The following is a 56932-nucleotide window of genomic DNA, read 5'->3' as shown; positions in this document are numbered from 1 at the left end:
GGAGTCGTCACGAACAGACGATGGCTCCGCCGGCGATGGCCAGGGACAGGCTGTGGATAGTTCGGACACCACTGGCGACGTCGAAGCAGGGGCCGAAGACACCACCTCTGTTGCAGACGAAGAACCCACAGATCCACTCGAAGAGTCGCTCTCACTGCTCGATGGCTCGAGCGAATCGGACGCAACCGATGGTGACAGCGACGAACTCGCTGAGGGATCCCCGTCCGATGACGAGACACCGACGGAAGACGACATCGAGACCGTCGAAGACCTCGGCAGTTCCGTCGAGGTCGACCCTGGCGTCGAAATCGATGAAGAGATCGAAGACGAGGACCTGCTCGGCGGCCTCAAAATCGATTCGACCGAAGATATCGAAGTCCCGGACCGACTCGTCGATCAGGTGATCGGACAGGACGAGGCTCGAGACATCATTATCAAGGCGGCCAAGCAGCGCCGTCACGTCATGATGATCGGTTCTCCCGGGACAGGGAAATCGATGCTCGCCAAGGCGATGAGTCAGTTGCTGCCGAAAGAGGACCTCCAGGACGTTCTCGTCTACCATAACCCGGACGACGGCAACGCACCGAAAGTGCGCACCGTTCCGGCTGGTAAGGGTGAACAGATCATCGACGCCCACAAGGAAGAAGCCAGGAAACGCAACCAGATGCGTTCGATCCTGATGTGGATCATCATCGCGATCATCGTCGTCTACGCGATCATCGCCAGGCAGATTCTGCTCGGGATTCTCGCTGCCGGTATCATCTGGCTGATCTTCCGGTACACCTCTCGTGGCATCGACGCGATGGTGCCGAACATGATCGTCAACAACGGCGAACAGCGCACGGCTCCGTTCGAGGACGCGACCGGTGCTCACGCCGGTGCGCTGCTCGGCGACGTCCGCCACGACCCGTTCCAGTCCGGTGGGATGGAGACGCCGAGCCACGACCGCGTCGAACCCGGTTCGATTCACAAATCGAATAAGGGCGTGTTGTTCGTCGACGAGATCAACACCCTCGACGTGCGAACCCAGCAGAAGCTGATGACCGCCATCCAGGAAGGCGAGTTCGCCATCACGGGTCAGTCCGAGCGCTCCTCGGGTGCGATGGTCCAGACCGAACCCGTCCCCTGTGATTTCATCATGATCGCTGCCGGGAACCTCGACGCGATGGAGAACATGCACCCCGCACTCCGCAGCCGTATCAAAGGCTACGGATACGAGGTCTACATGGACGACACCATCGAGGACACCCCCGAGATGCGCCGGAAGTACGCCCGGTTCATCGCCCAGGAAGTCGAGCGCGACGGCCGGCTTCCTCACTTTACCCGTGATGCCGTCGAGGAGGTCATCCTCGAGGCAAAACGCCGGGCTGGTCGCAAGGAGCACCTGACACTGCACTTCCGAAACCTCGGTGGGCTGGTTCGCGTTGCCGGCGACATCGCTCGAGCCGAGGACACCGACTTCACGACACGTGAACACGTCTTACAGGCGAAGGGGCGCTCGCGCTCTATCGAACAGCAACTGGCAGACGACTACATCGAACGCCGCAAAGACTACGAACTGCAGGTCAACGAGGGCGGCGTCGAGGGTCGTGTCAACGGGCTCGCCGTGATGGGCGAAGACTCCGGTATCATGCTGCCCGTGATGGCCGAAATCGCCCCCACACAGGGTGGCGGAAAAGTCATCGCCACGGGCCAGCTCAAGGAGATGGCCGAAGAATCCGTCCAGAACGTCTCGGCGATTATCAAGAAGTTCTCGGACGTCGACCTCTCCGAGAAGGACGTCCACATCCAGTTCGTCCAGGCCGGCCAACAGGGTGTCGACGGCGACTCGGCCTCCATTACGGTGGCGACGGCCGTCATCAGCGCCCTCGAGGACATCCCCGTCGACCAGTCGGTCGCGATGACCGGTTCGCTGTCGGTTCGCGGCGACGTGTTGCCGGTCGGTGGGGTCACCCACAAAATCGAGGCTGCTGCGAAAGCCGGCTGTACCAAGGTCATCATTCCCAAAACCAACGAGCAGGACGTGATGATCGAAGACGAGTACAAGGATATGATCGAGATCATCCCCTGTGACAACATCAGCGAAGTGCTGGACGTCGCCCTGATGGGCGAACCGCAGAAGGATTCGCTGGTTGACCGCCTCAAGGCGATCACCGGCTCCGCACTCGACAAATCCGGCCCTGGCGCGACCGGTACCGGTTCGAGTCCAAGTCCGCAGTAATTTTCCGCCGACGTTTCGGCTTCGACTTTTACTCGCCTCGGTAGTCACTGCTCTTTGGTGCGTACTCGAGGCAGTCACAACCCCGAACGTGCACTGTCTCGAGCCAAACCCTCTTTTGTCGACCCTTCGTACCTTCGAGCGATGACCCAGTGGGTGACGTTCGCCGGGATAACCGCCATCGTCCTCGTGGTGGTGTTGGTGTTAACCAGGCTGACCGCCGAGGGGCTGGGGCTCGGCACGGGTGAGAGCCCACCGACCGGCGACCAGCGACCGAACGCAGCAGAAACAGTGTGGACCGGCCGCCGAGAGTCGGAACTCGAGGAGAATTCGGCCACGTCGCCATGCGAGTCAAGCGACCGTGAGAGGCCGGAGGGTGAAACAGCCGGGCCGCCCGACGGTCGTTCGCCAGCAACGCAGACAAACGGGGAGGCCGATTCCAGCACAGCTCCAGGCTCGAGCGAGTTTCCGATCTCTGGATCTGACCCGGAAACATCACCGGGCTCTGCCTCCGAAACATCACCGGACTCTGACTCCGAAACACCACCGGTCGACCGGCAACCGCATCGCCCGTCGCCGGTCGAGGAGCTCTCGACGATGGCCTTACTGGCGAACGTTGCGCTCACCCAGGGATTGTTCGCGGGGGTGCTCATCGGGGCAATCGTCTACACAAACGTCCCACTCGAGACACTGGGCGTCGCGCTCGAAAGTGAGTATCTACTGACTGGCATCACGGTTGGCGTCCTTGCCGGGCTGATTCTCTACGTGGGGAACGAACTCGGGGCCACGATTGCGACCCACTTCGGTCTCGAACACGACGAAGGGCTTCGAGGGCTGCTGGCACCCGATAGTACCGCCGGCTGGGCCGTGTTGCTCGGCCTCGTCTTGCCAGTCGTCGCGCTGTTCGAGGAGCTCCTCTTTCGCGCCGCGCTAATCGGGGCACTGTCGGCGGGGTTCGATATCCCGCTGTGGATACTCGCCGTTGGCTCCTCGGCAGCGTTCGCTCTCGGTCACGGCGCACAGGGTCGAACCGGCATCGTCGTCACCGGTTTGCTAGGGCTGGTCCTCGCGTGGCTGTTCATCACAACGGGTAGCCTGCTGGTGGTCGTGGTGGCTCACTACCTGATCAACGCCCTCGAGTTCCTGGTGCACGAGTGGCTCGGCCTCGAGTGGACGGTGGGGATCGCCAACTGAACGCCGACGTCCCCCGCAGCGAATCACCGAAAGCTAAGCCAGACGAGCGTCTGTGCTCACGTATGCACTCACTCGAGTCGGTTCCGGAGTCGGTCCAGCGGTCGATTGTATTCGGTATCCTGCTTTACTTTACGCTGATCGTCTACGCCGAAATCGCGAACGAGCCCCTCGCCGGGTTCGCCGCAGATATCGTCTTCGCGTTCGTCGCAATCACCGTCGGGGTGTTGCTGTTTACGCGAGCGACCGACCGCCTCTCGCCGCTTAGCGCTGGTGGGCTGTGTCTTCTCGTCGGCGGCATCGCGCAGTTGATTGCCGTCTTCACGGGAGAGTTGCTGTTACACGCCGTAGCCTCGATGGCCGTCTTCGTCGGCATCGGACTCTACATCCTCGCGGTCTGGCTCGAAACCTGATGCCAGCTGGTCGTCACTGCACGCCGCGTTACAAGAATACAGAGAGTGCTCAGAGCCCCTCGAGCGAGCGAAGTTTTTGTTCGACACCTGGCGGTGCCGCACTCGGTCCGTTTCGAACCCGATGATCCGGGAGCACGATCGGAATCGGATTCTTATCGAGTGCCGTCCGGACGGTGATCAGGTCATCGTCGTCCTCGGGATTCAGGTCTGGCGTCATTCGAGCGATCGCTTCCACATCGACGCTTTCGCCGTAGGGTATCGTGCGAAGCGTCTCGAGAATGTCCCGCTGATCGGTCGGGACGGTGAGTGCGATCTGGACGTCATCGAAACCCACTTCGTTGACGCCATCCAGGTACTCGAATAGCTGGTCCAGCAGTGGATGCTCGTTCGCCTCGTCCCCTTCGACGGCGTTCTCGTCGGGTTGGTCGGGAAACGAAATAGACAGTACGCGATCGCCAGCGACACCGATCTGTACGTACCGCTCGAGATACGGCGAGTGACGTGCGTAGATACCCGCATCGGCGGACTCGTCCATAGTGGTCTGGACGAACGGGGCACTCTTGAAGATTTGGCTGTCGATCGGAAGATACCGAATCTCCTTTGAGCCTGACGTACGTACGGTCAACAATGAGAGTTGCACAGCTCGGGTCGGGGACGCCCGAAATCGCCGTCGTCGCCGGTATCCACGGTGACGAACCCTGTGGCGTCCGGGCCGTCGAACGACTGCTCGAGACCGACCCGTCCGTCAAACGGCCGGTCAAACTCGTAATCGCGAACGAGTTGGCTCTCGAGCGAGGGGTCCGTTACGTCGACGAAGACCTCAACCGCGCGTTTCCGGGCCACACCGAAGCGACGACTCACGAGGGGCAATTGGCAGCGAAACTGGCAGACGAACTCGAGCACTGTCTAACCTTTTCGATGCACTCGACGCAGAGTCACGCTGAGCCGTTCGCCATCGTCGAAGCCCTCGGCGAGCGTGCCAGAGATATCTGTCCCCAGTTACCGATCAGCGCCATCGTCGAAACAGGCCCGTATGCGGATGGCCGACTGTTTAGCGAGGTGGATACCATCGAGATCGAGTGCGGCCTCCAGGGGAGTGACGCAGCCGTCGAAAACGCACACCAACTCACTCGCGCGTTCCTGACCGCCGTCGACGTCTTGCCGGGTGATACCGTCCGTCGGGACGTTCCGGTGTTCGAACTGGTCGACCGCATCGATAAAACCGCAGCAGACACCTACGAGGTGTTCGTCGAGAACTTCCAGCGCGTGGAAGCTGGCAGCCCCTTCGCGGCCGCAGACGGCGAAAAACAGGTCGCCTCCGAGCCTTTTTATCCCGTCTTGATGTCGCCCTATGGCTATCGGAACGTCTTCGGCTACACCGCCCGGAAACTCGAGACGCTGTCGGGGTCGACTGCCGCCGATTGACGGGATCACAACCGAGTGAGAAGCAACATTCGTCGTCCATTCTCGAGCGTGTCACAGATACGAACAAGTTTCCCCGGTGATGAAGGGTTAATAGCCAGTCGAGCCGACTTCAGGGTATGCTTCCACTCGAGACACTCGCATTGCTCGCCGATGTCGTTCCGGCCGAACCGTTCCCCGAGGGCATCGCCCACTACGCCGTTGGCGGATTGCTCGTCGGGCTCGGCGTGACCGTCATCTATCTCGGCACGGGTATCGCCGCCGGAGCCAGTACCTTCCTCGAGTCGACGCTCTCCTACGGCTCGAAGCTGTCCCGGTTCGACCGGTATCGGGCCTCTCGAGACTGGCGGGTCGTCTTTACGGTCGGTATCGTCGCCGGTGCCGCTGGGTACCAACTCGCGACTGGCGACGGTATCTGGGTCACCGAAGTCGCCTGGTGGCGACTACTCCTCGGCGGGATTCTCGTCGGTATCGGGACCCGTCTCGGGAAAGGCTGTACCTCCGGACACGGCGTCTGTGGGGTCGGCTCGGTCTCGGGGACCTCCTTCATCGGCGTCATCTCGTTCCTGCTGGTCGCTATCGTCACCGCACACCTCGTCATGGCCGCGGGGGTGACCCCATGAGCACCGACGGCGTCAGGCAGGAACACGAACAGCACCCGCTGTTCTTGGCGCTGGTGTTCGTCGGTGGCCTGTTGTTCGGCGTCGGCCTCGCCGTGAGTAACATGGCCCAGCCAGAGGTCGTCCTCTCGTTTTTGCAGTTTGCCGACTTCGGTCTCCTGTTCGTGATGTTCGGTGCAGCCATCGTCACCGGGATCGTCTTTTTCGGCGCGCCTCGAGTCCTGGGGAGTGCGCCCCTTACCGGGAAGCCGTACGAACGACGGCTCAAGGAACTGGACCGGAACGTGGTTGTCGGCGGCGGCATCTTCGGCGTCGGCTGGGGCCTGTCGGGCATCTGTCCGGGTGCCGCCTACGCCAGTCTCGGCATCGGCAACTACGCCATCCTCTGGGGTATCGTCGGCATGTTCGTCGGCGCGTACGTCCAGGGTTACTGGCGCTCGACGCCCACCACCTCGAGCGTGGGCACGACGAAAGCCGACTGACGCCGGAAAACCGTTACCGGACCGTGAGATAACCGTCTCCACCGAATCGAGATTGGCAATGCCGGGCCAACGATTACACCGGCGGCCGTCGACGCTCGGGGCATGGCTCGTCTCTCGACGATCGTGATACTGATCGGTATCGCGCTCCTGTTCGTTCCCGTACCGCCGGTCGCATCGATTCCCCTGGGGATCGTCGTGGTCGTAATCGGCCTCGGCCTCAGGTTGGTTACCGGCGCCTGATCGGATCCTGCTGGTTAAAGGGGGTAACTCGAAGGGACGATCGAAGTGGGGAAGCATCGTCTGTACGAGCCGAGGGTATATGAGTCGGGAGATCGACATGGTACGGTATGGTCTCCTTGCAACCACCCTGTTCACGATCGAAACACGCCTCGAGAGGGGCTGCGAAAGGAGCCGAGATTGGCGGCAGTATCGGTGGCGTCGGCGGTCCCGTGCCGGGAGCAGTCGGTGCCGGCGTCGGTGCCGCGACTGGGTATCTCGCGGGAACTGCTCGAGACCGCGCTGAATCGGTTCTAAAGCCGTTCTGAGGATATCTACATATCGCTGCTCGAGTGAAGCGATCGTCACATAGCTTCAGGTCTAATAGCATGTGATATAGTCTCAATATTTAATTACTTTTATATTAGTAGTAAGTAGTCAGCCCGTTCTCGAGCCGTGTCACCCACCCACAGTCTCGGTGACATCGTTCAAAAACGCATAAATCCCTGCTCCGGTACCCTCTGGTATGGACACCTACGACTTGCTGACGCGGAACGTCGACGAGGTCGTCACCGACGAGGAGGTGCGCGAGCTAGCCAGCGACCCGGATGGCAAGCGCGTCTACGTCGGCTACGAGCCCTCGGGCGTGTTGCATCTCGGGCATCTCCTCACGGCGAACAAACTCATCGACCTCCAGAACGCGGGTATGGAGGTCGTCATCCTGCTCGCCGACGTTCACGCCTACCTGAACGGAAAGGGGACCTTCGAGGAAATTCGCGAGACGGCTGAACAGATGCGCGCTCAGTTTCTGGCCTACGGCCTCGAGGAATCCCAGACGGAGTTCGTCTACGGCTCGAGTTACCAACTCGAGGAGGACTACGTGCTCGACGTCCACGAACTCGAGTTGTCGACGACGCTCAACCGCGCACAGCGCGCGATGGCCGAACTCCAGGGCGATGAGACGGCAAAAGTGAGCCACGTGGTCTACCCGCTGATGCAGGCACTGGACATCGAATACCTCGACCTCGACCTCGCCGTGGGTGGGATGGACCAGCGAAAAGTCCACATGCTCATGCGCGAAGAGCTCCCGAAACTGGGCTACGACGCCCGACCGTGTCTGCACACCCCGATCGTGGCCGACCTCACGACGGGCGAGGGCAAGATGTCCTCGAGTACCGGCGTCACGATTTCGATGGAAGACTCGACGGCCGACCTCGAGGAGAAGGTCAACTCGGCGTTCTGTCCCCCGACTCGAGACCCTGAGGGTGACCTCGAGAACCCCGTCCTCGAACTGTTCGAGTACCACGTGTTCCCCCGCTTCGAGACCGTGCTGGTCGAGCGTCCGGACAAGTACGGCGGCGACCTCGAGTACGACGGCTACGAGGCGCTGGCGGCGGACCTCGAGTCCGGCGAGTTGCATCCCGCAGACGCGAAAGGGACGCTCGCGAGTTACCTCGACGAACTGATCGCGCCCGGCCGCGAGAAACTTCGAGAGATTCGCGACGATTGACATCCTCCGCACGACTGAAGTCGTGGGTTTCCTCGCGCTTGGGGTCGGGCGTTCCGACGCCAACGGAGGCAATTTCCCGACCTCGGTTGGTCGGTCTCGGTTTGTAGGTGGTGCGTCGAGTGGTGGGCGTGTGGTGACGCCAGTCCGTTTGGACTACCCTGCTGGCACCCTACAGGCCGTGCCATCAACCCGACTCGAACTCGCGTTCGAGCCTCACTTGGGTAGGGTTGCTTTTTGTTGGTGGAGACCCCAATCCAACTCCAATTTTCCCGAGCGAGTTATGCTAACATTCGACCCCAGTCAAGCTAATCGTTCCGATTTTACCGAGGACTCGTCGGATTCATCCCACGACTAAAGTCGTGGGCTTTCCCCTTGATTCTGTAATCCACTGCGACCGATACGTATTTTCCCTCCCGGCCGTATCCCTCGAGTATGCGGATTCGTGAGTGGCAGGACGTGCTCGAGGACGTTGTCGAACGCGACGTCGACCCGAAGGGCTGGCGCGCCGTCGCCGGCGACCGCTCGAGTGGGGTCGGCGAGGATATGTACCTCGCCCATCCAAGAGCCGGCGTCTTCGTCCTGAAAACGTACGCGAAAAATCCATACGACCTGCGCGGTGTCGGCGGTCGCGTCGCCCGCAAGGTCGACGACGAAATCGGGTCGTATCTCCCGGAAGAGAACACTCCCAGCCGGTTCGCCGTTCGGTCGCCGCCGGAAGACGAAGACCACGCCCAGTCCCTCGCCAAGCGCCTCGAGACGGTGGTCCAGACGCATGCGGACGCCCCGACGCGACCTGAGGACTTCTTCGACGACGTGATGGATGCCGTCGAGAGTCCGGCGTTCGGACCGATGGCCTACGACCAGTACGATCGACCCGACGAACTCGAGGGCCTCTCGGATACGTTCGAGGAGGCAGAGGAATTACTCGAGGCCGAACTCGAGGACCTCATCGACGCCGACGAAGTCGACCGGGGCTTCATGTAGTCGACCGGAGCTTCATGTGATCGTGCAGGTGTGAACGTATCAGGAACGATTTGTCGTACCGTCACAGCACCAACAACTATTATTCGTCACTCGAAATCCGGCTCTGTGTCTCGAGTGACCACGATTCGCCGTTTCGGCCTGTACGTCCTGTGGCGACTACTGTGGGCCGTCGTGGTTGTCTTTTCCATCGTTTCGGGGCTGTTCGCCCTGTTCGTCATTGCGCCGGACGATACGGACGCCCCAATGTTATGGGCGGCCGCGATGTCGGGTGATGAAGTCGAATTCGATGACCCACCACCGCTCTCCGAGCAATACGTCGAGTGGGTCGTTTCGGTGTTCTCCCTCGAGTGGGGCGAGTCGATGACCGCAGCTGCCTGGGTAAACGGCGGCGAAAACGGTGCCGCGAGCGCAGCCAACGCTTCCGCCGTCGCCGAAGCGATTCCGGTAACGCTGGCGTACGTGGTACCGTCGACCTTGTTCGCCTTCGGGCTCGCGGCTGGCCTCGGATACTACACGGCACAGACCGCGCGGTCGTTGGTCGAGCGGTTGAGTTCGGGAGCCACGTATCTCCTGTTCAGTCTGCCGAATTTCTTCCTCGCAGCGGTCATCTTTTACACGCTCCGCGATCTGAATCCGTCGTGGTTTCCGGAGTCGTACGCCACAGCGAGTGGTCTCCTCGAGCACACTCTCTGGCTCTCGTTACCCGCGTTCGTTCTGTCGACACACGTGCTGGCCGGCCACTATCGCTACAGCCGAAACGAAACGCGAGCTGTACTGAACGAACGGTACGTGACGCTGGTTCGCTCGAAGGGGGCCGGGCCGGTGCGGGTTGCCAGACACGTCTTTCGGGTCGCTGCCGTTCCCCTCGTCACGCTGTTCGTGACCGAGTTGCTGGCCGTTATTCTGGTGGCAATTTTCGTCCTCGAGGTGGTGTTTTCGGTACCTGGTATCGGCTTGCTCGCCTACGAGGCCGTGCTCGAGCGCGAACTCGAACTCGTCATGATCCTGACGGCGGTGTTTGCGACGGCAGCCGTCCTCGCAAACGTCGTCCAGGATCTTGCGACCGTCGTACTGGACCCGCGGGCAGACCGATAGCTCCGTTTCGTTCACTGCTCTCGCGGATCTGACAGCTGGCTCAACCGGTCGCCGACGAGCAGCATCGAAAGGACGAGGACAGTGAGTGCTACGGCGGGGACGACCGGATACCACCAGACGTCCCACCAGTTTGCGAACGAGTGACTGAGGCCGTCTGCAATCGTGTTCCCGAGCGAAACGATTCGTGGATCGGATTCCCCGAATCCAAGAAACGACAGAGCAGCCGCGTAGAGAATAAACGTCGGCACGAGCGCCGAGAGCGGGACGATGACGGCTCCGGCGATGTTCGGCAGGACGTGATACCGAAGATTGTAGTACGTCGTCGCCCCCGAGGCGGTGGCTGCACGAACGTACAGAGTCGTATTGATTCGGTGAACCTCGCTTCTGACGAGTCGCGCGAGCCCACCCCAGCTCAACAGTCCGAATATGATCGCCATCAAGACGAAATCCGCTGACAGGATGGCGACGACCAGTACGTAGACGAAAAACGCGGGGATCGCACTCTGGATATCGACGTAGCGCATCAAGACCCGGTCGACCCGGCCACCGAATGTGCCCGCAACGAGTCCAACCGTCGTCCCGATTCCGCCCGCGATGACCGCCGCCGAAACGCCGATTTGCAAACTCGTTCGCAGGCCGTACACCACGACGTGGACCAGATCCTTACCGCCGTTGTCCGTGCCGAGTGGATGCTCCCAGGTCCCCCGGCAGACGCCGTCCCTCGTCGATCCGACGCAGTTGACGGGGATGAAATCATCCACAGTCGCTCCAACCGGTGGCTGATAGCTCACGACCGGATCGACTTCCGGCCGCGGATACACGAGCGGACCGCCGAGCGCGACCAGTACCAACACGACCGTCCCCAGAGCCCCAAGCGCGGCGAGTCTGTCTCGAGCGAAGGTTCGAACGAATTCGACGGACCGACCCGGACGCTTGAGGACGGCCGAAACGACGACGAGTGCGATGGCCAGCAGCGCAAACAGGCTCACCCAGTCGAGGGTGCCGATTTCGCGTCCACCGATCAATACGGCATCCCCGCCCTCGGTTCGATACGCGTAGACGACCCCGGCGAACAAGGCTCCATAGGCCAGCAGGATGCCGAGCGGTCTCACGAACAGTCGCCACCGAACCTTCGAGTCGTCGAACGCATCCCCCTCGAGGTCGGTGAACTGTTCAGGGCCAGACGATTCCATTTCTCGTCTGCCTACCACTGAGTCGGAAATACTTCACTGTGTTGTCTTTTCCGGACGGAGTCAGTGGTTACGGAGAATCAATGAGATAGCCCCGCCGTCAGGGCGGAGTGGATGCCAATCCGTTCGTTGCTCGGGGCCGAACTCCAGAACCCATCGATGCTGACGATGTGGACCTTTGGGTTCTCGTCCCGCACCGCCATACAATCCGTGCAAACAGACAAAGCATATACTTGATGACTGCGTATTGCTAGTAACTTTCCCATGCGTTCGTCCAGACCCGCCGGTCATTGTGTCGGTCTCGTGGTCGCCATGGTGATTTGTTCATTGGCTGTCGCTGGGACAGGGACAGCCGTCGCTCTCGTGGACACGCCGGGCGATCAGACGGGCGAGTTGGACGAGGCGGGCTCGAGTGGCCTGCTCGAGGCCAGTGCCCTCGTGCTCAATAACGATCTCGGGGACACGGTAAACGACACGACGAACGATACCGAAGACACGGTAAACGACACGACGAACGATACCGAAGACACGGTAAATGAAACCACGGGGGAAATCGACGACACTAGCGAGACCCTCGAGGATACGACCGAATCACTGGAGGAAACGACTGAGACGATCGAGGATACAACGGTCGATACAACCGATACGGACACCCTCGAGACGCTTGCAGACACGGTGGATGATACCGACGAGACCCTCGAGAAAACCACGACCGAGACGGTAGCGGACGGCCTCGAGACAATTGACCACACGGTAGCGGCTAGTTTCGACACGATAGACGACACGATAGACGACACCGGTGAGGCCCTCGAGGAGACGACAACGGCGCTCTCGGACACGACGGACACCGTTCTCGATTCGACGGATGTGAACGCCACGGTTCAAACGGAGCTGCTCGATCAGGAGGCGAGCCACGCGACGAACGTCACCACTGGGGATGGAACAGAAACTGACGGCGACGAGGCTGTTGCAGACGAGAACACAGCAAGTGGGCCGCTCGGTGTCGCGACGGCAGAACCGTCACCGAGCACGCAAACCGCCGTCAACGGGATCCTTGCCGGATTGCTTGGGGCCGTCGCTGTCTCGAGCATGGGTGCTGGCGTTGCCGGGGCTGGAGCCGGAGCGGGAACGGCCGGGGGCACGGTCGCCAGCTGGACTGGCCGCTCGAGGGTTCGACGATTGTGGAGTCGTCTTCGGGATGCCAGCCCGATCTCACTGGCGGCGCTGCTCAGATACAGTCGCTACGACGACTCCGACCCACTCGAGAACGAGCGGCGGAAGGCGATATTCGAAGCGGTGACAGCCGAACCAGGTCTGTACCTCTCTGCGGTGAGCGACCACAGCGACGTCCCGCTCTCGACGGTTCGCCATCACGTTCGCATCCTCGAGGAGGAAACCCTCGTTACCTCGATCAAGGTCGATGGAAAACGCCGATATTTCCCGATCGACGCAGACGACGTCGAACTTCACGCCGCGTTCGCGGAACCAACTCGTCGACGGTTACTCGAGAAACTGGTGACGCTTGGACAGGCGCCCAACAGCCAGTTGGCGGACGCGCTCGATCGTGACCCGAGTACGATTTCACACCACCTGACGAAACTCGAGGAGGCAGGGCTTGTCATCCGCGAGCGAGACGGCCGATCGGTCGTCAACGAACTGTCGCCAGTGGCCACCACTCTGTTGCTCGATACAGAAGCAAGCCAGCACCGACCACAGCCGGTGCCAGCTGACGACTGATCCGGGTGGGCGGCGGATTCCGTCCGTTTCGGCGCCATCACACCGCTCTCTAACCCGGGCATATTGACACGCTCGCGCAGGGAAGGACGCCGGAGGCTGTTGATTTCGCCCCGAAAGGGTTATCCGCAACTCGGTCGTAGCGAGCGCCAATGAAGGTGTCTCGGCTACCCGGAGGTGGATCGCCGTGGAGCTAATTATTACGGAAAAAGACAACGCGGCGAGACGCATCGCCGATATTCTGAGCGGGGAATCTGCGACGGCGACGCGAGAGAACGGCGTCAACGTCTACGAGTGGGGCGGCAAACGCTGTGTCGGGCTCTCCGGCCACGTCGTCGGTGTCGACTTCCCGCCAGAATACTCCGACTGGCGAGACGTCGAACCCGTCGAACTCGTGGATGCGTCGATCGAGAAAACGCCGACGAAAGAGAACATCGTCGCAACGTTGCGTATTCTCTCCCGTCAGGCCGAACGGGTTATCATCGCGACTGACTACGATCGGGAGGGAGAGTTGATCGGGAAGGAGGCCTACGAAATCGTCCGCGACGTCAACGAGGACGTCCCTATCGACCGCGTTCGGTTCTCCTCGATCACGAAAAACGAGGTCCAGCGCGCGTTCGACGAACCCGACGAGATCGACTTCGACCTGGCTGCAGCAGGCGAAGCCCGGCAGATAATCGACCTCGTCTGGGGGGCGGCACTCACCCGGTTTCTCTCACTTTCGGCCGGCCAACTCGGTAACGACTTCATCTCCGTCGGCCGCGTCCAGAGCCCGACGCTGAAACTGATCGTCGACCGCGAGCGCGAGATTCAGGCGTTCGATCCCGACGACTACTGGGAACTGTTTGCTGACCTCACGAAGGACGACGAACCGTTCGAAGCCCAGTACTTCTATCTCGACGAAGACGACAACGAAGCCGAGCGCGTCTGGGACGAAGGCGCCGCCACCGAAGCCTACGAGACTCTCTCAGGTGCCAGCCAGGCCACGGTAACCGAGGTCAACGGCCGAACCCGGACCGACAGTCCACCGACGCCGTTCAACACGACGCAGTTCATCCGAGCGGCGGGGGCAATCGGCTTCTCGGCCAAACGTGCGATGTCCATCGCGGAGGACCTCTACACCGACGGTTTCATCACCTATCCGCGAACCGACAACACCGTCTACCCCGACGACCTCGAGCCCGAGGACCTGCTCGAATCGTTCGTCGAGCACCCCGAACTCGGCGAGTCGGCCCAGTCGTTGCTCGAGAGCGACGACGACCTCGTTCCGACGGAAGGTGACGAGGAGACGACCGACCACCCTCCAATCTATCCAACGGGCGAGATTCCGACACGGGGCAGCGACGTGAACGAAGACGAGTGGCGCGTGTACGAGCTCGTCGTTCGGCGCTACTACGCGACGGTGGCCGAACCGGCGATCTGGGAACACCTCAAGGTGGTCGCCGAAGCCGACGGCTGTTTGCTCAAAGCCAACGGCAAGCGCCTGGTCGACCCTGGCTACCACGAGGTCTACCCATACTTCTCGACGAGCGAGAACTACGTCCCCGCGGTCGACGAAGGCGAAGAACTCGCCGTCAGTGACGTCGAACTCGAGGCCAAACAGACCCAGCCACCCCGACGCTACGGCCAGTCACGGCTGATCGAGACCATGGAGGACCTGGGAATCGGGACGAAGTCGACGCGACACAATACGCTCGAGAAACTGTACGACCGTGGCTACATCGAGAGCGACCCACCTCGGCCGACCCAGCTGGCGATGGCAGTGGTCGACGCTGCCGAGCAGTACGCAGACCAGGTGGTAAGCGAGGAGATGACGGCTCAACTCGAGGCCGATATGGACGCCATTGCAACCGGGGAGGCGACGCTCGAGGACGTGACGGACGAGTCCAGAGAGATGCTGGAGGCGGTGTTCGAGCAGTTAGAAGCCTCGCGCGAGGAGGTCGGCGACCACCTCCGGAAATCGCTCAAAGCCGACAAGCAGCTGGGGCCGTGTCCGGAGTGTGGTGAATCCTTGCTGGTCCGTCGAAGCCGGTATGGCTCGTACTTCGTCGGCTGTGACGGTTATCCCGACTGTGAGTTTACGCTGCAGTTGCCCTCGACAGGCAAGCCGTTGATTCTCGAGGAAACCTGTGACGAACACGACTTACACGAAGTGAAGATGCTCGCAGGCCGACAGACGTTCGTTCACGGGTGTCCGCTCTGCCGGGCCGAAGAAGCCGGTGAAGGGCCGGTTCTCGGAGCCTGCCCGGAGTGTGGCGACGACGAGGGTGGTGAACTCGCGATCAAGACGCTCCAGAGCGGCTCGCGACTGGTCGGTTGTACGCGCTATCCCGACTGTGAGTACTCTCTGCCCCTCCCACGGCGCGGGGAAATCGAGGTCACCGATGAGGTGTGTGACGAACACCACCTTCCCGAACTGGTGATCCACAACGGCGACGAACCCTGGGAACTTGGCTGTCCGATCTGTAACTATCGCGAGTTCCAGGCTCGAGAGGCCGATAGCGGCTCCGACCTCGAGGCCATCGACGGTATCGGAGCCAAAACGGTCGAAAAACTCGCGGACGCAGGTATCGAGTCGATCGACGACCTGACTGACGCCGATCCGGAGACGGTCGCCGACTCCGTCGACGGCATCAGTGCGGATAGAATTCGAACCTGGCAGACGGCGACCTGAGTGGCTTCCCAACCCTGCACGGAGCGTGAAACCGATGGCTGTGTTCCGGTTTCACGCATGGGTCGACCGTTGGGAGGGTACTGAGTGGTACCTCGAGGCTGAACGTTTGCGCCAAGCCGATAGGATGACGCAGCCGTCGACGCCTGACGGAGTAAAGCGGGCCATCGAGGTCTCCAGCGGACGATTCGTTATCCTCACAGTGAGACACCGTCTCGAGTCCGTCGATGGCGGACACCTGCCGAATTGACAGCAAAGAATGTTATTCAGTTCACAGGTCAATCGTTGTAACTCACTGGTGCAGGGATAGAATTAACTTACCTGCGACGGATGCACAACCAATCAACGGAGTCAGTGACTGATACCCTGACTCCCGACGAACGCATCTATGGCAAACGATGACTCCCCGAACGACGTGCCCATCGGCGAACCGGGCGGCGGTATCGAAGTAACCGTCGGAATCACCCAGCTACAGGCGTTCCTCTCGGCCGATGATCCGGACGTTCGCGAGTACGCTGCCAGAACGCTCGCGGCCGAAGCGACCGACCGGCCGGCTGACGTCGCCGCTACCGTTCCCGCACTAACCGAGCGACTCGAGGACCAGCCAGCGATTCGGTCACACGCCGCCACTGCGTTGTCGGCAGTCGCCACGCACGATCCGTCAGCGGTGAAATCGGCGGTTCCCGCCCTGACCGCCCAACTCGACGACTCGCCGTCGGTCCGAGCCGATGCGATCACGGCCCTGGCGGCCGTCGCCGAGGCCGAACCGACCGCAGTCTCCCGGTCGGCACGAACGATTGCCGACTACGTCACCGACGAGGAACCGTTCGTCTGTGATCGAGCCACCGCGGTCCTGGCCGCCATCGCGAGTGCAGACCCCGAAGTGGTAACCCCAATCGCTACCACGGTTGCACTGGCAACGGATCACGACGACGATGACGTTCGCGCCAACGCGACCCAGATACTTCGTGACGTTGCCGAATCGAATCCGACCGCAGTCACTGACTGTGTCTCCTCGCTCGTCGCTCGCCTCGAGGACCAGCCTCGTGTCCGTACGGCTGCAATCGCGGCGGTTCGCTCGATTGGAACGGCACAGCCTGGCGCCCTCACTGATCACGTGGATACAATCGCGAATCGGCTCGAGGACGCACTCGAGCCCGTTCGCGAGGACGCGAGCATCGCCCTATCGGCGGTCGCTGCGTCCGAGCCAGCGACCGTTTGCCCGGTCGTCGAATCACTGCGTGACTCGCTCACTGATGCACCAGCGATTCGCCAACCTGCAGCGAACGCGCTCCGTGACGTGGCTGCCTTCGACGCCGAGGCGGTGCTCCCGGCTGTCGAAGCGCTCGTCGACCGACTCGAGGACCCGTTGCCGGCGATCAGAACTGACGCCGCTGCGACGCTTGCAACAATCGCGGCCGAGAATCCCTCGGCAGTCACCGCTGCAATGGAGCCACTGGCCGAGCGCCTCGAGGACGAAACCGCCGATTGCGATGCGTTCGTCGCGCGGGCTGCCGCGTCCGTCGCACGAGTACATCCCACAGCAGTCGAACCCATCGTCACTGACCTGGGAACGCTGCTCGAGGACGAAGACCCCAACAGACTCGAAGCGATTCGAGCGATCCGCTCGGTATCGAACGCGGATCCGGCCGTGATCAGAGCGGTCGTCGAACCGCTCGCCGGACGACTCGACGATGCCGACGATGCGGTCCGCCGAGCGGCAGCCGACGCGCTGGGTGCAGTGGCACTCGATGGACCGACGGACGGCCCCGACGTGCCAGCCCTTCTCGACGCCCTCGAGGACGGTGACGAGTGGATACAGGGCTATGCGGCCGGGGAACTGGCCGCGGTTGCCAAGAGGCGAACGGCGGCTCCACACCCAGCCGTTACGGCGTTGTGTAACCGACTCGCTGCCGACGATGTAACGGTTCGCCGAGCCGCCTCCCGCGACCTCGTCGACGTCGCGGCCGCCCAGCCAGAAGATATCAGGAAAGCGACGACGACGCTTGCTACCCGACTCGAGGACGAGGACGCGAGCGTTCGCAACAACGCGGCGCTCGCGCTCGCTCGTCTCGCGGAGACATTTCCGGACACGGTTCGGGGAGTGCTCACCAGCCTGTTTCGAGCGACCGACGATCCGGACCGCACCGTCAGGACGAACGTCATCGGTGTGCTCGAGATCCTCGGGGCCGATTACGAGGGACGCGCTCCGGCGTTCGAACTCGCTCTCCGTGAGACCGAACACCCGGACCCAGCCCGTCGTGGCGCTGCGTTCGAAGCGCTCGCCGTCGTCCTCCCCGAAACCACGGACGAACTCCGGCGGCTGATCGACGCGATCGCCGCTCGAAGTGTGAGGTCGTCACCGTCGGTCGCTGAGCGGATTGCGCTCGTTGGCACGGTCGAAACCCTTCTCACCACACCACTCGAGACCGAAACGACCGTCGTCGATGTCCTTCGAAACGTGTTCGAGGCGGCAGCCGACGACGCCGATCCAACCGAAGAAACGGCACTCGTCGTCTCACCGTCTCAGAAGCTGACCAAAGCGAACTCGCCGGACGGGATACCCACAGGAGCCGGACTCGCACAGACGATTGCAGACGCCATGTGTGTCTCACCTTCGCTGTCCCAGCCAGGACCGCTCTCGGAACTGATCGCCGAACGGCTCGGCGCTGCCGGTCCACTGGAGCGTCGTGCACAGTTGCGAGGACTCGTCACTGCCGGAGAACGACTCGAGGACGAGGACGCTCGTCCACTCTCAGCGCTGTTGCTCGACCACCTCGAGGAGGCAGACAGCGGAGAAGCGATGGACGAACTCGCGAGCGAAATCGCACGGTTCGCAGTCCTGGCGCCGGACGACGTGAACCGATCGTCCGACCGAATACGGACGCTCCTCGACCACGACCGCGAATCCGTTCGCGGATACGCGGTGCTGGCGCTTGGCGCCGTCGTCAGTTTCGGCGAGGCGGCACCGTCTGTGTTACGTGACGTCGTCGACGACGTCGATAACCGGTTGCTCGATGTCACCTCGATCGTGGTCGGTGGCGAAACACCCCAACACACTGACGCCCTCAACAAACAGCTCTCGGGCCTCGGACGCCGACTGGACGACGACCCGTGGGTTGGTGGTCTCGCTGCGCTCGGACTCGCCGAACTCGCCGAGGGTGCTGACCGGTTACGCCCGACTGCTGTGTCGAAACTGGCTGACGGGTTGGCTACGGGTTCGCCAGTGGTCCGGGCAACCGCGAGTGCAGCCCTCGCCAGTCGTGCCCAAGGAGAGACCACGGGATACGACCAGCTCGTTCCCGCCTTGCTCGACGGGCTCGAGGATCCGGACGACCTGGTACGTGAAAACATCCTTCGGACGCTCACAACATTGTCCCAGGCAGCCGATTTCGACGGGCTCGAAGGTCACACCGACCGACTCGAGGGGGCGCTCCTCGAGTTGCGTGGCGATCCGGTGGCTGCTGTCCGAGTGCAGGCGGCACGGACGCTCACGTCACTCGGTCGGTCCGAATTCGACCGAACCGCCGCGATCTCACGTCTCGAGCCACAGTGTGGCGATCCCGCACCGTCTGTATCCGAAGTCGCATCGAACGGCGTCGCGACGCTCGAAGCGGCCAACCAGCCCTCTCAGGAAGAGGCCACGGCGGTGCAAGATTGGCAAATGGAACGGGGAACCGCTGCCGGTGTTGGCGCACTCCCTACCGGAGAGCCGCTGATCGAGGGTGTCGACGCACAGTGGCGATTCGAACCCGACAGCGAGGTTTCGAGCACACCGGCTGTCGTCGGTGACACGGTCTACGTCGGCTGTACCAACGGGACTGTCGTCGCTATCGCGCTCGAGGATGGCGGAAACCGATGGCAGTATCGAACCGAGGGACCGATAACCACTGCACCAGCAGTCGTCGAGGGAGTCGTCTTCGTGGGGAGCGAGGACGGGGCACTGTACGCACTGGACGCCGAAACCGGCGAACGGACCTGGCGGTACGAGACTGGCGGACAGGTTCGGGGCGGTCCGGTCGTCGAGACCGACACGGTGTACCTGACGAGTGACGACGGCACGATTCACGCCGTCGACAGAACGACCGGAGCGCCCCGATTCCAGCGAGACGAGGCAGGCGTTCCGACGACGCCAGCCGTCTCCGATGGGACGCTTTTCGTCGGCACCACCGACGGTATCGTTCGAGCCCTTTCGACGGAGACCGGCGAAGACCGCTGGTCCCAGTCACTCGAGCGTCCCATCACGACACCGGTCGCTGTCGGAACAGGGGTCGTTCTCGTCGGTGATGGGACCGGCACAGTGACCGCACTCGAGTCGGATACGGGAGCCCACCGCTGGCGATTCCACACCGGCAGGGCGATCGAAACAGCCCCCGCCGTTGCACACGACACGGCGTTCGTTGCTAGTGGCGACCTGAGCGTATACGCAATCGATCTGCAGACGGGCGGTGAGCGGTTCCGGTTCGATACGGGTGGCTCCATGCCGACGGCACCGGCCGTGATCGGCGACGTCTGCTGTGTCGGTACTGACGGTGGCGTCGTCTACGCACTCGGTGTCGACGACGGCTCCGCACGCTGGCGGTACGATAGCGACGATGGTGGCGCGATACACGCCCTCACCGTCGCCGATGGATTGGTCTGTACCGTGGGACAGGCGGGTGTCACCGCACTCGGCGACGAACGTTCCTCGTGGGCAGACCGTATCGGTTTCTCCGGGCTGTTCACTCGCTTTGGCGGCCGGGAGTGAGTAACCGTTTTCGAGCGGAGCACAGGTTTCGGCCAATTACGACCGAAATTCGAGGTTTCGACCCGTCGGGATTGAAGTTCGAGGATTTGACGACGATACACCGAGGGCTGCGTTAACCCTGTGAGGCTGAGACCGCCTCTCGCGAGATTTTTTCAGACTCGGGTCCTCGAGACGCTGAAACTGCGCTAATCACTCGCGGAGGGTGAAAACACGTTTGTGGCGATGGCTCCGGAGCGTTTTTACTCACGTATCTCCCACAGCCAACCGTGTCAGCCATCGTCGCCTCACTGGCTGCCGGAATCGTGTTCGGCATCGCGCTCGCTGCTCCACCAGGCCCGATGAACGCCATCATCGCCGAAGAGAGCGTCTTACGGGGGTGGACCGCAGGGTTCAAAGCCGGTGTCGGTGCAATGCTCGCTGACGTGTTGTTTTTCCTGCTGGCGGCCGCAGGCGCTGTGGCTGTCGTCGTCCGCTATCCGACGGTCCAGTCGGGGCTGTACGTCGCGGGTGGCACACTGATGGTGTACTTCGCGATTGGGGCCTGGCAGGGCGCTCGTGAGGCTGCCTCGTTCACCAGCGATCTCGAGACCGACGCAACCGGGTTTCAGAAGGCGTTCGCGCTCTCGATTACGAACCCGTATCAGATCGGGTTCTGGCTCACCGTGGGCGTCGGCCTGATCAGGGAAGGGACGCTCGACGTATTCGCTCACGTCCCGGCCGCTGGCAACGCTCTCGCGGGAACCCTCATCGTCGAAACGGGCAGTCCAGCCCTCCTCCTCGGGTTTTTCGGCGGCATCGCCGTGTGGATCGTCGCGTACCCGGCAGTGCTCGCTCGAGTGGGGCAACGCGTCGACCGATTCGCGCCGATAATCGCTCTGTTGAGCGGCGTCGTACTCGCCGGTTTTGGGGCGCTGTTTCTGGCCCTGGGAATCACCGGTCTGCGATGACCTGGCTCAGTCTCGGTTTCGATAGCAACCCTGCCGCGTTCGCTCGAGTATACAGCTACTCACGACAGTGCCGAGAGGTGTCGGCAGGTCCATTGGATACCAAGTAACTGATTATCGTGGGAACACAAATAGGCTTCAATGAGCCGCAGTATCGGTGCTGTACAGTCGATACAGGAACTGATTCCGGAGTGGGCAGCACCCATTATCGCCCTACTCACCCAGTTGGGGGATATCTGGTTTCTCGTCTTACTCCTCGGTGGGCTCTACTGGTTCAACACGGCTGCACGACGGAACGTCGCACTGGTGATCGGTCTCGCATTTTCGGGAATGGGGCTCTATCGAGGGCTCAAAGAGATATTCGAATTCCCCCGTCCCGACCAACCCCTGCTCGAGGCGGAGCTATTACCCTGGATGATCCAGCCGCTGTACGAGGCGACAGCCACGGCCAGCGGCTACGGGTTTCCGAGCGGCCACGCGACGAACACCACCATCGTCTACTTTGGACTGGCGGGCGCACTGGCGATAGGATCGCGACGACTCCGATACGGCACGGCAGCGGCAATCGTCGCGACGGTCTGTTTCACCCGTGTTGCCCTCGGCGTCCACTATCTCGTCGACGTCGTCGTCGGCGTTGCACTCGGCCTCGCGTTCCTCTTTGGAGTGCGAACGTTCCTCGAGTCCACCGGCACCGATAGACCCACTGTCGGCTTTGGGTTGGCCGTCCTACTCAGTGGGTTTTATCTGGCGACGACCGGCGGCGACGTCGACTCGCTCGCGCTTGCGGGCGTCACACTCGGTGCATTTGCCGGCTGGCAAGGTGTTCGCCTCGGCGAAACCGTCGTGGAAGCGACCGTTCCCTCCGAAGCGCTTCGCCCGATAGCAATCCATCTGATAGTAGGTGCACTGGCACTCGCACCGCTTATCGCCGCCCTCGAGTACTTTCCGCTATTCTCAGCGTACACGGGAGCCGGTGCCATCGGGCTGGCGAGTGCCACGATTATCGTCCTGCCGGTGGCGAGACACTCGCGTCACGTCGCTCGAGTCATGACCGCCGTTACATTCTGGGTGAAAATGGGTGCTCGAGGCGTTCGCTACTGTCTTCGACCGTCGACCTGGCGACGGGCATACCGTCTCGGACGAGGATATGTCCGACAGCTACGTGCGTGGCTGCGCGCCCGTTGGCGCGAAGCGAGCTAACCGGACTGGGGCGCAACCATCGAAAACCGCCCGTGACCGAGGAGCACGGTCGCCCAATTGACCGCTACTCTCCCATGGCCGCAATCTCGTCTTCGAGCCACTCGCTGAACCACTTGACCCGTTTGAGTCGGCGGTGTGCGATCGACTCTGCCGTCTCGCTCTCGACGCGTGAAGCAGCATCCAGACCGCGCTCGAGGACGCGTTCGACCATCTCGTCGGTGTCCATGTGCGTGCGGGCTTCGTACCCCATCCGCAACAACATTAGCGCCGTCCCGTTGGCACCAATCTTATCGAGCAGGTCGGCCTCGATCACACACTGACTCTCGAGTGAGAGGTCGCTCAGCGGCCCCTGATAGGAGTGGTATTCGATGGCGCGGGTCACCTGGGAGATGAACGATTCAGGATAGTCCCCCTGTGTCTCGAGGTAGGTTCGAGCCACGCGTGCCCCGGCCTCGGCGTGCAGTTCCTGGTCGGCCTCGAGTTTGGCGACGTCGTGAAACAGCGCCGCAACGCGAGTGACGTCGACGTCTGCACCCTCTTTCTCGGCGATTTCGGTCGCCAACGACACGACGTTGAGGATGTGGTTGTGCCGATATTCGGCGGAGTGCCACGGGTACCAGCGCATCCGCCCGCCTTCGTCCTCTTTTTCCACGCTCGCCGCGAGATACTCGAAGACGAACGACTGCATCTTCTCGAACTCCTCGTCGGTAACCGTGGTCTCAGTTATCTCGACACCCACGATAAATCCCTCCGCAGTAAACGAACGATAGTCATTAGAGGAATATTGGGTTGATTCACTCTTTAGCCTTTGGTTCGGATCGATGTCACGAGAACTCGTTCCCAGACCCCCGCACCGACGGTATCCACGGGCCTGACGTCCGAAATCGATTTGCACGCAGCCCCCGTTCGCTCGAGCGTGACCGAACCACTCTATCTCGAGGAAACGAACCGCCGCTCGTTCGAGGCGACAGTTGAGCGAGTACTCGATGACGGTCGAGTCGTGCTCGACCGCACAGGATTCTATCCGGCCGGTGGCGGCCAACCCGCCGATCAGGGCACGATACAGCTCGATACAGATGTGGCTGCCGAGGGAGCCCTCGAGTGGTCCGTCGTCGACGTCCAAAAACGGGACACGATCTACCACGAACTCGAGGGAACGCCTCCACTCGACGAACTCGAACACGGGACAACGGTTGTGGGAACACTCGACTGGGACCGCAGATATGCACACATGCGCTATCACACTGCCCAGCACTTGCTTTCGGCACACCTGCTCGAAGCGTACGACGCGCCAACGACCGGCAACCAGTTGTACGCCGAACGCGCCCGCCTCGACTGTCGCTACGACCGCTTCGACGGTACGGACCTGGAAGCAATCGAAGCCGCCGTGAACGAACGTATCGACGAGGACCTGCCGGTTCGATGGTACGAGTTGGACCGAGCGGTTGCCGAGTCCCAACTCGACGTCGAGCGCACGCGACTCGATCTCCTCCCCGATAGCATCACCGAACTTCGGATCGTCGAAATCGGGGACGAAGACGCGCCCTACGACCGGGTCGCCTGTGCTGGTACCCACGCCGAATCGACTGGTGAACTTTCGGGGATCGAGATCACCGGACGAGAAACGGCTGGCAGTGGCGAAGAGCGAATTCGATTCCGTTTGCTCGAGGCGTAATCCGCAGTCGTGAGTCTCGAGGATTTCACATCGAAGCGATTTCTCGAAGTCCTGAGATCCTCGAGTGGGAGATGGTCCTCTCAGGTGTTCGACGGTTCCAGGAATCGGTATCAATTGCTCTCGGTCGAGGTGGACAAAGTGGTTCGTCAGGTCTGACCGGGTGAGCCAAACCGAGTGGTTCGGCCCAGACCTCGACGCATGACGATGGACTATCGGGATTGTCGTCGGCGTTCATCGGTACCGACGAAGAACCGAGACACAGTGTCGATAGCCGTCCTTCGTAACCGCCGGTTGGCTACGATACTCCCTATAGACAACTGGGTACAGGACGTCTACCCCGAACAGAGCAAGACGACCCTAACTGTTTTGGGTGAATTGTTGTATCTCTCCATACCGAAGTGGCGGGTATGCCGACGGCTCTCGATACGGATACACTTCTGGGCTTACTCGCCGATTGGAGACGACGTCACCTCCTGTATGCGCTGCAAGGCAAGCGATGTCTTACGGTGGAAACGCTTCTGAGTGACGTGTATGGCACTGATCGGATCGGAGACGCTCGATCTTCTGCCGACGGTGAGCAACGCCGACGCGAGCAACGCATCTCGTTGCTGCACAATCATCTTCCACGCCTCGCAGACGAGGGAATTATCGAGTACGACCCTCGGAATCAGGACATCGTTCGAGGCCCGCGTTTCGGTTCCGTCGAACCGCTTCTCGACACAATGCGGTCGTACGATACTGAAATCGGACCCCAGGTACAAGATTCAGAATCGGGCACACACTCGGCGTCTCCGATAGAGCGCCACGACCGCTGACCGCGGGAGCGTAACACAATAGACCGTATCAGTCCACGAAAAGAGGGCCATCTACTGTCTCGAGTTCGGTCTCTTCCCACGTGTGTTGGACCTTCCAACCCAGGTCCGCTCGCGCCTTTTGGGTGGTGAACGCCGATTGGTCACCCTCCAGTATGCACTCAGCCGGCAGTTCCCCGAAGACGCTCTCGATCACGTCCGCCGTCGGCCGGTCGAGATAGTTGTTTGGGGCCGCCGCGAGATACGCCTCGTGGCCTTCCGAGCGCTGCTCGAGGGCAGCCTGTACCATAGTGGCGACGTCGCGAACGTCGACGTACGACCAGAAATTCCCCGTTCTGTCGGCCGCCCTCGGGTCGAACGTCTCTCGAGCGTGGGCAGTCTTCTGGCTGCCCGGAAACGTGATCCAGCAGGGGCGAATCGACGTTACGGCAATCTCGTATTTTCTGGCTGCCATCGCACCCAGTTCCTCGCCCACGAGTTTCGAGGTCCCATAGGGGTCTTCGGGACGACGTGGCTGTCGTTCGTCGATCGGGAACGATGGCGGTAACCAGGGCTCCTCGGCAAACACCGAGCCGTACACGCAGTTGCTCGAGGCCCACACGACGTCGGCACCGACCTGTCCGGCTGCGTCGAATACGTGATACGTGCTCTCGACGTTCGTGGTGAACGTTTTCGTGCCAGGTGTGAGGCCCACCCGCGGAATCGCGGCGAAGTGGACGACTGCATCGGGTTCGTACGAGTGCATAAGCTCCCAGGCCTGCCCCTGATCGGTGAGGTCTGCCTCGAGGAAAGTCACCTGCTCCCGTGTGCGTGGTGGGCGTTCGAGGTCGACACCGACCACGTCGGTTCCATCCCGAGCCAGACGTTCGACCATCCAGCTGCCAGCCCTGCCAGTTGCACCCGTTACGAGAATAGTCATACCTGCGCATTCTCGAGGAAGCCCTAAACGGTACACGTTCCGGAGAAGGGTCAATGAGACGATTCGTTCGGAGTCACGGGGAGTACCGTCACCAACCAGCGGTTGCCGGTCGGCTGTACCTTTGTACCGGTAATTGCCGACGCCCGGAGAGTAATCACCGGTACGAGACGACAGTAAACCGTATCAGTGATCCGGTCTTCGGCGCTGTGTCTCGATTCTGCCCCGGGAACCGATGGATGCCGACGAAACGCTCTCACAGTTCCCAACGAATCCTATTAATCGTCAGCGGGGACGGCTGTTCGAAGTCCGACCGGTTCGGCATCGACCTCGAGTTCCTCGAGAGCGATCTGTGCGGCTCGTTTGCCGGAGACGAGCATGGCACCGAACGTCGGCCCCATTCGAGGGAGGCCGTAGGCCGTCGCCGTGGCCATGCCGGTCGCGATGAGGCCGTCGTGAACGACCCCGGTGTGTTCGACGATACTATCTTCGGACCGACCGACCCACATCGAATCGTGACCGGGCGAGTCGTGGCCGGGTGCGCCGTACGTATCGTCTTCGGTCTGGTCCATAACCTTCCCACGTTCCCGGGAATCAGTAATGCCCGGTGCCTCGAGCACGCCGCGTTCGTCGAGTTTGGTGACGGCCATGGCGTCGTGGCCCGTCGCGTCGATGACGAGATCAGCCTCGACAGCGATCGGGTCGACACACGTGATCTCACGTGGGAGGGCGTGGACGGGCGTCCAGTTCATCACGATCCCGGCGACGCGGTGGTCTTCGCGGATGACGATGTCGGTGAACTCGGTCATGTTCTGCATCTTGACACCACCATCACAAGCGGCTTTGATCAGCGCTGAACAGGCGTGTGGCCCGTTGGCGACGTGTAACCCCTCCGTATCCGTTGCCTGTTCGTAGTCGACCTCGAGGTCCTCGAGGATTTCCTGCGCCGGGGACCGCACCGTGACCTTGTTCATCAGGAATCCACCAAGCCAGAAACCGCCCCCGAGATAGTTGTTCTTCTCGACGATCATCGTCTTCACGCCGCGTTCGGCGAGTTCCTTCCCAGCGATCAGGCCGGACGGCCCGCCACCGATGATGATGACGTCCGAGTCGGCAAACTCCATGAATTCCTCGCTCCACGCCTCGCCGATCGCGCGGGTAACTTCCATCTCTCCGACGTCGCTGAACTGGTCAAATTCGACCATATTACTACGTGGTACGACCCAGTAGTAAAACCTGCCGATACATAGACGCCATATTCTGAACGAACGGCGAGCCACCTGTGAAACCGAGAGCGGCTCTCGTTCGTTCCCGAAGGCTGAAGCATTGGCCCGCCCAATTACGACCAGCGCATGAAACGTCGCTCGCTGCTCGCACTTGCTGCCGGTGGCTCACTTTCCCTCTCTGGGTGCCTGGAATACTTTACGGAAAACGGGGAAGACATTCTCGAGCCTGCCGACCTGGTCGTCGAGTGGTCCGATCTTGTCCGCGAGAATCCGGGCACTGAAGACGAACGCGTCTTCATCTGGGGCGTCCTTCGTAACGAAGGCGACCGGGAGCCGACGTACGTGGAGGTCCGGGGGACGTTTTACGACGAAGCAGGCGAAGAACTCGATTCAGTCATCGAAAACATCCAGGATCCCACCGCAGAAGGCGACTGGCCGTTCGAGATCGAATACCCCCGGTTTGGTGAGGCCGCTCGAGAAGTCGTTCGCTACGAACTCGAACCGGCAACGAGCGTATGAGAGACCGACTCGAAGTAGTGACCTCCCCGCCACAGGCTGAGTCGAGCCCAATACCAGAATAGCAATGACCGAACACGACGAGGGCGTCTCGACGCTGGCGAAGCAAGGGAGTATTACCTTTGCCGGCAATCTGATCAACGGCCTCCTCGGGTACATCATCGTCATGGTAATCACCCGGTTCGTCAGCCCCAGCGTGTACGGGCTCTGGGTGCTTGCGACCTCGGTGATCCTGTTCATGCAGGTGTTCGCGAACCTGGGCCTTCCGCTCGCTATCGACTACTTCGTTCCACAGTATCTCGACGACGACGAGCCGGGCAAAGCAAAGGGCGTAATCGTACAGGTGACGGCGACGGTTCTCGTCACCTCATCACTGGTTGCGCTTGCCGTCGCGTACACGGCGCCACAGATCAGTGCGTTCTTTCAGGAACCAGCACTCCAGGTAGCACTCGTATTGCTCAGCGTCACGATTCCGATGCTGGCACTGTACAGGGTCTTGCTCACCTCCTTTTACAGCATCAAAAAGCTCCAGTATCGAGTCATCATGCGAGATCTGGTCCGCCCGACGGTTCGGTTTACCGTGACGACCGGTCTCCTGTTGATTTGGTGGGGACTGCTGGCGCTCGTCGTTGGCTACGTCGTCGGACTTTTCATCGCGATCACCGTCGGGGCCATGGTCTTTACGTACAAGGCCTGGGAGGTTATGTCGGCCAAACTCGAGACGGTTGCACCGGGACCACTCGTCAGATACTCCGTCCCGCTTGCAATGACGAGCGTCGTCTTCGTGCTCATGGGCCACGTCGACTACTTCGTCCTCGGCTACTTCCTCGATTCGGACGACGTCGGCTTCTACCGAGTCGGGTACATGCTCGGCTCCGGACTGATGATCATCTTCAACTCGCTCGCTCCCGTATTCAAACCGCTCATCGCGGAAACGAGAGAGGATACGGACCTCGTCCAGGAACGATTTCGCGTCGCCGCCCGCTGGATCGCCGGCATCACCCTCCCCTTCGCCATCATCATTGCCGTTGGTGCACCCTCGTTTCTCGCCGTTCTGTACACGCCACAGTACACCGAGGCGAGTGCTGTCGTCGCCTTGCTTGCCGCTGCCTTCCTGTTCAACGTCACTTTCGGCGGGCCTGACGGGACCCTGTTACAGGGAATGGGGTACTCTCGAGTCGTCTTCGTCAACACACTGTTGCTCTTCGGGACGAACTTCGTGGTCTCGTTCGCACTGGTTCCACTGTACGGCATCAACGGCGCAGCGATTGGCTCGGCGGCCGCACTCTTTCTCGTCGGGACCCTCACCCTGCTCGAACTCTACTATCTCGATAGAATCCACCCGTTTACCCGTGACTTCGCGAAAGTCGTCGGCGCAGGGGTTCCGGCCGCCATCGCTGGCATCCCATTTTTGCTCTTTCTCGAGTCCGACCTGCTAACGGTCATTACACTCCCCATCGTCGTCCTCGTCACGTACATCGGGACGTTAATTCTGACCGACGCGTTCACGGAAAACGACGCCAAAATGGCTGCCGAACTCGGTCCCGGGGTGAAAAAGTGGTTGCCAGCCAGATATTTCGGGAAATGAAAACCGCCCCCATCAAGCCCCTTCCCAAACGTCGACCGGTGAGTGAAATCACGCAATACGGTTCGATTTCACTCACAACTGCCGGTTTTGGAAGGGACTAGAGACAGTCGTTCCACTCTCGATAGACTTTAGAGCCCGTTTCGAATCCGTGACTCTGCCGCTTCGAGTGCCCGCTCCCGATCGAACGCGTCGATAATCCCCTCGAGTTCCGCCTCAGACGCGTCCTGAAGCGCTCGGGCGTGGGCCGTCATGTTCGGGATCGCTCGAACGATGTTGTCGACGACCGGAACGTCTGCCACCTGTGGCGAGCGCGATAACGGGTTCAGATCGATCACGATTTCGGTTTTACCCATGGCCTCGAGCGCCTCAGCGCGGTCGCCGTCCTCGAGCGGAACCAACACCACGTCAGCGCTATAAATCCCCTCGGCGTCGACTTTCGAGCGTTCGTGATCGAGATTCGGGATTCGCGCATCGGCCTCGAGGCCTTTTACCGCAGTCGCCCCGTGTTCTCGCAGGTGTGACTCGATAGCGCCGATACGCTCTGGCGTCCGATTGAACAGGTTAATCTCGAGGTCGGCATCGACTTCGGCCGCGAGTTCGACCATCTCGCCGGGCACGAGTGCCGCCACGTTGCCGTTGATCGAGAGCACTGGCTGGTCCGCAGACAGCAGGTGTGCTGCTGCGGCTCGCTCAGCTTCGTCGGCGGTTTCAGTCGTCTCTTCGCCCAGTAAGTAATCGAACGCGCTGCCTCGACCCTCCGCGTGCATTCCCTGCAGATGCGTAATTCCCTTCTCGACGCCGCGCTCGATCCGATGGCGCGTGACCAGATCGGTGTATCGCGGATGATCGAGGGGAATCTCGTCTTCGTGTTCGACTGCTGCGGGGACGGTCTCGTGATCGCTCACGGTAAGAACGTGGAAACGGCCGATAAAAAACAGTCCGATTATCTCGAGATCACGATTCTCACTCGGTGAACGTAATCCAGCCGCCGGGGGCGTGGCGTTTGACCGCGACCATGGCCTCTCTGGCGTCCGTTCGGTGTTCGTAACTCTGTGTGCTCTCTGCGAGGACGTCACCGTACTTGTCGATCAATCGCCAGACCCAGCCGTCGTCGCTTCGGTGGAGTTCGAACGAGACGCTATCGATTTCGAGGATGCTGGCGTTTTCGATCAGTTCACGCACGTTATCGAGCGCCTCTCTTGCGGCCTCACTCGAGGTGTAGCCTTCCGTTCCCGTGGCAACCGTCCGCCCGTTTTCGTCGATGAGTCGCCAGTACCAGCGGTCGTCTTCGCCGGCGTACAGTTCGAAGGATGCGACGTCGAAATCGACGCGGCCGGCGATCGGGGCGAGCTGGCGGACGTCTTCGACCAGTGCCAACACATCTGCTTTCGAGGACTGCTCTTCGGTAGCACTCGCGAGGATCGACCGTTCATCGTCGATCAGTTGCCAGGTCCACCTGTCTCCGCGATCGATTCGAATCGCCGCGTCGTCGATGGTGAAAATCGGCGCATCACCGGCGTACCGTTTGAGGTTCTCGACCGTTGCCGTGACTGCCTGTCGTGACTGGTCGGACGTACTCGCATCGGCGATCACCCCTCGGTCTCGGTCGAGTAATTGCCAGCGCCAGTCGCCCTTTCCACTACCGTACAACTGGATCATGACGTCGCCAACCGTACAGATCTCGCCACCTGCTGCATCGTCCCGGAGGCTTTCGATGCTCGTTTCGATTTCGTCCCGCGTCGATGCGCTCGCCGCGTCGGTAGCAACCGTTTCACCCGTCGGCAGGACGAATCGCCAGTGCCAGTCCTGATCTACGTACGTCTGGAAGATAGCCGCTTCCATCGTTCGAATACTCGAGCCGAGATGCGAGAGCAGTCGCTCCATCGCGGATTTTGCGGCGGCCCGCGTCGGATGGGTGTTCGGATCTTCGGCAACCAGTTTGCCGGCTTCGTCGATCAGCCGCCAGCCCCACTCGTCGTTCTCGTCGACGAAGATTTCGAACGCCGCCGTATCGATCTCGAGCAGTTCCGCTTCAGGGGCCTGCTCTTTGAGCGTCATCATCGCTTCCGCAGCGTCCCCCCGAGAGGTGTGCTCTTCGCCTGAATCGGCGAGGACCGTGCCGTCTTCGTCGATCAATCGCCAGCGCCACTCACCGGAGTCCGCTTCGTAGACCTGGAACGCAGAGGATTCGAACTCGATCAGGTCGGCTTCACTCGCCTGCTCTCGAACGCGTTCGATTGCGTCCTCGGCAGCCTCCTCGTCGAAGTGTGGGTCCGTGCTGGCGGCGATGACCTCCCGGTCTTCCGTGACCAGTCGCCAGTGCCAGTCGTCGGTGATGGCGTCTTCGTCAGCTGAACTGTCGTCCTCTTCGACGGTCACCGGTTTGAGTTCGCCACCATCCGTGGCCGCTTCGCGCGGTGTCGGATACACCTCGTACTCGGCCTCGTCGATTTCGACAACCGTGGCCTGTTCGACGTGTGCAGCAAACTGTTCGGTTTCTTGCTCTGCACTGGCGTGGGCATCGGAGGCTTCCGGTGCCCGTGCGACGACGTGTTCGTTCCCATCGACCAGCCGCCAGTGCCATCCCGAGTCGGACTGGTACAGTTCGTACGTCGGTTCGCTCGCAACGGTGATCGACGCCGACTCGAGTTGGGCGAGCAACGATTCGGCGGCTTCTTCGGCATCTCGCTTGTGATCGTACGCTTCGGCGCTGGTTGCCAACTCCTCGTCATCGGTGTCGACGAATCGCCAGTCCCACCCATCGTCGGCTTCTCGCAACTCCACGCCGAACATCTCGATGTCGAGCAGGCGCGCCCGGTCGAACCGCTGGGCAAACGTCTGGGCGGCTTCCTCGGCCGCCTCCATGGTCCCGTAGCCGCGCTCGCTCGAGGCAAGCGCCCGCCGGTCGGCATCGAGCAACTGCCAGTGCCACTGATCGCGCTCTTCGTGGTACGTAAACGCCGCTCCATCGATTTCGATGACGTCAGCGGTCGGCCCACGGTCTTTCAGGAAACTCACGGACCCCTCGGCATCGTCTCGCTCCGTGAACTCACTCGCACAGGTCCCGACGACGCTGCCATCGTCTCGAGCGAGCGTCCACTGCCAGGTGCCGTTGCGATCCTGGTGGAGACGGAACGCCGAGGTCGTCAACTCCATCAGTCCGGCTGACCCGATCTGTGTTTTGACCTCCTCAATACTGGCTTCGGTTTCCGGGCGTGTCACTGTCGTACTCTCGCTTTCGGCCAGGGCCTCGAGGTGCAGAATGTGCCATTTCCAGTCACCCTCGCCGTCGCGAAAGACGGCGAACTGGGCAGCCTCGAGGGAATCACCGGTAAGGATTTCGGGATCCTCAGTCGCGCCTTCCTCCTCGACGAACATCCCTTTGCGCCCGGTTACGACCGGAACGAGCGCCGTGACACCGGCGATGATGGCGACACCGGTTGCGTAAATCGCGATGACTTCGACGCTGTAGTCGGCACCGTATCCACGCCAGTCACTGGGGTAGACGACGCCGAAGGAGCCAACACCGACGAGTGCGATCAGGAGACCGACGCCACTCGCCCAGATGGCTCGTTTTCGGACGGGTAACATCAGGACGATACCGAACAGACAGAGTGAAAGTCCGGCCGCTGCTGAGACACCTGACACGCGAATCAACAGGAACGAGCCGGTATCTCCCGCGTAACCGATGATAAACGTAAAAACCCCCGCTGCCCCGATCAGATACCCCACGATGAAAACCCAGTAGCCGTATACGTCTTTTTTCGAATCCGGTTCGCCGACGTAGTGTTCGTACAATCGAAACAGGTTCTGGTGAAAGTCACTGAGTGTGGACATTCGGGAACTCGAGTGCATCACTGAATCCCACCATAATAAACTTCTGGCTACACTCGGTGTAATTGACACGAGTTTCGACTGAATTGTATCCGTAATTGGCGGATGTAAAGTGCCGATCTTCACCTCAATTTAGGCGACACAACAGATACAGTCCCGGAATGACCGATTTGAGGGCGCAATCTCACCCCGCTCGAGTTTCCAGCAACCGAACACTTACTTGAGCATGGCTCCGGCCGGGTGCGTGGCACAGATCGACGGCTCGTAGCCAGCATCCGATAACCCGGTCCCGAGCGCGAACACTGTGTTCCCGAGCATCGCCATCGACGCCTGTCCATCGACCGACGCAACGTCCTGGATCGCGTGCTGCACATCTTCGGTCAGCAACTCGGCTTCGCGAGCGAATCGACGGGACGCGTACATAAACGACAACAGCGTTGGTTCCTTGACGACCAGTGACAGGGCTTCCTTTCCGGCCGCACTCAACTGAGCCGTGTCACCCGTGATGATTTCTGCCGTCGACAGCTGTCCGAACGAGACGTACTCCACGCGCGCTCGAGCGGGAATCCCATCCAGCAGGTTGTGCCCGGGTGCGCCGGGCTCGAGCCGGATCGGAATTCCGCCACTGGCCTGTGCGACCACGTCACCCAACCCAGTCCCTGCCTGCACGTCCGCCCCGTGGGCAATCGTCACCAGTTCGTTGTAGGATAGTTTCCGATCGTACACCAGGTTCGTCGCCAGCGCCGTCCCCAGAGCCGCTGCGCCCGAGACGCCGAACCCCGCCCCGATCGGGACGGAAGTTTCGGCCTCGACGCGAGCGGGAGCCTCGAGCGTCTCGAGAACGGTTGCGACGGGTTCGATTGCGGCCGGTTCGCCGTCGAGAACGATCTGTGGCTCGTCGGCTGGCGTGACCGTTACTTCGACGCCATCGGTCAGCGTCAGTCCTGCCCCCCGCGACCCTGCTTTCGTCGGATCGTCGTCCGGGTGGGCACTGAAAAAGCCCGTGATGTGACCCGGTACGAACGCCGTCGCCTCCTCGCGCATACGGCCGTGCTTTCGCCGCGGCGGTTATAACGTTGAAGATTTCGACAGCACGTCGGACGCTCACTCGAGTGACTGGACGGCGCTGATACACGCTCACTCGAGATTCTTGTCCAGTTCTTCGGTCGACTCGGTCGAGTCTCGTTCGTCTTCGAACCCCTTTTCGTCTCCGTTCAGCCCCTCGAAGCGTCGCGCATCAGCGGGCGACTCCGTCTCGAGTAATCGGTCGAGTTTTCGCTCGAATTCCGCATCGCTGAGTTCGCCGCGAGCGTACCGCTCGCGCAGTGCCTCGAGTGGGTCTTCATCTTCTTCAGGAGCTTCCTGTTCCTGACGTCGCTCGTAGAGTTTGACGAGTCCCATCACCGCCGGTAGAACGCCTGCAAAGCCGATCGGAAACACGATCCAGAACCACGAGACACCGAGGGCAAGCAAGCCAAACGCGACCGCGAGAATCGCCCCTATCGTCACGCCGGCGGCGATCTGCTCGAGCGGTGTCTCTCCTTCGTCACTCATCGCCGACCACCGGCAACGCGCTCCGTTCCAGCACCATACCCGTTCGTACGGAAGTGTCCGCCTTCAAACCGTTCCCTGGCGTCGCTCGCCCAGTTCGAGACGCCGCTCGAGTGTTCAGACATCACCGTACGGAGACAGACGCTGCCGGTCCGGCGAAACTCGCAACACTCGTCTCGCTGCCTCTCAACGTCTTCGTCAAGGATTCAGTGGTTCGTCAAGCCTGCGTATGTAAGCCGAACCGATGGGTTCGGTTTACACGGCAACGCTTGACGGAGTACTCAAACGTTGACGATCTCGCGGAAACGCACTCGCGCTACGCGCTCGTGGTTTCCACGCGCTCCCAGAGACTTCGCCTCACGGGCTCAGCCGCTGCCGATTCGGCAAGACTCGCAAACTCGTCTCGCTGCCTCTCAACGTCTTCGTCAAGGACTCAGACGTTGACGATCTCGTGGGAACAATACAGCCTCTCGAATGTTCTCCAACTCGAGCATCGTCATGACGAGTCGCTCCCCACCGAGTCCGAAACCGGCGTGTGGTGGCATACCGTATTTGAACATCTTCGTGTAGTACTCGAACTGGTCCGGGTCGAGTCCTTGCTGTTCGAATCCGGCCACGAGTTCGTCGTAGCGGTGTTCACGCTGGCCGCCCGACACCAGCTCCATCTCGGGGTGCATCAGGTCGAAGCCCGTCGACAGCTGCTCGTCGTCCTCGTGGTCCATGATGTAGAACGGTTTGATCTCGCTCGGCCAGTCGGTGATGAAGTAGTGGCCGCCGACGTCCGCACCGAGGGCCTTCTCGCCTTCGGTCGGCAGGTCGTCACCCCAGACGAGCTGTTCGTCGAGTTCGCCCGTCGCGTTGATGCGTTCGATGGCTTCCTCGTAAGAGAGCCGTGGGAAGTCGCCATCCGGCAAGTCGAACTCCTCGGCGATGCCGAGCGTCTCGAGTTGGTCCGCACAGTTCTCGGCGACGGCTTCGTAAGCCGCTTTGACCACGCCCTCGACGACGTCCATCGCGTCGTGGTGGTCACAGAACGCGCCCTCGTAGTCGATCGAGGTCGCCTCGTTCAGGTGACGTGGCGTGTTGTGCTCTTCGGCACGGAAAATTGGGCCGATTTCGAAAACCTCCTCGAGGTTCGAGCCGGCCATGAGCTGTTTGAACAGCTGTGGACTCTGGTTCATGAACGCTTCCTCGCCGAAGTAGGTGATCGGGAACAGCTCCGTCCCGCCTTCGGTCCCGGTGGCGACGATTTTCGGCGTCGTAATCTCCGTACAGCCGACCTTTCGGAAGTGATCGCGCGTGGCGCGAAGGATTTCGGCGCGGATCTCGAAAATCGCCTGCACCTCGTCTTTGCGCAGATCGAGGGTCCGGTTGTCGAGTCGCGTCGAGAGCTCCGCGTCGACCTTTTCGGAGGGGTCGAGTGGCAGCTGTGGGTCCGCCGGCGCGACGACCTCGAGCTCCTCGGGCGTGATTTCGACACCCGTCGGTGCGCGTGGCTCCTCGTCGACCGCACCGGTGACGGTGATGACCGACTCGCGAGCGACGCCCAGTCCCGTGTCGACGAGTTCCTCGTCCATCTCGTCTTTCTCGAATTTGATCTGGATCTTGCCCGACGTGTCTCGGAGAATCAGGAAGGCGATACCGCCGAGGTCTCGCACCTCGTGGACCCAGCCAGCGACCGTCACGTGGTCGCCCGGCTCGGCGTCAGCCGTGTAGGTTCGGTTCTGCATACCTCCCGATTGAGTCAGCCCGAACTTAAGCACAATCTTTCTCGTTCGATCCTGCCGGAACGACTTTGTGCGAACGTGTCGCACTCCAGAGATATGAACCGAATCAACGAAGGCGACCTCGAGTGGCGTGAGAACGACCGCGAACGGAATCGATTTCGACGAAAACAGCTCTCGAACGCCACCGAAGCCGAGGACCTGGGCTGTAGCCTCTACGAACTTCCGCCAGGAGAACGGTCGTGGCCGTATCACTACCACGTCGGCAACGAGGAAGCGCTGTACGTTCTGTCGGGATCCGGAACGCTTCGGTGTGACGATGGCACTGTTTCCCTCGAGGCTGGCGACTTCGTCTCGTTTCCGACGAACGAAGGCGGCGGCCATCAGGTCGTGAACGAGAGCGACGAACCAGTACGATATCTCATGCTTTCGACGATGAACGAACCGGATATAACGGTGTACCCGGAGATGGAGAAAGTCGGTGTCTTCGCGGACACGCCACCCGGTGGAACGGGTGACCGATCGGTTCACGGCTACTACCGTATCGAAGACGATGTCGACTACTGGGAGGGAGACGCCGACAGCGACGGTACCGATAGCGGCTGAACCGTCAGCGATGGTACCGATGGCGGCTGAACCGTCAGCGACTGCGGCACACAGCGACCGCGACCAATAGCGACTGCGACAGCTGGTGGCGACGGTGCAACCTACTTTCGTTCCTGGAAGTCCTGAGACACTCGAGCGGTACCGTCTCCAGTCACTGACCTCGATAGTGTCGTGAATCGCTATGGCTATCGTTCGCGGATCGTCATCGGAATTTCGTGCTTCGGGCGCGCGGTGATCGTGGCCATCAAGTCGAGTTCGGTGCCGGGGACCAACTCGAGGTGGTAGCGCTGGTAAATCGTCGCCAGCAGCAATCGAGCCTCGAGCATCGCGAATCGATCACCAATACAGCGCCGTGGACCCGCCGCGAACGGAAAGTACGCTAGTTTCGGTAACTCGGCTTCCATCTCGTCGGTCCAGCGTCCCGGTCGGAACGCGAGCGGGTCGTCGTACCAGCGCGGGTCGCGATGAACGACCCACTGTTGCATCTGCACGGTCACACCGGGTGGGATCTCGTACCCGCCGATGAGATCCGGTTTGACGGGTTCGCGAACGATGGCCGGAACCGGCGGATACAGCCGCATCGATTCTTTGACCACCTGCTCGGTGTACTCCAGATCCTCGAGGTCGGCCATCGTCGGCGGGCTCCCGTCGAGAACGGTCTCGAGTTCCTCGACCAGTCGCGCCTCGACCGCCGAGTGCTTCGAGAGCAGGTACGCGCTAAAGGTCATGGCGAGCGCCGTCGTCTCGTGGCCGGCAAGCAACAGCGTCACGACCTCGTCGCGGATCTGTTCGTCCGAGAGGGTGGCTCCCCCCTCGTCGCTGACCTCGAGGAGTTTCGAAATGACGTCGCCATCGGTCGGGTTCGACCGCCGATCCTCGATCATGTCGTATATGAGTGCATCGAGTCGCTCCCGTGCGCGAGCGATTCGCCGACGGGACGGCGTCGGTATCCCCGGCGGCAGCACGTAGTGCGAGAGCGTCTCCGAGGCCAGCATGAAGTCGTCGAGGGCCGCCGCAACCGTGTCGACGTGGTCGTCGATACCGACGCCGAAGAGGGCTCGAGCCACGATTTTTAAGGTCAGCGTCGACATCTCCTCGTGGAACGGGCGGGTCTCGCCGTCGACCCACGTCTCGATCGTCTCGGTGGTAAAGTCCGTCATCATCGTCGCGTACTCCCGGATTCGTTCGGGATGGAACGCCGGTTGAATCAGATGCCGATTGCGTCGCCAGACCTCACCTTCGCTGTTCAAAATTCCGTTGCCAGTGATCGGCCGAAGCGTGTTCTGAAACAGATCACCTTTGACGTAGTGCTGGTTGTTCTGGACGAGAACCTGTTCGATGTACTCGGGGTGATTCAGCTGATAGACGTAGCCTCCAGGATCCTTCCAGGAGACGATGTCGCCGTATTCACGGGCGGTCTCGGTCATGAAGCCGTAGGGATCCCGAAGAAACGAGAGTTGGGTACCGACGAGCGGCAACCCGTCGGGCCCGGGTGGCCGTGACTCTGTCGAACGCGTCAGTCGCATACCCACTATGACAACCGGAACGCCGCTATCCCTGTTCCCGAGCATCCTCGGGATTCTTATGTGCAGATATCAAATAGCGTGCAACGCGACCAACCTGGCGCGAGGCGAGTACACGATGCGATATGCTACGGTCACGCTAACCTGGAAAACGGGCTCGATTCACCCCCTCGACGAACTGTTTGCCAGCATCGACGACGTTTCGATGGAATCGATCCGCTACCTCAGTCCAATTCGGGACGGCGAGTACATCGAACTGCTGACGTTCCGCGGCGACCCGGATCGAGTTCGAGACCGACTGGCAGACTCGAGCCACGCCCTCGAATACGGGGTCAGCGGTGACGAGGGCGGCCAACGCGGCGTCGCTTACGTGACGTGTCGCAACGTCGGACTGGTCGCCGACCTGTTGTCGATCCTTCAAGACCACGACATCGTGCTCGACTGGCCGATCCGCTACCGGGATGAGGTGGCCCACGGTGTCCGGGGGTTCGAGTTGACCGTCATCGGGACGGGCGACGCGATTCAACAGGCCGCCGCCATCCTCCCCGAAGAGATCACCCTCGAGGTCCAGCGAATCGGTGAGTACGACCTCACCCCGAGACCGCACGACGCCGGCCTCACCGAGCGACAACAGGAGGTGTTCGACGTTGCCACTCGCCTGGGCTACTACGAGATTCCCCGAGAGACCACGCAGGCGGAAGTGGCGGCGGCGCTCGATATCGCGACAGGCACCGTCGGCGAACATCTCAGACACATCGAGGCCAAATTCGCACGCGCCCACGCCCACAACGGGAGTAGCCGGTGATCGTCCTCGAGTTGCTTAGCCGGTTATCGTCGTCTCCGGGTAGTGACGAGGACGCCAGCCAGCGATCGTCTCGCTTTTGAGGAGGCGTACCGTGACACTGGTATGGACGACCTCGAGTACCTGGCCCGCGACATCCGCGAGGCGGCCTGCGTCGTCGCGCTGACAGGCTCCGGCATCTCTGCGCCCTCCGGTGTGCCCACATTTCGCGGAGCCGACGGCGTCTGGGACCGCTTCGACGAGGGGCAGTTCACCTACGGCCGATTCCAGCGCGACCCCGCCGGTTTCTGGCGTGATCGGCTCGAGTTACAGCGGGCACTGTTCGGCTCGAGTTACGCGCCGAACGTGGCCCACGAGGCGCTCGCGCGATTGGGGCGGGCAGGGCATCTCGAGGCGATCATCACCCAGAACACCGACGGGTTACACGAGCGAGCGGCCGATTCGCCAAGCGAGAACGGTGTGAATCAGAGCGTGGACGGCGACCGCAACAGAGAGTACAGCGAGGCACCTGGCCGGACCAAAAACACGGACCCTGCAGAAAGTGATGAAACGGAGCCAACGGGCCCGCAGAACGCCACCGGTGCGTCGATCCTCGAGTTGCATGGCAACGCCCACCGCGTCGTATGCGTCGGCTGTGGCTCCCGAACGCGGGCCGATCCGATCTTCGACCGCGTCGATGCGGAGGACGTGCCACCACGGTGTGACTGTGGCGGACTCTACAAGCCTGACGTCGTCCTGTTCGGTCAGCAGCTCTCGGAGCCACTACTCCAGCAAGCCAGAACCCTGGCCCGTGAGAGCGACGTCTTTCTCGCAATCGGTTCCTCGCTCGTCGTCGAGCCGGCCGCGTCGCTCCCTCGAGTGGCCGCCCGTAACGGGGCGACCGTCGCGATTGTAAATCTCGAGGCGACGCCGCTCGACCGCCACGCCTCGAGGGTGTACCGAGCGGACGTCACCGCGATACTCCCGCGGCTGGCCGATCTGGTCGAATCTGTGTAGGCGATTGTCGAAGCGGTGTCCGGAGGGGAATCGGAGAGGTTGGAAGGGGATCCCTTTGTCATTCGTCGACCGGGTCTCAGTACTCCCTTTTCCAGGCCTCAGTCATCTGTCTGCCGGATCTTCGTCAGTCAGGGAGAACGGACGACCGTGACCGTGGTCGGCGCGCGCTTGACCACAGTGTCGGCGACGCTTCCGAGAACTAACCGAGAGAGGCCGGTTCGGCCTCGACTCCCCATCACGACGTGGTCGACGTCGAACTCATCGCAGGCGTCGACGATCGCCCGAGACGGCGAGCCTAACATCAGTTCAGTTCGAACGGTGGCGCCCCTGTCAGCGGCGAATTCGCGACTCTCCTCGAGGAGTGCCGCGCGCTCCGCCCGACGCTCCTCGAGTACCTCGTCGTCTCTGGCCGCGTTTTCGGTCACCGAGAACACGTTGTACGGTTCGATCACGTGAAGGACGATCAGTTCGGCATCGGCGAACTCCTCGATGGCAACCGAGAGCGCCTCGCGGGAATGTTCCGAGCCGTCGACCGGCACGAGAATCGTGTTTGCCATAGACAACATCCAGCATCAAACGACATATAATGAGACCTCCGTTCGGCCGTGTAAGCCGTGCTTACGCGTCGTTAGCCGCTTTGACGGTTTCTCGAACCGCATCGACACCGGCGTCGTGTGCGAGGTTGCCGACCACGATCACGTCTGCGTGCTCGGCCATCGTGTACGCCGACTCGTAGTCGTGGATGCCGCCACCGTAGAACAGCGTGGAGTCCTCGAGCGCTCCGCTGGCTGCTTCGACGATTTCGGGGTCGCCATACGTGCCCGAGTATTCGACGTAGACGATTTCCTGTCCGAACATCTTCTCGGCGATGGTCGCATACGAGGCGACGTCGTCAGCACCGAGGTCGCAGTCGGCTTCGGTCAGCGTCGCCACGTCAGCCTCCGGGTTCATCACGATGTAGGCTTCCATGTACGTTCGGTCCCACTCGAGGCTGCCTTCCAGACGGACCCACTCTTTGTGTGCGCCCGTTATCCAGAACGGGGAGCCGGCGTTGAACACCGTCGGGATGAGATAGCCCTCGAGTGCCGCGTTGTCGACGACCACGCTGGGATTCGATGGCTCCTGATACAGGGGAACGTCGTGTTCGGCACAGGCCTCGATAACGGCCGTCATGTTTTCTTCGGTCATCCCCATCGTTCCACCCACTTCGATGGCATCGGTTCCCGTCGCACAGAGGTCTCCGTAGGTAACTCCCTCCGGGAGCTCCTTGTCAGGGTCGAGTTTGAGAATGTGATTCCAGTCGTCCCAGGGCGCGGTCATACCGTCCCGTTTCTCGGTACGTGGCAAAAGCCCTGCGAAACGCGCGCTGTGTCGATATGTGGGGGAGTACCGCTCTCTTTGCGGAACCAAAACGGCTACCTCGAGCGCCCGCATGAGCCCAGGTATAGCTGTGACCGACGACGGACCGATCTCATCGAACGCACACCAGGGGGAGCCCCTGGCACGCAACGACGACTCTCCGGGCGATACACAGCCCGTCGGTGACGAGACGCTCACTATCGACGACGAACTCATTGCCCGCGCCCGAATTCACGCGCGACAGGTCGAAATCGATGTCGAGTGGGAACGTCTCGAGTGGGCCGTCTCGAGTCGCGCGAAACGTCGTGCTGGCGCCTGTCGGTGGAATCGAGAGCGCGAAGTCGCCACAATCGTCCTCTCCCGCCGGGCGTATCGGGTCTACGACTGGGAGACATTTGCCGAAGTCGTCCGCCACGAACTGGTCCACGCCTGGGAGTTCCAGCACTTTGGCGAGTCGGGACACGGCGAACGGTTTCGTCGGATGGCGAGTAGTCTCGAGGCACCCAGGCACTGTCCGTCGTTTACCGAGCCACGGTATCGACTTCGCTGTCAAAACCAGGGGTGTGAGTGGGAAGCCAGCAGACACCGTGCGTCGAAACCCGTCACGACGCCCGAGTGCTATCGGTGTGGCTCCTGTGGCGCAGATTACGAAGTCGAACACACCGACAGCGGGCGGACCTGGTCGTGCTCGAGCGGGTACGGCGGGGTGAAAGCCGCACTCGGTGACCGGTGGTGACTCGATACGTCGGTGCTTCGGGGAGTGACTCACTCGAGCCACGGACGAACCCTGAACCATTATATCGATGCCGCGGCCCCTGCACGTATGGATGTCGTCAAGCGTGTACACATCGTGCCACTCGGCAACGAGTTCGACCGAATTCTCGAGCCGATTCGTGATACGCGGGCCGATCTCGTCTATCTGCTCGAACACGATGGTTTCGAAGACCAAGGCGTGCCAGCCTATCACGACGACCTCGTTCACGCACTCGAGGAAATTGCGACGGTCGAACGTCGTGCGTGTAACCTGAAAGATATCTATGGCGTCCTCGGCGTCATCACGACGCTCGCTGATGAACACGCCGACGACAACGTGTACGTCAACGTCTCGGGTGGTGGAACCATTGCGGCTATCGGCGCGACGATGGCCTGTATGGACGTCTCGACCGACGCGTCGGCATACTACGTCGAACCCGACGAATACAACCACGATATGGTCGGTGAGCCACTTTCGACCGGAGCCTCGGCGGTCTACAGCCTCCCGACCTATCCCATCGACTCTCCGACGCCCGATCAGATCGCGATGATGGAGTTTCTGGCCGACCCCGATAGCTGGGACGGGTACCACGACGCACGAACCACACCACCGAAAAAGAAAGACTGTATCGAGTATGCCCGAGACGCCGGCCTAACCTTTATGGCTGACCGTGCTCCGCCCGAAGCCCATCCCGGCGGCGAGGATAAGGGCGCGTTCCGCGTCCTCGACAGTCGGATCCTCGACCCCCTCGAGCGAGACGGCTACGTCGAAATCGAATCAGTTGGCCGCCGTCGCGTGATTCATCTCACCGAACAGGGCGAAAATGCCTATCGAGCGTTTCGACACAAACTCGAGTACGCCGACGCATACCGAGACGATTGATCGCCCAATCGATCCGCTCTCGTTTTATTACTGGCTTTACTCCTCGCCGGTATCGATGGTGACAGCCACTTCGGCGTGAGTCTCTCGTTCGTCGGTGCGAATTATTAGCTGGTAGGTTCCGTCATGTTCAGCCGTGAAACTCTCCCTTAGAGGTCCGCCACTCGAGACGTGATTGTCGTACAGCGTTCCGTCGGCTGGGTTACGAAACGTGACGTACGTGAAGCCACTGATTTCGGCCTCCGTATCGACCGCAATCGTGATCGTGTCACCCGGTTCGGCGGTGAACGTAATTTCGGACTCCGAGCGAACGGTCTCCTCGATATCCGGTTCGGCCCGGTCCAGAGCATCGAGACAGCCGGCGCACGCGATCCCAGTTGCCAACCCACAACCGACGAGAAATCCTCTCCGTTGCATGTCCCCTCATCACAAGGCCTCGATATAAATGGTAGCTTTCCAATATATCTCGTCTTTTTACCGAGAGATCGAATCGGCAGATTTGCCTTCATTCGAAGCCCACAGCGGACTGACCGACGCTACTCGTGGACGAGCAGATACAGGTCGACGCCCAGTTTCGCCATCTGCAGATCCGCTTCCAACCGCTCGAGGTGCGCCCGCAGTTCGGGTTCATCGAGTCGGTCGAGTGGCTGCTCGAGCAAGCTGGCGACAGCAGGGTCCAGTCCCTCGAGCGCAGACCCCGGACGGTACGGTGCACACGAGCGGTCGGACTCGAGCGCCGCGAGCAGTTCACGGACCGTGATCACCGTCCGGCGAAGCTGTCTGATCGTCTCTGAGGACGCCGGTGGCTGGAGAGTGTCGACGAGTACCGACTCGACGGCTGCGACGGCCGACTGGTCGACGTCGAACTGTTGACAGACGGCGTCTATGGGAACTGCCTGGTGGCGACCTCGAGCGGTGGCCAGTCGTAGCGCGGCCGCAGCCAGTACGTCGTCGGTGTACTCGTCGCCCAGTTGACGGGCCGCGTGTCGCGCTGCTGCTCGAGCGACGTCGGTGACGGCCGAGCAACCCAGTTGCTCGGCAGCGTCTTCGACACTCGAGACCGCACCAGGGGATGGAATCCTGTGATGTGACATGGTTATAGATTGGTTCGGGAGTATCTTATTGGTAAATACGAAAGTAACATAACCATCATAACTATCGTTACTAACGTAACTGAATGGGGGATTAGTCCGCTGTAGGACCCATCGACTATCGGAACCAGGGAAACGAGTTACACAACTCCCGTGGCGCCGCCTTGTGATAGCAAATGCAATGGTTTCCAATGGCGACGGTAGTGTCACGAACACCCGGCCGGAAGAAACCGTGGCGATGACTGACGAATTCGCCACGTTCAAGCCAGTCCCCTTCGAGAGTCGAAGCATGACGAGAGCAGTCTGGGTGAAAGCCGACGATGCCGTCGGTGACTGGGATGCCCGCCGCGCACGGATCACGACCGCCCTCGAGGCGGGAGCCGACTGGGTACTGGTCGACGAGGAGGACGTCGAGCGCGTCCGCGAACTCGGTGACATTTCGGTCGCCGCGTTCCGGACCGATGGCGACGTCACGCTCATCGACGATGCCGAAGACGAACCACCGACCGCACAGCCCGATGCCTACGTCATCGGCAAAGAAGGCGAAGGCGACGGAACGATCGATCTGCCGAACGACTTTTCCGGTTCGGCCGACCTCTCGACACTTCGTCGGAACACCGACCACGATAACGGTGCGTACGTTCGCATCCTCTCGAAAGACTACGAGGCCTTCGCGGAGGCAGCCGCCGAGGAAGCCGAATACACGCTCGTTATCGGCGAAGACTGGACGATTATCCCACTCGAGAATCTGATCGCCCGTATCGGTGCCGAAACCGACCTGGTCGCAGGTGTGACGAGTGCAGCAGAGGCCAAAACGGCGTTCGAGACCCTCGAGATCGGCGCCGACGCGGTATTACTCGACAGTGACGACCCCGACGAAATCCGGCGCACGGTCGAGGTTCGCGACGAAGCCGAACGCGAAACGCTCGATCTCGAGTGGGGAACGCTCGTCGAAATCGAAGCCATCGGCTCGGCCGACCGCGTCTGTGTCGATACGGGCAACCTGTTCGAACACGACGAGGGGATGCTCGTCGGCTCGATGTCTCGCGGCCTCGTGTTCGTCCACGCCGAAACCGCGGAGTCACCGTACGTCGCCTCCCGCCCCTTCCGGGTCAACGCCGGTGCCGTTCACGCCTACGTCCGGACACCCGATGGCGGGACCAAGTACCTCTCGGAACTCACGAGCGGGGACGAAGTGCAGGTCGTCGACACCGCCGGCCACACGCGCGAAGCCATCGTCGGTCGCGTCAAAATCGAAAAACGACCGATGTTTCGGGTCGCGCTCGAGACCGAAAGCGGCGACCGTATCGAAACCCTGCTCCAGAACGCCGAGACGATCAAGGTTGCCACCAGAGACGGACGCAAGGCCGTGACGAGCCTCTCACCAGGGGACGAACTGCTGCTTTATTACGAAGAGACGGCTCGTCACTTCGGCGAACCAGTCGAAGAGAGTATTATCGAAAAGTAAGCCGCGGGTTTCAACGAGCCCGAAACTGATTTTTTCACTCGAGAGGGACTCCTGGGGCCGTGTCACGGCAAATTCAGTAGATGTCAGTTCCTCTAGCCGGGAAGCTGTTACGGCGATGGCGTCTCGTCTTCGACCGGTTCGAGTCGCGTCGTACACCAGTGACAGAACTCGAGGTCCTCATCGAGTGGCCGACCACACTGGGGGCACGCCGGACCATCCTGGTCAGCACTCGGTCCGGACGCAGCGACGCCACGGAACAGCGTGTCAGTCGCGGCGAGCACAGCGAGAAACGAGAGCGCGATCTGGTCGATAGTGCTGGCTTCCTGGGTAAACAGCGCCACCAGTTCGCCGAGCGAGGAGACGGCAGTAATCTGTTCGGTGGTAAACGAGAGCGCCATCGCCGTGATGAACAGGCCAGAAAAGAAGAGCGCGCGAATCCACTCGCGGATCATCGCGTGGCCGACACCCGGCCAGAGCAACGAGAGTCCGGCAGCGATCAGAACGCGGACCATAGTCATACCTGTCCCATCGTTGGTGACCGTCGGTGTTAACGTTGCGGTTCCGCGTGACTATTCAGTTTTGGAAACACTTCACGTCACAGAAACGGCGAGCGGCTATCAAGCGTTGGAGATCTCTGGTGGCACGTCTCTGGCACCCAGTTTGTGCTGTCGGAGGTGATAGTGGTGGACGAGTGCCGAGATCCCGAACATAACGAGGACCATCGACGCGAGTACGAGGCCCGAAAGTCCGTCGAAGGGGTAGATCGGTCCCCAGGCGAGGACGACCAGGGCCGTACCAACGAGCGTCAAACCGAGATAGTACTGGCTCCACGGAATATCGTGTGCCGGGACGTACTCGAGGTACAGTTGCACCTCGTGTGCGGAATCCGTCAGTTCGACGGTGCCGCGAGACTGGTCATATTTGACGATGCCTGCGTCGTCCAGTTTTGGCAGGTGTGACTGTCGCAGCGCCGTATACACTCGTTTCCGTTGTTTCCAGGAGAGTGCCTCGACCGAGGTTCCGTACTCCCACGCTGAAATCGTATCCACGAGCGTTCGTAAATCGACACGATTCCCCTCGTGGCGTTTGAGATAGTAGAGCACCCAGCGCCGTCGCCGGTTGCTCAACATCGTAAACACCTCATCTCGAGAGAGACCCCCCTCGCCCTCCGACCCGGACGGCACTGTATTGGCTACTGTATTCATATGATCCGCGTATCCCCTGCCTGGAACGTCACGAATACCGCCATTAAGTAATCAGGGCGTAGGAACCGTAACGCGGTACCGAACCGGAAACAGGGTATCCATACCCGTTCGTGTATCGAGTACGCCAAAAGGCGCATAGCTAAAAATCGGGTTTGAGGGGCCGAGAGGCGCGATATCCCTCTTTTTCGTACACGAGAACAGAATCTGCAGCGAACCTCGAGAAGCCGCTCGGGCAACCCTCGAGAGTCGAGAAATGGCCGCCTTCGACCTGTCATTTTCGGACACATGCGTATCAGGCAACTGCTGACGATATTGCTCGGGGCGCATACACAAACCCCAAAACGATGTGGATGAGCGCAAGCGTGTTGGCGACCGAGGACTGCGTCGGTCGTCCGACAACGTGCCATCCACTCATGAACCGAAGACACTTCCTGCTCGGCTCTGGGAGCGCGGCCATCGGGGCGACAGCGCTCATCGGCACCGGTGCGTTCACCGGTGTCGTCTCGAAACGCTCAGCAAAGATCAGCGTCGCACACGACCGGGACGCCTATCTCGGCCTCAAACGGAGCGATGGACCGAATCGGAGCTTCGTCGATTACGACCGAAAAAACCACCTTCGAATCCGCATGGACCGAAAGAATCCAACGGAGGGTGGCGGTGTCGGCGTCAACTCAGATTCGACCTCCTGGTTCGATAACCTCTTTCACATCTGTAACCAGGGGAAAGAAGCCGCGAAAATCTTCATCCTGAAGTCCGGGCCCGAACCTGATCGCGTCACGTTCTATCATGGTGGCCACGACACTGGCTACGAGATTATCGGGGGACAGACCCTGGAGGTGAGCGAGTGTCTCGAGGTCGGACTGTTCACGCACACGAAGAGCATCAAAGCACCACAACGGTTGCTCGATCACGTCATCATCATCGCCGTGGCCAAGAGCGCGTTCGGGAAAGAGACCCGCCCGAAAAAGCTGCTCGAGTCGGTCGAGTTGACCGATAAAGATCCCGACGACTGGGTGTTGAACGGACCATGACCGAGGAAACCCCGCTCACTCGCCGACAGCTGCTCGCCACGCTCGGTGGCGTCGGCCTCGGACTCGGCGTCGTCGGGCTCGGGGCGATGGCCGGGTGGTCCGACAGCTCCGCGCCGACAGTGCAGACGGACGACGACGATATGTCGCTCTATGACATTCGCGGCGACGAAAGCGAATCGCCACCCCCGGGTGAAACCGAACCCAAACAGACCGCAATTGAAATCTCGATGCCGAAAGGTGACCTCGAGCGCTTCAACTCGAATTCTGTCTCGTTCCGCCACGACGGCTTTTTCGTCTGTAACCGGGGGAAAGAGGCCGCGACCGTCTGGATCGACGCCGACCCGCCGACGAACGACCGTGGCGAACCAGCCGTTCGGTTCTATACCGATGGCGACCTGGGTAATCCGATAGATAGCCCCAAACAGGCCACGACTCTCGAGCCCGATAGCTGCCTGACCGTCGGCATCATGACCAGAACGATGGGGATTTCGGGGGAGACCACATTGCTCGAGGAGGTGTACGTCCGAAGCGAACGCGAGAGCTAATAAGATTCACTGGCCTCTCCCTGGTGAGCCACTACTGGATCGGTACTCACCAATACTCAGTGACGACAGAAACCCGCACTCTCGTGCATCGAGGATTCCCTCGTCGTTCCGTTACCGAATCGGTCACCCGTGTGGATGGCGTGGTGGGCGGCATTGGGCTCCGGCCAGAGAAAACCGTGCGAAACTGTTTCCGCTCTCCTTTTCAAAACGATTCGGCTTCGAAGACAGTCACTACCTGTTGACAGTCACTCATTACTAAGGTCGGTAGCCGACCCGACCTCGAGTGTGACTCGCTCGACTGTGAAACCGATGGCTATCGTAGCGGACTCGAGTGTCTCGCTTCTCGAGTTACAGCGATTCGATGAGATGAGTGTCAGCTCCGTCCGTGCACACGCGAGTCAGTATGGGAGCGCCGCCAGCAAACCTGGCGAGTCAGTTACTACGCCCACTGGACACTCGTCACGTGGACCACCTGACAGCGGTCGAAACCGCCGACGTGACTCGAATGGAGAGTGTGAAACAGTGGACACGTGGTTGGGTCTCGAGAGGTGGCGCTGATGGACGGGCGCCGGCTGCTCACACTGTGCGGAACGGCACTTGCCGTGGTCATCGTCTCGTTGCTGGTGTTTGGCTCGATACTCGGGCAGCCGATCCTGTTGTCCTTCGTCGAGACGGGGAGTATGGAGCCGACAATCGACGAGGGAGATGGTTTCATCGCCATCCCGACGGCTGTCGCCGGTCCGGTCGAGTCGGGCGACGTCGTCGTTTACGACGCCCAGGAGATCGACGGCGGTGGACTGACGACCCATCGGGTTGTCAGTAGCTCATCTGGCGGCTACGTCACGAGAGGTGACGCGAACATGGTCACCGATCAGGACAGTGGCGAGCCACCAGTCACCGACGGACAGGTGGTCGCCAAAGCCTGGCAGGTCAACGGCCAGGTCGTCACCATCCCACACCTGGGAACGGCCGTTATGGGCGTCGAGTCCGGGGTCGAATCGCTACAGTTCCGGCTAGCATCGACTCTCGGTACCGGCGCACTCCTTGGCTCGTTCGGCACCTCGTACCTCCTCTTTGGCTTCGGAATCGCCGTCCTGGCCGTCTCGGCACTCCTCGACCGCTCAGGAGTGGCCACTCGCTCCCGAAGCCGCCGCCGATCACGCCAGGACGTCTTCAACGCCAAACGGGTCGTCCTCGCCATGGGACTCGTGCTCTGTCTGGTCACAGTGGGAACGATGATCGCCATGTCCGGCTCGACCGAGATCGGGTTCGTCAGTAGCGAGTACGACTCCGGCGCGTCACACGTGATCCCTGCCGGTGAAACGGACGACAGGACCTACGAAATTGCTCACAACGGACCCGTCCCCGTGGTCACCGTCGTCGAGCCCGCAAGCGACGGGATCGGCGTCGACGCTGAGCCGACTCGCCTCGAGCGAGGTGAGGGATTCAACGCAACAGTGAGCGTGACGGCCCCGCCCGAAACCGGCTACTACCTGCGCTCGTTCGCAGAGTACCGCTACTTCGCGGTGTTGCCGACGCCGGTCATCGTCGGCCTCCACGGCATCCATCCATGGCTCGCGGCGGCCGCCGTTACAACCGTCACTGTCGGAATTTTCGTCCTGCCGTTCGCGCTGCTGATCGGGACCGGCGCGATTCGAACCAGAGAGCGGCGACGCTCGAGTCCCACCGGCTTCCTGAGGTGACTCCAATGTACACGATAACTTCGAAACATCGATTCGGGGGGTATTGGCTATGAACAGCGACCGTGCAGGGATTAGAGCACGGGCCGCGCTCGATCAGTGGTTCGTCCTCGTCGTCGTCGTGTTACTCGCCCTGAGTGCCTTCGGCGGCTGGATGACCTACTCGGCCTACGCTGCCGAGCCCGAACCCGCCGACCAGCGAACCGTGGAGGTCTGGTCGACGACGGGTGGGTACCAGCACAGTGCTACCGTCCAGACACCGAATCCGGTGTTCGAGGTGGGTGAAGAACTGACGAACCAGCAACTGTACTACACGCGACTCATGCCCGAACTCGAGGGCGAATTCACCTACCGATACGATGGGGCTGACGGTGACGTCGACGTGCAGACGACCCTCGAGCAGGAAGTGCGATCCGTCGATAGCGACGGGAACGAGTACTGGTCAGTCACGGAGCCAGTCGCCCAGGAGCGCGTCGAGGGGCTCGAGCCCGGTGACGCACAGTCAGCCGATTTCACCGTCGACGTGCCCGGGGTCGCCAACGAGACGGACCGAATCGAATCCAGCCTGGGGAGTACACCGGGTGACATCGAGACGGTGCTCGTCGCTCGAGTCACCGTTTCGGGAACCATCGACGGCGAGTCGGTCGAGCACCGGGATCGATACGAACTGCTCGTCGAACCCGACGGCGACACCTACAGCGTCGACGGGCCGATGAACGAACGCTACGCCGAAGAGCGCACCGAAACCGTCGATGACGACGACGTGGCCGCAGGGTTCGAGCCAACCGATGCCGCCGGGGGTATCGTCGTCTTGCTCACTTCTCTCGTCGCACTCGGCGTCCTGACGACGAAAAAATACCGCGGCTCGCTCGCCCCATCCCAGGCCGAAGTCGAGGCCGTCCAGCGCGAGCACGAACGCGAACAGTTCGACGACTGGATCACCCGCGGCGTCCTCCCGGACGAGGTGTTCACGAAGCCGCGAGTGAGTGTGGACTCGCTCGAGGGGCTGGTCGACGTCGCCATCGACTGTGACAAACGCGTGATCGAAGAGCAGACCGAGGACGGTCCGTCGTACTGGATCGTCGACGATGGCGTGTTGTACGTGTACGAGCCCGTCGAGTCGGTGGTGGAGGAGGTTGAAGGGGCCGAGGATGACCGAGATAAATTCGACGACGCTGACGAAACAGCAGGGCTCGACTCTTCGGAGGCGGCCGTTCTCGGGAATGCAGAGGAAGAGTCGGTCTCACAGGAAGACGACTGATCGAATCCGATTTACCCTCTCAACCGTTACCTGGTTTTCGAGCCGTTGTATCGGTTCCTAGGGTTACGAGGCATCTCCCAGTTTCAGAGCTCAAAGACGCTGTCGAATTAGGTGAACGATTCCGAGCTGGCCACGAGTACATGTGCTCTTTCCATTGCCGAGGGTCGGGTTCGAGAGCGGAATGTCGACCTGGAGTGGCCCTTGCGGTCGACGACAGTTACACTCGAGTTCGGCGAGTTCGGGCGGCCCTCGACGTCGAACCTATCAAACCGTTCACTGTTCGTCGTCCCCCGTCTCTAACGCTTGAGGTGCAATACGTGATGCTCGAGAAATACGCGGCCGTTGAGGACAAATCTTGGAAAATAAAAACCGTTTCCCGGAGTGTGTTACCGCAGGTCGATCCCTGACCCTGGAACGCCTTTGTAACCAGACGTATCGAACCGCTTCCGTGGCCAGAACGAGCCTCGACGCCGGTCAAAAACCGGATTGGAATGGGACGATCCTTTCTCAATACGCAGTCGTGGGCACGTCGTCTTCGTCTTCAACACACACGCCAGTGTTACCGATGTTCTCCTGTTCAACGAGGTAGTTGATGAGATTCATCTCGAACTCCTCACATTCCTTGCCCGGATCGATACCGCTACTTCCCACTTCCGTTCCGTTCGTGGAGAGGATAATCGGGTTACACTGCTCCTCAGTCAGGAAGTAGTAGCCTGGAATCCACGGTTCGTCGCCGTCGCCTCTCGTGGCGTTAGCACACACGTTCAATGCGCCTTCGGCCTCGTGACCAACGCACTCCCACCGCGTGTTGACCGGGAAGTTGTTTTCGTTGTAGACGCGCCAGAGGTAGTATTCCTGCTCGTCCACCTCCATCGAGCACATTCCCGTGACGGACATCGAGTCGGGTTCGACACGGTCTCCAAGGTCGCCAAGGTTGTCCGCATCGGCGTTGATGACGATTTCGTCACCGATATCGGAGAGAAGCTGGTCGCCTTCCTCGAGTCCTTTCGTTAGGGTTCGAAGGCCGATACAAACACACTGCCCCACCCCAAGCGGGAAGGCGTTCTCGGCGCCGACGATCGAGTCTTCCTCGTTGCCGTCGATGTAGAAATCGACTCGAGGCATGCCATCGTAGTCGGAGTAATCGCCCTCCAGGTTATCATCATCGACCATCGGCCAGTCTTCATCATCAATCCAGATCCCGACTTTCTGCTTGCCCTGGTTGCAGATCTGGAAGACATCGTCGAAGTAGGTGAACGAATCCGAGTTTACCCCTTGACCTCCCGCGTCAGTAGCGTTCTCCGGAGACATGTCGATCTCGAGGTGGCCCGAGTCGTCGATATTCGTATAACTCGAGTTCGGACTATCCGGACACCCGTCCAAACCGAGATAGGCATCCGGATCCTTTGCCACTTCGATCTTTACGCGTCGCTGCGACTGAATTCTCGTAAACGCGCCGGAGCCCAGCAGGGCACCGCCACCGATGGCGGAGCCGCCGACCCCAACGAGGAATTTGCGTCGTTCCATGTGTATCACGTGTATTCGCGTCCGTTCCCCCACTGCCCGACAGACTGCCGTTCCGTGAGGCCCGAACGCGTCACTCGAGTGAACATCGGACCACCCCTTGTGTATACACTGCCAGCAGTCTCTACACCCAGTCCCTGCAGTGAGTCAGTCAGAACGTTCGTCGCGACCGGTACGGTTGTCCATCTGGTATGTGCCAGTTACCCAACTACTGTGAGCGGCTACCGTCGTGACACGGACTGCATATAAAAAACCCCGAAGGGTGTCTCCTCGAGCATGGTAGTACGTCACTCGAGTGCCTGGACGGCTCGCTCGAGCACAAACTGGGTGATGAGCCGATGAAACGACGTCGATTCCTCACCGCAATTGGGGCTGGAAGCGTCGGTACTGGTGCACTGGTCGGCACCGGAAGCTACGATACGATTCGATCACAGCGTCGGGTGAAACTCGAGGTGGATGGTGAAGAGATTGATCGACGAGAGATCAGCTTCGTTGCGTTCTGTATTGCAATCGAAGACCTCGAGGAGGGAGATACTCACGAAGATTTCACTATCACGCCAGACGAGTTCGAAAATGATGATCTCGTTGGTATCGAATGGGATTCTGGAGAGATTCCCGTCCAGACCGTTGTCCTGAAAACCGGACCTGAGTTCTTCAATTTCGACGTTTCAGGGAGCACTTCTGGAACAAACATCGTTGGTAACCGTGGAGATGGAGAGGAAGGTAACGACCAGAGCCCACAAACACCGTGTGGATTCGATGACGGGTTCTGTAGCGTCAAATTTAATTGGGACGGTGAATCGTTCGAGTGGGATCCTGGACAAGATGATTGCTTCGAAGACTAACCAAGATGGGTTGTGGACCACTATGGGCTATTGAAGGAACCACATCTCAAAACACACGCTGGTAAACCACCTCGAGTCAAGTGGTTCAAAACGCTTTGATTCTCCTACGCTCTTGAGGCAAGCAGCGCGCTCCCCATTTAGATTCTTGAGAATTGGAAATTACTATTTGCCCAAGGGTACGGACTCCCTGAAAATCGTCTTAGAGGCCCTGTCGAGACGACATGAACTCTATATAAAAACCCCACAATCACATCGCCTCACTCGAGCAGCGACACGACACTGCTCGTGAAACAATGGAACGACGAAAATTCTTGATCGGGGTCGGTGGCAGCAGTCTCGGTGCGAGTGCCATCATTGGCTCCGGCGCATTCACCAGAATCGAGTCGCAGCGACGCGTAAAGATCGAAGTAGCCGAGGACCCGGACGCTTATTTGGGGCTGGACGGCTGTCCAGATAGCGACAACTCGAGTTACACCGAAATCGACGACTCGGGACATCTCGCCGTCGAGATGTCGCCCGAGAACGAAAATTCGGATAACGACCTCGGTAGTGGGATCAACTCCGATTCCTTCACCTGGTTCGACAACGTCTTCCAGATCTGTAACCAGGGGAAGCAGGATGTCTGTGTCTGGATCGATGCCACGGTTCGCGAGGCGATCCAGAAGAAACAGGACGAAGACTACGAAGACGAAGACATCGTCGACTTCTACCTCGGTGGGAACCGCGAGCAGTCACTCGTCGGCGAAGAAAACGGCATTTTGCTCCCCGTCGGGGAGTGTATCTGTGTCGGTATTGCCACCGTCACGAAGGGCCTCGACGCAGGCGACCAGTTACTCGAGGACGACGAGATCGTCATCAACGCCGATGCGGATGCCGAATGTGATTCCGAAATCGTCGATAATGGACGAACGGCGATTAGCTTCGCCGCGTTCTGTTCAAGCACTCCCCCCACTCCAACGGCAGATAATATCACCATCTCCAACATCGTCTTCAAGACCAACGACGAACTCGAGCCGGTAGGGTTCAGTTGGGATTCTGGCGACGTCCCGATCGATAGAATCGTGCTCAAGGGTGGGCAGGAGTGGTACGTGTACAACTTCGACCCAGCTCAAACATCCGGGTTCGTCGAAATGGAAGGAGAAGACGCAGATGCATATGAACAGCCTGATGACCAAGATCAGTTAGATGACCTGGAAATTTCTGAAAGTACACCCTGTGGAGATGGGTTCTCTGGTGTCAAGTTCGAATGGTTTGCTGACACCGGGTTCACCCCAGAAAACGACTGAAAAGGCGCTTCAGCTAATTATTATACGCCTTTTGTAGCCACTACGAAGACACTACCTTCACGAAACCTGGCTGAGTAGCTGGTCACCACACGCTTCACACTCGAGTGACTCCCTCGTCCGGGTCGAACAGCACGATTCGACCGTCTTGCTCGTGCCAGTCAACTGCCCCTGGCACGACGGACACTCCTCGAGGAAGACACGCAGTGCCGTGATCAACGCACCCTGCTCGTCGGAACTCAGTTCGGTCCATTCGGGACAGCGTTCCTCGAGGACGGGAACGACGGTGAGGTCGGCCAAAAACGCGGCCTCCGAGGGCCACAATCCGATTCGTTCGCCTTCGTACGTCGCAGCGTACCCACCCATCGAGTCCTCGAGGGCCAGGTCCGCAGGGTCCACTTCGAGCCGGGCGGCCAGGCGCTCGAGTCGGTCCTCGAGAGTGTCGACGCTCGAGCGCTCCTCTTGCCACCGATTTTGAAACGAGGGCTCGAGACAGAGGTCGTCTTCGTCGGGACACTCGACGGCAATCTCGCTCTCACGGAGAAACGTTTCCAGGTCGAACGCTTCATCGTGTTCGGATTGCGGTTCGTCGTGATGGGTCCCAAACAGTCGATGCACACGCTCGGGAAGATACCGTTTCGTCAACTCCGGTGTCCCAGGAACGAGATAGCCTCGAGCGCCGATCAACAGGACGGAAAGTGCCAGCACAAAAAGCCCGACGTACCAGGATGCGAGCAACCAGCCAGCGACAGCCAGTATCACCGCAAGTATCGTATTGATCACGGTACAGGGCAGACACCGATTCTCGCCGGTGTATTCGGGTTGTCGAAACGACTCGAGCGTATTTCGCACGGACGCGTCCATACCCACACCATCATCGACACGTGCCATTGGTATGGATTCGTTACTGTCTCGAGTGACTGACTGTCACGCCAGTAGCACACCTACGAAATTCAGTCACTCGAGACTCGCTACCAACCCAGCCAACGTCTCGAGGTCGTACTGTCCGGGCGCGGTCGCATTCGCCGGGTCGACGGGCGCGTAGCCGATTTTCGATCCGTAGATGGGCGCCACCGCTCGAGTGTGTCGCCCCACTTCGCCCATCGCCATCGTCGCCACCCGGTCTCCGTGTACAGTCAGTTGTTCGGTAGCCGACAGCACCGCAAGCGTGTCGGCTTTCGATTCGGCCGTAACGGCCAGTTTCGCGACGTCGGCGTACTTCCCGGCCTCAGTTAGCGTCCGCACCAGCTCGGGTCGCGAGGGTGTCCCCTCGAAGTCGTGACTCGAGGCGATCACCGCCACATCCGTTTCGTCGGCCACCGCGAGCACCCCGTCGGCATCCCCCTCGAGGATCGAGTGGAGTTCGACGTCGATCGCTTCCACGGCATCGATTCGGGCGGCTTCGGCGAGCGCCTCGAACCGTCCTGCATCCGGAGCCTCCCCACCCTCCCACTCGGCCCGGTTGGTCGCCAGAATCGGCAACTCGCCCGCGTAGTCCTCGAGCGCCGCCAGTGGATCTTCGGCCAGGTCCATCCGAAACTCGAGGCAGTCAGCGTGGGCTCGAGCCTGTGGCTCCTCGGT

53 protein-coding genes (2 of these 53 cut by a window edge) are annotated in these 56932 nt (G+C 60.8%); 32 read left to right on the top strand and 21 right to left on the bottom strand.

From position 1 onward, the window contains the following. The 3 genes from lonB to NLK60_RS01110 all read left to right on the top strand — a co-directional run. On the top strand, window positions 1-2221 hold the 3' portion of the coding sequence (gene lonB, locus NLK60_RS01120; RefSeq protein WP_254809067.1) for an ATP-dependent protease LonB. 77 nt of this gene lie to the left of the window's left edge; only the last 2221 of its 2298 coding nucleotides appear in the window; the start codon falls outside the window, past its left edge; its stop codon occupies window positions 2219-2221. 141 nt (window positions 2222-2362) lie between these two features. Next, window positions 2363-3412, top strand: a complete 1050-nt coding sequence (locus NLK60_RS01115) for a CPBP family intramembrane glutamic endopeptidase (protein ID WP_254809066.1) — start codon at window positions 2363-2365, stop codon at window positions 3410-3412. Between the two features lie 62 nt (window positions 3413-3474). Further along, window positions 3475-3822 carry a hypothetical protein gene (locus NLK60_RS01110; protein WP_254809065.1) on the top strand — a complete coding sequence of 116 codons (348 nt, stop codon included), beginning with the start codon at window positions 3475-3477 and terminating at the stop codon, window positions 3820-3822. 49 nt (window positions 3823-3871) lie between these two features. Here NLK60_RS01110 and NLK60_RS01105 read toward each other — a convergent pair whose 3' ends face one another. Beyond that, entirely contained in the window at window positions 3872-4357 is a 486-nt protein-coding gene (locus tag NLK60_RS01105) for an MGMT family protein (RefSeq protein WP_254809064.1), read from the bottom strand. 92 nt (window positions 4358-4449) lie between these two features. Between NLK60_RS01105 and NLK60_RS01100 the strand changes: the two genes are divergently transcribed. The 8 genes from NLK60_RS01100 to NLK60_RS01065 all read left to right on the top strand — a co-directional run bounded on the left by NLK60_RS01100 (window position 4450) and on the right by NLK60_RS01065 (window position 10151). After that, a complete protein-coding gene (locus NLK60_RS01100) occupies window positions 4450-5247 on the top strand; it encodes a M14 family metallopeptidase (protein ID WP_254809063.1) in 798 nt (265 codons plus the stop codon). A gap of 116 nt (window positions 5248-5363) precedes the next feature. Continuing rightward, a complete protein-coding gene (locus NLK60_RS01095; protein WP_254809062.1) occupies window positions 5364-5867 on the top strand; it encodes a YeeE/YedE family protein in 504 nt (167 codons plus the stop codon). Next, on the top strand, window positions 5864-6346 hold the full coding sequence (locus tag NLK60_RS01090) for a DUF6691 family protein (protein WP_254809061.1): 483 nt from the start codon (window positions 5864-5866) through the stop codon (window positions 6344-6346). The genes NLK60_RS01095 and NLK60_RS01090 overlap by 4 nt, the downstream gene beginning before the upstream one ends. Window positions 6347-6448: 102 nt before the next feature. Beyond that, window positions 6449-6586, top strand: a complete 138-nt coding sequence (locus tag NLK60_RS01085; protein WP_254809060.1) for a transporter — start codon at window positions 6449-6451, stop codon at window positions 6584-6586. 107 nt (window positions 6587-6693) lie between these two features. Further along, complete coding sequence (locus NLK60_RS01080; protein WP_254809059.1) at window positions 6694-6891, top strand: hypothetical protein; 198 nt, start codon at window positions 6694-6696, stop codon at window positions 6889-6891. 197 nt (window positions 6892-7088) lie between these two features. Then, window positions 7089-8072 (top strand): tyrosine--tRNA ligase, encoded by a 984-nt coding sequence (locus NLK60_RS01075; protein ID WP_254809058.1) that lies wholly within the window; start codon window positions 7089-7091, stop codon window positions 8070-8072. A 432-nt stretch (window positions 8073-8504) separates the two neighbouring features. Next, window positions 8505-9056 (top strand): hypothetical protein, encoded by a 552-nt coding sequence (locus NLK60_RS01070; protein ID WP_254809057.1) that lies wholly within the window; start codon window positions 8505-8507, stop codon window positions 9054-9056. A 105-nt stretch (window positions 9057-9161) separates the two neighbouring features. Next, window positions 9162-10151, top strand: a complete 990-nt coding sequence (locus tag NLK60_RS01065) for an ABC transporter permease (RefSeq protein WP_254809056.1) — start codon at window positions 9162-9164, stop codon at window positions 10149-10151. An 11-nt stretch (window positions 10152-10162) separates the two neighbouring features. Here the strand turns inward: NLK60_RS01065 and NLK60_RS01060 are convergent, their stop codons facing one another. Further along, entirely contained in the window at window positions 10163-11344 is a 1182-nt protein-coding gene (locus NLK60_RS01060) for an ABC transporter permease (protein ID WP_254809055.1), read from the bottom strand. 77 nt (window positions 11345-11421) lie between these two features. After that, window positions 11422-11544 carry a hypothetical protein gene (locus NLK60_RS19465; RefSeq protein WP_256530383.1) on the bottom strand — a complete coding sequence of 41 codons (123 nt, stop codon included), beginning with the start codon at window positions 11542-11544 and terminating at the stop codon, window positions 11422-11424. 109 nt (window positions 11545-11653) lie between these two features. On the opposite strand from NLK60_RS19465, the gene NLK60_RS01055 reads away from it, so the two are divergent. The 5 genes from NLK60_RS01055 to NLK60_RS01035 all read left to right on the top strand — a co-directional run bounded on the left by NLK60_RS01055 (window position 11654) and on the right by NLK60_RS01035 (window position 22637). Beyond that, a complete protein-coding gene (locus NLK60_RS01055) occupies window positions 11654-13078 on the top strand; it encodes a winged helix-turn-helix transcriptional regulator (RefSeq protein ID WP_254809054.1) in 1425 nt (474 codons plus the stop codon). A gap of 184 nt (window positions 13079-13262) precedes the next feature. After that, window positions 13263-15749 carry a DNA topoisomerase I gene (locus NLK60_RS01050; protein WP_254809053.1) on the top strand — a complete coding sequence of 829 codons (2487 nt, stop codon included), beginning with the start codon at window positions 13263-13265 and terminating at the stop codon, window positions 15747-15749. A 385-nt stretch (window positions 15750-16134) separates the two neighbouring features. After that, the gene (locus NLK60_RS01045) at window positions 16135-20493 is read left to right on the top strand and encodes a sister chromatid cohesion protein PDS5 (RefSeq protein WP_254809052.1); all 4359 of its coding nucleotides are present in this window, start codon (window positions 16135-16137) and stop codon (window positions 20491-20493) included. 266 nt (window positions 20494-20759) lie between these two features. Then, window positions 20760-21440, top strand: a complete 681-nt coding sequence (locus NLK60_RS01040) for a LysE family translocator (protein ID WP_254809051.1) — start codon at window positions 20760-20762, stop codon at window positions 21438-21440. A 138-nt stretch (window positions 21441-21578) separates the two neighbouring features. Continuing rightward, a complete protein-coding gene (locus NLK60_RS01035; protein ID WP_254809050.1) occupies window positions 21579-22637 on the top strand; it encodes a phosphatase PAP2 family protein in 1059 nt (352 codons plus the stop codon). Between the two features lie 64 nt (window positions 22638-22701). Here NLK60_RS01035 and NLK60_RS01030 read toward each other — a convergent pair whose 3' ends face one another. After that, window positions 22702-23376, bottom strand: a complete 675-nt coding sequence (locus NLK60_RS01030) for an HD domain-containing protein (RefSeq protein ID WP_254809049.1) — start codon at window positions 23374-23376, stop codon at window positions 22702-22704. 177 nt (window positions 23377-23553) lie between these two features. Between NLK60_RS01030 and NLK60_RS01025 the strand changes: the two genes are divergently transcribed. Both NLK60_RS01025 and NLK60_RS01020 read left to right on the top strand, forming a co-directional pair. Beyond that, window positions 23554-24312 carry an alanyl-tRNA editing protein gene (locus tag NLK60_RS01025; RefSeq protein WP_254809048.1) on the top strand — a complete coding sequence of 253 codons (759 nt, stop codon included), beginning with the start codon at window positions 23554-23556 and terminating at the stop codon, window positions 24310-24312. A gap of 407 nt (window positions 24313-24719) precedes the next feature. Beyond that, window positions 24720-25127, top strand: a complete 408-nt coding sequence (locus tag NLK60_RS01020) for a DUF7344 domain-containing protein (protein WP_254809047.1) — start codon at window positions 24720-24722, stop codon at window positions 25125-25127. A 28-nt stretch (window positions 25128-25155) separates the two neighbouring features. On the opposite strand, the gene NLK60_RS01015 is transcribed toward NLK60_RS01020, so the two are convergent. After that, window positions 25156-26043, bottom strand: a complete 888-nt coding sequence (locus tag NLK60_RS01015) for an NAD-dependent epimerase/dehydratase family protein (RefSeq protein WP_254809046.1) — start codon at window positions 26041-26043, stop codon at window positions 25156-25158. A 275-nt stretch (window positions 26044-26318) separates the two neighbouring features. Next, entirely contained in the window at window positions 26319-27245 is a 927-nt protein-coding gene (locus NLK60_RS01010; protein WP_254809045.1) for a sulfide-dependent adenosine diphosphate thiazole synthase, read from the bottom strand. A gap of 147 nt (window positions 27246-27392) precedes the next feature. Here NLK60_RS01010 and NLK60_RS01005 point away from each other — a divergent pair, with 147 nt between their 5' ends. Then, window positions 27393-27785 (top strand): FxLYD domain-containing protein, encoded by a 393-nt coding sequence (locus NLK60_RS01005; protein WP_254809044.1) that lies wholly within the window; start codon window positions 27393-27395, stop codon window positions 27783-27785. A 64-nt stretch (window positions 27786-27849) separates the two neighbouring features. After that, window positions 27850-29370 carry an oligosaccharide flippase family protein gene (locus tag NLK60_RS01000; RefSeq protein ID WP_254809043.1) on the top strand — a complete coding sequence of 507 codons (1521 nt, stop codon included), beginning with the start codon at window positions 27850-27852 and terminating at the stop codon, window positions 29368-29370. Between the two features lie 128 nt (window positions 29371-29498). On the opposite strand, the gene NLK60_RS00995 is transcribed toward NLK60_RS01000, so the two are convergent. The 5 genes from NLK60_RS00995 to aspS form a co-directional block, all read right to left on the bottom strand. Beyond that, window positions 29499-30275 carry a 4-phosphopantoate--beta-alanine ligase gene (locus NLK60_RS00995; RefSeq protein ID WP_254809042.1) on the bottom strand — a complete coding sequence of 259 codons (777 nt, stop codon included), beginning with the start codon at window positions 30273-30275 and terminating at the stop codon, window positions 29499-29501. Window positions 30276-30333: 58 nt separating this feature from the next. Further along, a complete protein-coding gene (locus NLK60_RS00990) occupies window positions 30334-33207 on the bottom strand; it encodes a DUF1508 domain-containing protein (RefSeq protein ID WP_254809041.1) in 2874 nt (957 codons plus the stop codon). Between the two features lie 213 nt (window positions 33208-33420). Beyond that, on the bottom strand, window positions 33421-34248 hold the full coding sequence (locus NLK60_RS00985) for a pantoate kinase (RefSeq protein ID WP_254809040.1): 828 nt from the start codon (window positions 34246-34248) through the stop codon (window positions 33421-33423). A gap of 93 nt (window positions 34249-34341) precedes the next feature. Beyond that, window positions 34342-34758, bottom strand: coding sequence for an SHOCT domain-containing protein (locus NLK60_RS00980; RefSeq protein ID WP_254809039.1), 417 nt, complete (start codon window positions 34756-34758; stop codon window positions 34342-34344). Window positions 34759-35180: 422 nt separating this feature from the next. After that, window positions 35181-36485, bottom strand: a complete 1305-nt coding sequence (gene aspS / locus NLK60_RS00975) for an aspartate--tRNA(Asn) ligase (protein ID WP_254809038.1) — start codon at window positions 36483-36485, stop codon at window positions 35181-35183. Window positions 36486-36578: 93 nt separating this feature from the next. Here aspS and NLK60_RS00970 point away from each other — a divergent pair, with 93 nt between their 5' ends. Continuing rightward, window positions 36579-37085, top strand: a complete 507-nt coding sequence (locus NLK60_RS00970) for a cupin domain-containing protein (RefSeq protein ID WP_254809037.1) — start codon at window positions 36579-36581, stop codon at window positions 37083-37085. 185 nt (window positions 37086-37270) lie between these two features. Here NLK60_RS00970 and NLK60_RS00965 read toward each other — a convergent pair whose 3' ends face one another. Then, entirely contained in the window at window positions 37271-38611 is a 1341-nt protein-coding gene (locus NLK60_RS00965) for a cytochrome P450 (RefSeq protein WP_254809036.1), read from the bottom strand. Window positions 38612-38726: 115 nt separating this feature from the next. Here NLK60_RS00965 and NLK60_RS00960 point away from each other — a divergent pair, with 115 nt between their 5' ends. Further along, window positions 38727-39413: a helix-turn-helix domain-containing protein gene (locus tag NLK60_RS00960; protein WP_254809035.1), complete on the top strand. Its 687-nt coding sequence runs from the start codon at window positions 38727-38729 to the stop codon at window positions 39411-39413. Window positions 39414-39515: 102 nt separating this feature from the next. Further along, window positions 39516-40406: an SIR2 family NAD-dependent protein deacylase gene (locus NLK60_RS00955; RefSeq protein WP_254810517.1), complete on the top strand. Its 891-nt coding sequence runs from the start codon at window positions 39516-39518 to the stop codon at window positions 40404-40406. Between the two features lie 128 nt (window positions 40407-40534). Here the strand turns inward: NLK60_RS00955 and NLK60_RS00950 are convergent, their stop codons facing one another. After that, window positions 40535-40963: a universal stress protein gene (locus tag NLK60_RS00950; RefSeq protein ID WP_254809034.1), complete on the bottom strand. Its 429-nt coding sequence runs from the start codon at window positions 40961-40963 to the stop codon at window positions 40535-40537. A 61-nt stretch (window positions 40964-41024) separates the two neighbouring features. Continuing rightward, on the bottom strand, window positions 41025-41726 hold the full coding sequence (locus tag NLK60_RS00945) for a phosphoglycerol geranylgeranyltransferase (protein ID WP_254809033.1): 702 nt from the start codon (window positions 41724-41726) through the stop codon (window positions 41025-41027). Between the two features lie 112 nt (window positions 41727-41838). Here NLK60_RS00945 and NLK60_RS00940 point away from each other — a divergent pair, with 112 nt between their 5' ends. After that, on the top strand, window positions 41839-42501 hold the full coding sequence (locus tag NLK60_RS00940; protein ID WP_254809032.1) for a SprT family zinc-dependent metalloprotease: 663 nt from the start codon (window positions 41839-41841) through the stop codon (window positions 42499-42501). Window positions 42502-42588: 87 nt separating this feature from the next. Next, a complete protein-coding gene (locus tag NLK60_RS00935; RefSeq protein WP_254809031.1) occupies window positions 42589-43401 on the top strand; it encodes an HFX_2341 family transcriptional regulator domain-containing protein in 813 nt (270 codons plus the stop codon). Window positions 43402-43437: 36 nt separating this feature from the next. Here NLK60_RS00935 and NLK60_RS00930 read toward each other — a convergent pair whose 3' ends face one another. Both NLK60_RS00930 and NLK60_RS00925 read right to left on the bottom strand, forming a co-directional pair. Next, window positions 43438-43815 carry a hypothetical protein gene (locus tag NLK60_RS00930; RefSeq protein WP_254809030.1) on the bottom strand — a complete coding sequence of 126 codons (378 nt, stop codon included), beginning with the start codon at window positions 43813-43815 and terminating at the stop codon, window positions 43438-43440. A 119-nt stretch (window positions 43816-43934) separates the two neighbouring features. Next, complete coding sequence (locus NLK60_RS00925; RefSeq protein WP_254809029.1) at window positions 43935-44492, bottom strand: hypothetical protein; 558 nt, start codon at window positions 44490-44492, stop codon at window positions 43935-43937. A 286-nt stretch (window positions 44493-44778) separates the two neighbouring features. On the opposite strand from NLK60_RS00925, the gene NLK60_RS00920 reads away from it, so the two are divergent. Beyond that, window positions 44779-45957: a 3-dehydroquinate synthase II gene (locus NLK60_RS00920; RefSeq protein WP_254810516.1), complete on the top strand. Its 1179-nt coding sequence runs from the start codon at window positions 44779-44781 to the stop codon at window positions 45955-45957. A gap of 107 nt (window positions 45958-46064) precedes the next feature. Here NLK60_RS00920 and NLK60_RS00915 read toward each other — a convergent pair whose 3' ends face one another. Both NLK60_RS00915 and NLK60_RS00910 read right to left on the bottom strand, forming a co-directional pair. Beyond that, on the bottom strand, window positions 46065-46475 hold the full coding sequence (locus NLK60_RS00915; RefSeq protein ID WP_254809028.1) for a zinc ribbon domain-containing protein: 411 nt from the start codon (window positions 46473-46475) through the stop codon (window positions 46065-46067). Window positions 46476-46574: 99 nt separating this feature from the next. Next, entirely contained in the window at window positions 46575-47162 is a 588-nt protein-coding gene (locus NLK60_RS00910; protein WP_254809027.1) for a DUF7344 domain-containing protein, read from the bottom strand. 350 nt (window positions 47163-47512) lie between these two features. On the opposite strand from NLK60_RS00910, the gene NLK60_RS00905 reads away from it, so the two are divergent. The 4 genes from NLK60_RS00905 to NLK60_RS00890 all read left to right on the top strand — a co-directional run bounded on the left by NLK60_RS00905 (window position 47513) and on the right by NLK60_RS00890 (window position 51699). Continuing rightward, on the top strand, window positions 47513-48193 hold the full coding sequence (locus NLK60_RS00905; RefSeq protein ID WP_254809026.1) for a hypothetical protein: 681 nt from the start codon (window positions 47513-47515) through the stop codon (window positions 48191-48193). After that, window positions 48190-48738, top strand: a complete 549-nt coding sequence (locus NLK60_RS00900; RefSeq protein ID WP_254809025.1) for a hypothetical protein — start codon at window positions 48190-48192, stop codon at window positions 48736-48738. The genes NLK60_RS00905 and NLK60_RS00900 overlap by 4 nt, the downstream gene beginning before the upstream one ends. A gap of 557 nt (window positions 48739-49295) precedes the next feature. Beyond that, the gene (locus NLK60_RS00895; protein WP_254809024.1) at window positions 49296-50441 is read left to right on the top strand and encodes a signal peptidase I; all 1146 of its coding nucleotides are present in this window, start codon (window positions 49296-49298) and stop codon (window positions 50439-50441) included. Between the two features lie 49 nt (window positions 50442-50490). Beyond that, a complete protein-coding gene (locus NLK60_RS00890) occupies window positions 50491-51699 on the top strand; it encodes a DUF5305 domain-containing protein (protein WP_254809023.1) in 1209 nt (402 codons plus the stop codon). A gap of 507 nt (window positions 51700-52206) precedes the next feature. Here NLK60_RS00890 and NLK60_RS00885 read toward each other — a convergent pair. Then, window positions 52207-53226 (bottom strand): DUF1102 domain-containing protein, encoded by a 1020-nt coding sequence (locus NLK60_RS00885; RefSeq protein WP_254809022.1) that lies wholly within the window; start codon window positions 53224-53226, stop codon window positions 52207-52209. 335 nt (window positions 53227-53561) lie between these two features. Between NLK60_RS00885 and NLK60_RS00880 the strand changes: the two genes are divergently transcribed. Next, the gene (locus NLK60_RS00880; protein WP_254809021.1) at window positions 53562-54068 is read left to right on the top strand and encodes a hypothetical protein; all 507 of its coding nucleotides are present in this window, start codon (window positions 53562-53564) and stop codon (window positions 54066-54068) included. A 293-nt stretch (window positions 54069-54361) separates the two neighbouring features. Beyond that, the gene (locus tag NLK60_RS00875) at window positions 54362-55354 is read left to right on the top strand and encodes a DUF1102 domain-containing protein (protein WP_254809020.1); all 993 of its coding nucleotides are present in this window, start codon (window positions 54362-54364) and stop codon (window positions 55352-55354) included. 57 nt (window positions 55355-55411) lie between these two features. Here NLK60_RS00875 and NLK60_RS00870 read toward each other — a convergent pair whose 3' ends face one another. Continuing rightward, window positions 55412-56242 (bottom strand): DUF8054 domain-containing protein, encoded by an 831-nt coding sequence (locus NLK60_RS00870; protein ID WP_254809019.1) that lies wholly within the window; start codon window positions 56240-56242, stop codon window positions 55412-55414. 66 nt (window positions 56243-56308) lie between these two features. Continuing rightward, window positions 56309-56932 carry the 3' portion of a type I 3-dehydroquinate dehydratase gene (locus tag NLK60_RS00865; RefSeq protein ID WP_254809018.1) on the bottom strand. 45 nt of this gene lie beyond the right edge of the window, so the window shows 624 of its 669 coding nt (coding positions 46-669); its start codon lies off the right edge, out of view; its stop codon occupies window positions 56309-56311.

The organism is Natronosalvus amylolyticus (assembly GCF_024298845.1).
GTDB lineage: Archaea > Halobacteriota > Halobacteria > Halobacteriales > Natrialbaceae > Natronosalvus > Natronosalvus amylolyticus.
This window is presented reverse-complemented; position numbering and strand designations above follow the sequence as displayed.

What these genes read in the sequence shown, in the direction of transcription:
- NLK60_RS01115 (WP_254809066.1), top strand. Translation starts at nt 2,363, where the DNA reads ATGACCCAGTGGGTGACGTTCGCCGGGATAACCGCCATCGTCCTCGTG.
- NLK60_RS01110 (WP_254809065.1), top strand. Translation starts at nt 3,475, where the DNA reads ATGCACTCACTCGAGTCGGTTCCGGAGTCGGTCCAGCGGTCGATTGTA.
- NLK60_RS01105 (WP_254809064.1), bottom strand. Translation starts at nt 4,357, where the DNA reads ATGGACGAGTCCGCCGATGCGGGTATCTACGCACGTCACTCGCCGTAT.
- NLK60_RS01100 (WP_254809063.1), top strand. Translation starts at nt 4,450, where the DNA reads ATGAGAGTTGCACAGCTCGGGTCGGGGACGCCCGAAATCGCCGTCGTC.
- NLK60_RS01095 (WP_254809062.1), top strand. Translation starts at nt 5,364, where the DNA reads ATGCTTCCACTCGAGACACTCGCATTGCTCGCCGATGTCGTTCCGGCC.
- NLK60_RS01090 (WP_254809061.1), top strand. Translation starts at nt 5,864, where the DNA reads ATGAGCACCGACGGCGTCAGGCAGGAACACGAACAGCACCCGCTGTTC.
- NLK60_RS01085 (WP_254809060.1), top strand. Translation starts at nt 6,449, where the DNA reads ATGGCTCGTCTCTCGACGATCGTGATACTGATCGGTATCGCGCTCCTG.
- NLK60_RS01080 (WP_254809059.1), top strand. Translation starts at nt 6,694, where the DNA reads ATGGTCTCCTTGCAACCACCCTGTTCACGATCGAAACACGCCTCGAGA.
- NLK60_RS01075 (WP_254809058.1), top strand. Translation starts at nt 7,089, where the DNA reads ATGGACACCTACGACTTGCTGACGCGGAACGTCGACGAGGTCGTCACC.
- NLK60_RS01070 (WP_254809057.1), top strand. Translation starts at nt 8,505, where the DNA reads ATGCGGATTCGTGAGTGGCAGGACGTGCTCGAGGACGTTGTCGAACGC.
- NLK60_RS01060 (WP_254809055.1), bottom strand. Translation starts at nt 11,344, where the DNA reads ATGGAATCGTCTGGCCCTGAACAGTTCACCGACCTCGAGGGGGATGCG.
- NLK60_RS19465 (WP_256530383.1), bottom strand. Translation starts at nt 11,544, where the DNA reads ATGGCGGTGCGGGACGAGAACCCAAAGGTCCACATCGTCAGCATCGAT.
- NLK60_RS01055 (WP_254809054.1), top strand. Translation starts at nt 11,654, where the DNA reads ATGGTGATTTGTTCATTGGCTGTCGCTGGGACAGGGACAGCCGTCGCT.
- NLK60_RS01045 (WP_254809052.1), top strand. Translation starts at nt 16,135, where the DNA reads ATGGCAAACGATGACTCCCCGAACGACGTGCCCATCGGCGAACCGGGC.
- NLK60_RS01035 (WP_254809050.1), top strand. Translation starts at nt 21,579, where the DNA reads ATGAGCCGCAGTATCGGTGCTGTACAGTCGATACAGGAACTGATTCCG.
- NLK60_RS01020 (WP_254809047.1), top strand. Translation starts at nt 24,720, where the DNA reads ATGCCGACGGCTCTCGATACGGATACACTTCTGGGCTTACTCGCCGAT.
- NLK60_RS01015 (WP_254809046.1), bottom strand. Translation starts at nt 26,043, where the DNA reads ATGACTATTCTCGTAACGGGTGCAACTGGCAGGGCTGGCAGCTGGATG.
- NLK60_RS01010 (WP_254809045.1), bottom strand. Translation starts at nt 27,245, where the DNA reads ATGGTCGAATTTGACCAGTTCAGCGACGTCGGAGAGATGGAAGTTACC.
- NLK60_RS01005 (WP_254809044.1), top strand. Translation starts at nt 27,393, where the DNA reads ATGAAACGTCGCTCGCTGCTCGCACTTGCTGCCGGTGGCTCACTTTCC.
- NLK60_RS01000 (WP_254809043.1), top strand. Translation starts at nt 27,850, where the DNA reads ATGACCGAACACGACGAGGGCGTCTCGACGCTGGCGAAGCAAGGGAGT.
- NLK60_RS00990 (WP_254809041.1), bottom strand. Translation starts at nt 33,207, where the DNA reads ATGTCCACACTCAGTGACTTTCACCAGAACCTGTTTCGATTGTACGAA.
- NLK60_RS00985 (WP_254809040.1), bottom strand. Translation starts at nt 34,248, where the DNA reads ATGCGCGAGGAGGCGACGGCGTTCGTACCGGGTCACATCACGGGCTTT.
- NLK60_RS00980 (WP_254809039.1), bottom strand. Translation starts at nt 34,758, where the DNA reads ATGAGTGACGAAGGAGAGACACCGCTCGAGCAGATCGCCGCCGGCGTG.
- aspS (WP_254809038.1), bottom strand. Translation starts at nt 36,485, where the DNA reads ATGCAGAACCGAACCTACACGGCTGACGCCGAGCCGGGCGACCACGTG.
- NLK60_RS00970 (WP_254809037.1), top strand. Translation starts at nt 36,579, where the DNA reads ATGAACCGAATCAACGAAGGCGACCTCGAGTGGCGTGAGAACGACCGC.
- NLK60_RS00965 (WP_254809036.1), bottom strand. Translation starts at nt 38,611, where the DNA reads ATGCGACTGACGCGTTCGACAGAGTCACGGCCACCCGGGCCCGACGGG.
- NLK60_RS00960 (WP_254809035.1), top strand. Translation starts at nt 38,727, where the DNA reads ATGCGATATGCTACGGTCACGCTAACCTGGAAAACGGGCTCGATTCAC.
- NLK60_RS00955 (WP_254810517.1), top strand. Translation starts at nt 39,516, where the DNA reads ATGGACGACCTCGAGTACCTGGCCCGCGACATCCGCGAGGCGGCCTGC.
- NLK60_RS00950 (WP_254809034.1), bottom strand. Translation starts at nt 40,963, where the DNA reads ATGGCAAACACGATTCTCGTGCCGGTCGACGGCTCGGAACATTCCCGC.
- NLK60_RS00945 (WP_254809033.1), bottom strand. Translation starts at nt 41,726, where the DNA reads ATGACCGCGCCCTGGGACGACTGGAATCACATTCTCAAACTCGACCCT.
- NLK60_RS00940 (WP_254809032.1), top strand. Translation starts at nt 41,839, where the DNA reads ATGAGCCCAGGTATAGCTGTGACCGACGACGGACCGATCTCATCGAAC.
- NLK60_RS00935 (WP_254809031.1), top strand. Translation starts at nt 42,589, where the DNA reads ATGGATGTCGTCAAGCGTGTACACATCGTGCCACTCGGCAACGAGTTC.
- NLK60_RS00930 (WP_254809030.1), bottom strand. Translation starts at nt 43,815, where the DNA reads ATGCAACGGAGAGGATTTCTCGTCGGTTGTGGGTTGGCAACTGGGATC.
- NLK60_RS00925 (WP_254809029.1), bottom strand. Translation starts at nt 44,492, where the DNA reads ATGTCACATCACAGGATTCCATCCCCTGGTGCGGTCTCGAGTGTCGAA.
- NLK60_RS00920 (WP_254810516.1), top strand. Translation starts at nt 44,779, where the DNA reads ATGACGAGAGCAGTCTGGGTGAAAGCCGACGATGCCGTCGGTGACTGG.
- NLK60_RS00915 (WP_254809028.1), bottom strand. Translation starts at nt 46,475, where the DNA reads ATGACTATGGTCCGCGTTCTGATCGCTGCCGGACTCTCGTTGCTCTGG.
- NLK60_RS00910 (WP_254809027.1), bottom strand. Translation starts at nt 47,162, where the DNA reads ATGAATACAGTAGCCAATACAGTGCCGTCCGGGTCGGAGGGCGAGGGG.
- NLK60_RS00905 (WP_254809026.1), top strand. Translation starts at nt 47,513, where the DNA reads ATGAGCGCAAGCGTGTTGGCGACCGAGGACTGCGTCGGTCGTCCGACA.
- NLK60_RS00900 (WP_254809025.1), top strand. Translation starts at nt 48,190, where the DNA reads ATGACCGAGGAAACCCCGCTCACTCGCCGACAGCTGCTCGCCACGCTC.
- NLK60_RS00895 (WP_254809024.1), top strand. Translation starts at nt 49,296, where the DNA reads ATGGACGGGCGCCGGCTGCTCACACTGTGCGGAACGGCACTTGCCGTG.
- NLK60_RS00890 (WP_254809023.1), top strand. Translation starts at nt 50,491, where the DNA reads ATGAACAGCGACCGTGCAGGGATTAGAGCACGGGCCGCGCTCGATCAG.
- NLK60_RS00885 (WP_254809022.1), bottom strand. Translation starts at nt 53,226, where the DNA reads ATGGAACGACGCAAATTCCTCGTTGGGGTCGGCGGCTCCGCCATCGGT.
- NLK60_RS00880 (WP_254809021.1), top strand. Translation starts at nt 53,562, where the DNA reads ATGAAACGACGTCGATTCCTCACCGCAATTGGGGCTGGAAGCGTCGGT.
- NLK60_RS00875 (WP_254809020.1), top strand. Translation starts at nt 54,362, where the DNA reads ATGGAACGACGAAAATTCTTGATCGGGGTCGGTGGCAGCAGTCTCGGT.
- NLK60_RS00870 (WP_254809019.1), bottom strand. Translation starts at nt 56,242, where the DNA reads ATGGCACGTGTCGATGATGGTGTGGGTATGGACGCGTCCGTGCGAAAT.